Below are 54,769 nucleotides of genomic sequence, written 5' to 3'. Positions count from 1 at the left end.
CCTATAAAGAGCAGCGCGAGCTGGACGCCCTGCCCGCGCAGATCGAAGCCCTCGAGACCGAGCAGAAGCGCATCACCGAGATGCTCGAGCTCGACGGCGGCGCCATCTACGCCGCCGACGCCTCGCGCGCAGCAGAACTGAGCGAACGCCACGCCAGGATCGACGACGAGTTGCTCACCGCCATGGAACGACAGGAAGAACTGGGCACTGCGCGTTAACACCAGCCCCTGTCGTCCGCCCGTCCGACGCGCGGCAGGCGGCGACTAGGCTATATATGCGGCACCCACCCCCAGCCCAGGGAAATGCCGCATGCCCTCGCCTTTTACGCTCCTCGGTCGATATGTCGTGCTCGCCACCGCACTGGTGCTGGGCGCCTGCGCGCAATTGCCGCAAAACGTCGACCGCCCCGTGTCGACGGCCCTGGCTTCCCCGAACGACACCCCGCTCGCAGCCCTGGTCCGCGAGCGCCGGCAGGCCGACGAGGCCCGCTTCGAATCGGGCTTCCTGCTGCTCGGCGGTCCGCAGGCCGCCTACGGCAGCCGGCTCGCGCTGATCGAAGGCGCGCAGAAGACGCTGGACCTGCAGTACTACGCCATCCACGCCGATGCCAGCACCGGCCGCCTGCTGCGCGGACTCCGGTCGGCCGCCGAACGCGGCGTGCGCGTGCGCGTCCTGCTCGACGACTTCCACAGCACCGGTCGGGACGCCCTGGTGCTGGGCCTGGCCTTCATTCCCAACATCGAGATGCGCCTGTTCAACCCGCTCGCGGGTGCGCGCGGCTCCACGCTGAGCCGCATGCTCAATGCGATCGACGATGCCTCCCRCATCCAGCAGCGGATGCACAACAAGCTCTTCCTGGCCGACAACGTGCTCGGCGTCACGGGCGGCCGCAACCTGGGCGATGCCTACTTCGGCAACGCCGCGAAGGGCAATTTCATCGACGTGGACGTGCTCGCGGCCGGCCCGATCGTGCAGGACCTGTCGCGCAGCTTCGACAGCTACTGGAACAACGAGCGCGCCTACCCGGTGCAGTCGCTGGTCACGCGCGAGGAACTCCAGGCGATCCGCGAGCGGGCGCAAAGGGCCGACAAGGAACTGGCCGAAGAGGAAACCCGCCTCCAGTCGGAGACGCCGGGCGCCCCGCCAACGCCCTCCTCGCCCAATGCCCCGCCCTCGCCCGCTCAACGCGCCCGCGCCTGGGACAACAAGCCGCTCGACCTGCGCACCGCCACCTTCGTCTGGGCGCCGGCCGTGATGCTGGCCGACCAGCCCGGCAAGATCCCGGCCGACACCGGCCCCGGCGCGGCGCGAGAACCGGGCCTGGTGGTGAGCCAGCCCGGCGATCCGGCCCGCACCTCACGCGGCGCGGCATCACTGGAAGCGACATCCGACCTGGTGGCCAACGGCGAGACCGTGGTCGAAGGCCTGCTGCAGCTGATCGGTCAGGCGCGCGCCGAGCTGCTCATCATCTCGCCCTACTTCGTGCCCGGCGCGGACATGAAGCGGGCCTTCGCCGCGGCCCGGGCCAAGAATGTCCGCATCCGCGTGCTGACCAACTCGCTGGCCTCGAACGACGCGCCGGTGGCGCACGTGGGCTATGCACGCCACCGGGAAGAACTGCTCAAGATGGGCATCGAGCTCTACGAGCTGCGCAGCGAGCAGGCCAGCTTCGGCAATGTCTTCGGTTCCTCGGGCGGCAGCAGCACCCCCGGCGAATCGCGCGYGATGCTGCACTCCAAGGTGCTGGTGATGGACGGGCGACTGCTGGTCGTCGGCTCGATGAACCTCGACCTGCGCTCGCAACTGCAGAACACCGAGATCGCGCTGCTGATTCGCAGCAACGAGCTCTCACGCCAGGCCGCGGAGCAGATCGAGCGCGGGATGCGCGAACGCGCCTGGCACGTCGAACAGGTCGATGGCACGCTGGTATGGCACGCCCCTGAAGGCAGCGGCCTGCAGGACACGACCACCGAACCCGACGCCAGCGCCACGCTGCGGTTGATGCTCAAGCTCTTCGGCCCGCTGGCGCCGGACCAGTTGCTGTAGGCGGCTCGGTCAGTGCTTGTGCTGGTGGGCCGACCCGCCAGCATCGGCACCTTCGGGCGCCCCAACAGGCAGCTTCAGTTCCAGCGCGGTCTTGACGCCCTTCGCATCTTCGAACTTCAGCGTCATCGGCACGGTCGCTCCTTTGGCCAGCGCGCCCTTCAGGTCCATCATCATCACGTGGTAGCCGCCGGGCTTGAGTTCAACGGTCTGGCCCGCGGGCAGGTCGAGGCCGCCGGTCAGCTCGCGCATCTTCATGGTGTCGCCTTCCATCTTCATCTCGTGCACCTCGGCCACGCCGGCGGCCGGCGTCGAGATGCCGACCAGCTTCGTGCCCGTGGGCGCGGTGAGCTTCATGAAGGCGCCCGTGCCGCTCTGGCCCGGCACCGACTGGCGCACCCAGCCGTCGCGCACATCGACCGTGGCCACGCCCTGCGCCACCACTTCGAGCTTCGCAGCCGGGCTCTTCAACCCCGCGGTCGAATTGCCCGACGCGGGCACCTCGGCCCAGTCGATGCTGCCCACGTCGCAGGTCTGCAGCACCTTGAACCACAACGGGCCCGGCGTGCCCGGCACCTTGCCGCGCAGCACGAACTCCGTGCGTTCGCTGCCGGGCAGCGCGTCCTGCGGCGTCTCGGCGGTCCAGCGCACCTCGCCGTCGCCGGTGTTCTTCTGCACGTCGAGCTTCCAGCCCTTGCGCGCCTGGGCGTCGCTCAGCACGAAGCCCTTGGGCAGGCGCACGGCCAGGCCAGTGGTGGCCTTGGCGCCTTCGCAGGCATGGCCGACGCGGAAGGCGGCGTTGTAGTCGCTGCCGACCGTGGCGCCGCCGGGCGGCAGAGTGACGTGGGCGACCGCGCCGGCGGCGCCCGTCAGCATGGCGCAGGCAGCGAGGGTCTTGATGGTGAAGGTGGGGATGTTCATGTCGGCATGTCCTTGGAAAGGATGAATGAAAGCGTCAAAGGTCGAACTTGAGTTCGGCCACGTAGGTGCGTTGCGGGTACGGGTGGAAGGCCCAATACTTGTTGTTGTTCAGGTTGTCGATGCCGAAGGCCGCGCTCCACTGCCGGTCGATCCGGTAGCGTATGCGCGCGTCGACCACGAAGAATTTCGAGAAGCCCATGTACGCGAAGCCGTTGGGGTCGCTGTTGTCCAGCGAACCGTACTGCTTGCCGCTGTAGCGCATGCCGACCGTGTAACTCCAGTTGGAATCCGGCCTGTAGGTGGCCAGCAGCGCGGCGCGCACCTTGGGCACGCGCGGCTGCTCGTGGCCGACGCTGGCGGGGAAGCCGCTGTTGGCGGTGATCTTCGAGTTCGTCAGCGTGAGGCTGCCGCTCAGGTCGAGGCCCTTGACGCCCACGTCGGTCGCGTTCAGCGCCACCTCGAGCCCGCGGGTGCGGATGGCATCGACGTTCTGCACCGTGCTCACGAGGTTGTTCAGCGCCTGGGTGTAGAGCGCGTCCTTCGTGTTCTCGAAGAACAGCGTGGTGCGCAATACGCCGTCGAGCCCCCAGCCATGGAGGTCGCGCTCGGCGCTCAGCTCGGTGGTCCACGAGCGTTCAGGACGCAGGTTCGGGTTGGTGTTGACGATGCGGTTGCCGTCGATCGAGCCCTGGTACAGCTCGCTCACCGTCGGCATGCGCACCGCGCGGCCGGTCGAGGCCTTGAAGAGCCAGTCCGGCGTGGCCTGCCAGGCGATGGCGGCCTTGGGCGAGTCGTAGCTGTTCTTGCGCGGCGCGAAGTCGAGCAGCTTCGTCGCATTGCCGAGCTGGCCGCCCCAGGCCTGCCAGCGCTCGTGGCGCAGGCCCAGCGTGGTCTTCCAGTCCTTGGCGAAGCGCCAGGTGTCCTGCACGTAGAGCGACTGCAGCCGGGTGTTGCCGTTGAAGGCGGAGAACGGGGTCACGGCCGGCCCGTTGATCCAGTCGAGCGTGTTGCCGACGCTGGTGCGCAGCTGCGCCGTGTCCTGCTGGAAGCCGAAGTCGACCACGTGCGCGCCCACGCCCTCGGCCGAGCCGGTGGGACGCCAGGTGCCTGCCGCCTTGAAGGTGTTCCAGCCCGAGCCGCCCATGTCGGTGGTGCGCCCGGGGCCGCCGTTGAAGGCGCCGGGCAGGGGCGTGGTCGGCGTGCGCGAGGTGTCGCGCGAATAGTCGAACAGGCTCGCGGCCACCTCCCAGTCGAACACGCCACCGGTGTGGCTCTTCACCGAGAGGCCGTGCATGTAGTGCGTGAGCGCAGTCTCGGTCGGTGCCAGCGCGGCGCTCGGGGCGTCGAGGTTGTAGGTGCGCCCCGCGATGTTGACCCGCCCCGAATACACCGGCTGCCCGAAGGCATTGCGCAGGTAGGTGTCGACGCCGCCGTGCGTGGTGTTGTTCCAGGCGCCCAGCGTGTAGGTCGCGCGGATGGTGGGCGAGAAGTCGTAGGCCACCTTGAGCTTGGCCTGTTCCTGCGTGGTGTCGTAGAGGGTCGCGCCGCCCACCAACCACCAGGGCTGGTTCGACGGGTTCAGCCCCAGCACCGCGCCGGTGACCGGCGTACCGGCATTGCCCACGGTGCCGGCGCTCACGAGCCGGTTGCCGAACACCAGCGCCTGCCCCTTGCTGTGTGTGCGCGAGGCGCTGAGCCACCACGACCAGTCGCCGCTGCGGCTGCCCAGCGACAGGTCGAGCTGCTGGCCCGCGGGCGACGAATGGCTGCCGTAGAGATCGAAATTCGAGGCAAAGCCGCTGAGCTTGACGTGCGCTTCCAGCTGCGTGGGCATGCGCGTCACGTAGTCGACCACCGCACCGACCGAGTTGCCCGGGTAGGCGGCCGAGAACGGACCGTAGAGCACATCGACCCGTTCGACCTCTTCCGGCGATACCATGCCCCAGCGCGGCGCGTAGGTGGCGCCGTTGCCCAGCGGGTTCGACAGCATGATGCCGTCGGCATAGACCATCGAGCGCGCGCTGTTGCCCGTGCCCGAGGCGCGGGTGGCAAGCACCGCATGGTTGAAGTCGCCGATATAGCGCTTGCGCACCACGAGGCTCGGCAGGTACTTGAGCGCGTCTTCGGCATCGGTCGCGTTGACCGTGTCGACGATCTGCTCGTGCGTGACGCCCTCGATGGTGGTCGGGATCTGCGCCGGCAGCGAGGTCGGCCGGCCGCCGGTCACGATCACGGGGCTCAGCGTGCGGCCGTTGCCGCCTTCAGGCGGATCGCTTGCCGGCTGCTGCGCCCACGCGGGCGCGCCGAGGGGTAATGCCATGGCGATCGCCAAGGCGCGGGAATTCTTTTTCATTGGGAACCTGCTCCACGAACTTCAAGCCGGACAGACCGCAGGCGCCCTTCGATCGGACGCACGCAGCCACGGGTTTTGACAGTTTCAGGAGAAGGTCGGCGGCCCGCGCGCCGGCAACGGCGCCGCGGTGGCCGCGGCAAGGCGCGCAGCAGGAATGGGCCGGACCACGCGGCCCAGCGGCAGGGGAAGGTCGAAAGAAGCCGCGGCCACGGCCGGCGGCGGTGCGCCGGTCAGCACGCACAGCGGGCAGTCCATGTGCGAGGCGCCCATTTCCTGCACGCCGTCTTCGGTGTGCACCACCGCCTTGATGGAGCCGGCGCCGGAGCACACCAGCTCCATCGCCTGCGGATGCACGATGGGCGACGCCACCGCCACGCCCAGCGACAGCAGGAACCACAGCAGCACCCAGCGGCCGATGTGGCCGAGGAGGCGGGTGTGGGAGCGCAGCAGGTGCATGGCGATCGCAATTATCTGCGCACTTTGCCTTTGGGAGCCGGCGCTTTCGAGCCCTTCTGGGCCGGGGCGGCCTTCGCCGACTTGGCGCCTTTCGCGGCCTGCGCGCCCTTTTGCCCCTTGACGGCCTTGCCGCCGCGCACAGCCTTGCGGGCCGGCTCGGGCGCGGAGAGCGCCGGCATCGGCAACGCCGCCTGCGCCTCTGCGCTCGTCAGCACCGGCGTCACCACGAAACCGCGCGATGCCATCAGCGTGGGCAGTCCCTGCGGGCCGATCATGTGCAGCGCGCCAACCGCGGCGAAGACGCCCTTGCCGCCCGCATGCAGGCGTTCGATGCCGTCGGCCAGCCCTGGATTGCGGTCGTCGAGCAGGCGCTTCATCAGCCGCTGCTCGGCGGGTGTACGAAGGCAATCGCACCATTCGGAATAACGGGCCAGCTTGTCGGCGTCGCTGCGCGCCCAGACATCGGCCAGCGCCTTCATCTGCCCGCGCAGCTTGCCCGACTCCAGTTCGTCGAGCGCCGCGTCGATCTGTTCGGCCTCTTCCGATTCGGACTCGCCGGTCAGCGCCTTCAACTGGTCGGCCGCGTTCTCGAGCGCGAAGATCGGCTTGTTGCTGTTGCGTGCGGACACCGCCATCGTCTCGTCGACGCCGAATTCCGGGTACAGCCCGTCGGCGCGCGCCACCAGGCCGGCCAGCGCCGTGACCTGCAGGATGGGCTGCAGCCTTGCCATCGCGCCGGGCGGCACGCAGGCCTCGGTGTTCTGGCGCTCCAGCCGGCGCGCGCGTTCACCACTGAGCACGCGTGCCAGCAGGGCCGGATCGGCCGGTTGGGCCATGGCCCGGACGGTTGCCTCGTCGCGCGGGTCGATCTCCAGCGCGAGCGTGTTGCTCTGGGCCAGCGCCTTCTGCACGGTGGGACCGGGCCGGACCCATTCGGCACGGCCGATGTGGATGGTTCCGTAGAGCCACGAGGTGCGCCCGTCGCGCTCGATGCGCCAGAGCAGGCCGCGGTCGACGCCGTTGCGCAGGCCGGCGCCCGGCTTCTCGAGGCTCGCGATGGCCGAGGGCGGGCAGGCGGCATGCGCCGCGACCGCGAACACGCAACAGACGCCCGCCAGAACCTGGCGCGGCAGACGCTTCACAGGGCGCAGTGGCGCCGACAAATCGAAATTGCGCTTCAGCGCAGCGAGGATCCGGAGTATCCGCAAGGCCTGCTCCATGATGAAAGAAAGTCCGGCATTCTCACAGCACCGCTGCCCATAATCCGAAACCATGCAGAGCATCTTCCACCTTGCCTTCCACGTTCGCGACCTCGACGGCGCACGCCGCTTCTACGGCGACGTGCTCGGCTGCGCCGAAGGCCGCAGCACCGACACCTGGGTCGATTTCGACTTCTTCGGCCACCAGATTTCGCTTCACCTCGGCGAGCCCTTCGCCACCGCCCGCACCGGCCGCGTCGGTGACGTGATGGTGCCGATGCCCCACTTCGGCCTCGCGCTGGCCCTGCCCGACTGGCAGGCGCTCGCCAAGAGACTCGAAGCCGCCGGCACGGACTTCGTGCTCAAGCCCCAGGTGCGCTTCGAAGGCCAGCCGGGCGAGCAGTGGACCATGTTCTTCAGCGACCCGTTCGGCAACCCGATCGAAGTCAAGGGCTTCCGTTCCCTCGACACGCTTTACGACAAGTGAGCCAGCGCCGGGCCGCCCCAAGCAGGCTCGCTGCCCCCTCGGGGGGCAGCGACGACACGAAGTGCCGAGCGTGGGGGCTYGCATGAGCTACACCTTCGCATCGGCCACCGTGCTGTTGCTGCTGATCACCGATCCGCTGGGCAACATCCCGATCTTTGCCAATGCCCTGAAGGGCGTGGCGCCGGAGCGGCGCACCCGGGTGATCATGCGCGAGGTACTCATCGCCTTCGCGCTGCTGCTGGGCTTCATGTTCGTGGGCGACGGCTTTCTGCGCGTGATGGGGCTGTCGGGCCTCTCGTTGCAGATCGCCGGCGGCGTGGTGATGTTCCTGATCGCRCTGCGCATGATCTTTCCGCCCGAGCACGGCCTGGCGCCCGTCGCCACGCCGGCCGAAGAACCGCTGATCGTGCCGCTCGCCGTGCCCGCGCTGGCCGRCCCCTCGGCCCTGGCCACGGTGATGCTGCTGGTGTCGCAGGCGCCCGAGCGGCGGCTCGAATGGGTGGCGGCGCTCAGCGTCACGATGGCCGTGTGCGCCATCGTGCTGGTGCTGGCCGAGCGCATCCAGCGGCTGGTGGGTGAGCGCCTGGTGCTCGCCTTCGAGCGGCTGATGGGCCTGATCCTGGTGGCCGTGGCGGTCGAGATGATGATCCGCGGCGTCAAACTGCTGGCGACGGAACTATGACTGCCCCCCGGCTGCGCGCACTTCGTGCCGCTTCTCCTTCCCCCTCCCGGGGGCAATACCGGAGGCCCGGCAGGGCTGGTTCCTCGGTGTTTCGCGTCTTTGCTGCAGCGCTTGCTTTCTTGTTCTTCGCCGGCGCGGCCCACGCGGTGCAGGACTGCGAGCTCAACGGCCGCAGCGTGAGCCCGTCCGACGGCAGCACCACGGCCGGCAAGACCGGCCTGATGCGCTGCAAGGACCACGCGACCGGCGAACTCCAGCGCGAGCAGCAGGTACAGAACGGCGTCTTCATGGGCCTGGTGCGCTTCTACGAAAAAGGCAAGCTCGCCAGGGAGCACACCGTCAACGCCAAGGGCAACATGCAGGGCCGCGCACGCGAGTTCTCGCCCAGTGGCCAGGTGCTGCGCGAGGCCACCTACGACGACGGCCAGGAACGCGGACTGGTGCGCAGCTTCTACCCCGGCGGCCAGCTGCGGCGCGCCACCTTCCACTCCGACACCGGCGCCGGCGCCGAGCGCGCCTTCGTCGAGTTCACCGAGCGCGGCCAGATGTCGATGCTGCGCTGCGGCGAGGCGCCCGTGCTGGCGCCGGCAGCCGACGATGCAAAGCTGTGCGGCTTCGCTGGCGGACCGTCGCAGGTCGATCTGTTCGATGCGCGCGGCACGCTGCGCTCGCGGGTTTCCTACGTGTCGGGCAAGCGCGTGCGCAGCCAGGAGTTCTACGACAACGGCAAGCCCTCGACGCTGGACGAGACCACGGGCAACCAGCGCATCGAGCGCAGCTTTTCATCCGAAGGCGTCAAGCGCCGCGAGACCGTGTGGCTGCTGGTCGAGCGCACCGCGATCCGGCAGCGCGAGCAGGAGTTCTCCGAAAAAGGAACGCTGGTGCGCGATCAGCGCTGGAATCCCGCGGGCGAGCCGATCCGCGACGACAGCTACTACCTCAACGGCCAGCCGCGCAGCAAGGCCGTGTACAGCGGCACCGGCAATGCGCGCACGGTCGAGGTCACCGAGTTCTACGACAGCGGCCAACGCGCCGCGCACGGCCGCTACCTCGCGCCGGGCCGCAACCGGCAGGTGCCGGTGGGCACGCACCAGCGCTTCAGCGAAAAGGGCACGCTGCTGGCCGAATCGAGCTTCGATGCCAAGGGCCGCGTGACGCGCGAACGCGCCTGGGACGAGAACGGCGAGCTCCAGCGCGACGACGAGGTCTTTGAAGACGGGTCGCGCAAGGCATACACCCAGTAGGCGACGCCTTGGGCGGGCGTCAGTCCAGCTTGATTCCAGCCTGCTTGATGATCGGGCCCCAGCGCTTCGACTCGGCGCGCGACAGTGCCGCGAACTGCGCCGGCGTGCCGGGCATCGCTTCCATGCCGAAATCGTCGAAGCGCTTCTGAACCGCCGGGGTGCCGAAGGCCTTGTTCAGGTCGCCGTTGAGCTTGTTCACCACCGCGGGCGAAAGGCCGGCCGGGCCGAGGATGCCCTGGAACGCGAACACCTCGGTGTTGGGCACACCCACTTCGGCCAGCGTCGGCACATTGGGCAGCAGCTTGCTGCGCGCACCCGAACCGATGGCCAGCACGCGCACCTTGTTGCTCTGCATGATCGACAGGCCGGAGGCCAGGTCGAGGAACATGCAGGGCACCTGCCCGCCCATCACGTCGGCCATCGCGGGTGCCGCGCCGCGGTACGGAATGTGGGTGATGAAGGTGCCGGTGCGCACCTTGAACATTTCCATCGCCAGGTGGTGCGGCGAGCCGTTGCCGGGCGATGCGTAGTTGACCTTGCCCGGGTTGGCCTTCACGTAGGCCAGGAACTCCTTGAAGTTCTTCGCCGGGAAGTCCGGGTGCACCACCAGCGCGAGCGGGAACTTGCCGATGGCGCCGATGTAGGTGAAGTCCTTCTCGGGGCTGAATGGCAGCTTGCTGAACAGGTGCTCGTTGAAGGCCAGCACGGCGTTGTCCGCCGAGAGGATGGTGTAGCCGTCGGGCTTGCTCTTGGCGACCAGGTCGGCACCGATGTTGGTCGAAGCGCCGGGACGGTTGTCGACCACGATCTGCTGCCCCAGGGTCTGGCGCATGGCCTCGGCCAGCACGCGCGCGATCACGTCGGTGCCGCCGCCTGCGGGGTACGGCACCACCCACTTGATGAGTTGCACGGGGTAGTCCTGCGCACGGGCGAAGGGCGCAGCGGCCACGGCGGCACCGGATGCGAGCGTGGCGAGAAGGGTGCGGCGATCCATGGATCAGTCTCCTGTTTGTAGTGGTTCGGTTGCGGACAGCGATGGTATGGGCAGCGCGTTCAGTGCGTCGGTGAGCGCGGCGCGGCAGCGCGCCTCGTCGCCGACCTGCTCGAACAGCAACAGCGCGAGCCGTGCGAGGAACAGCGATTCGCGTTCAGCGCCCGCTTCGGTGATGGCACGCGCGCATTCGGCGTAGAGCCGGTCGCGGGCGTCGGGGTGGAGGAGAGGCGGGGTGTTGCTCATGCGGCGGCAGGCTCCAGTGGAACGGCGGCACGGGCCAGTGCACTTTGCAATGCGCCGGGCGGCATGCGSTGCCAGCGCGCGGCCACGTGGCCATCGGGGCGCAGCAGGTAGACGGCGCCGTCGCGTGCGCCGAGCGCCTCGAAGACGGCGGAGTCCGCACGCGCGTCGGCGCCCTCGATGCCCGGGGCGGCGATGGTGCGAACGGCGAAGGGCAGGACGCCCCGCTGCACCTGCGCCACCTCGTCTTCGGGCAGGGGTGCCGCATCGGCCTCGGGCCGCAGCACCAGCAGCGTGAAGACCGGCGCGATCCAGTCGGTGAGATGACCCTGTTCGAGTTGCTGCTCGGGCATCACCTCACCCGGCAGCGGCCCTGCCGGCAACGTGTCGCTCTCGCTCGACAACGCCGACTCCGCATAGCGCACCGCCTGCGTCTGCCGCGGATTGATCAGCTGCGCGATGCCGCGATGCGCCTCTGACAGCGACAGCGCGGCTTCGCGCAGCAGGTCGAAGCCGCGCGAGGGCGGCGACATGAACTCGGTGCTGCGCATCGCGTTCTCGGCATTGACGTGGAAGGCCGAGATGCGTTCCTGCGAGTACGAATCGAGCAGCGCCGGATCCGACAGGCCACGCGCGACCAGCGCCAGCTTCCAGGCGAGGTTGTCCGCATCGTCGAAGCCCGAGTTGAGCCCGCGCACGCCGAAGATCGGCATCGCATGCGCCGCATTGCCCGCGAACACGACGCGGCCATGCCGATAGCGCTCGAGCGTCATCGCACCCGCACGGTAGACCGAGGTCCACACCGTCTTCCACGGCAGATGCCCTTCGCCGATGGCATCGAGATGGCGCTGCACGAACTCGGCCACGGCCGCGGGCTGCAACGCCTCCTCGGTGCTCTGGCCCGCGCGCAGCTGGTAGTCGATGCGCCAGATGTCGTCGGGCTGGCGGTGCATCAGCACGGTCGATCCCGGATTCCACGGCGGATCGAACCACGCGCGGCGCTCGGTCGGATGGCCGCTGTGCAACTCGATGTCGATGATCACGTAGCGGCCCTCGTAGCCCGTGCCTTCGAGCGCGAGCCCCAGCGCCTTGCGCACGAAGCTCTGGCCGCCGTCGCACGCGGCAAGCCATTGGCCTTGCAGGCGGTAGCGGCCCTCGGCATTGCGCACGTCGAGCGTCACGCCCTCGCCGTCCTGGTCGATGCCGGTGAGTTCGGTGCCCCAGCGGATGTCGATGAGCCCCGGCGTGGCTTCATTGCGGCGGAAGATCTCTTCGAGCAGGTAGTGCTCGGCGTAGTACTGCTCGAGATTGATCATCGGCGGCAGCTTCTGCTGCGCGTCGTGCGGCATCTCGAAGCGGAACACCTCGGCCGTCTTGTAGAAGCTGCGCCCACCGGTCCACGGCAGGCCCTTGGCCATGAAGGCCGGCCGCACGCCGAGCCGCTCCATGATCTCCAGGCTGCGGCGCGAGATGCAGGCCGCGCGGCTGCCGACGCACACCGTGTCGTCGGCCTCGAGGATCACGCAGCGTACGCCGTGATTCGCGAGCCCCAGCGCGAGCGCCATGCCGACCGGCCCGCCGCCCGCGATCACGACCGGGTGGCGGCCGGGCTCGGTGCCGCCCTGCTCGAGCGGCGGCGTCCAGACCTTGTAGCGCGTGTAGTGGAAGGCGCCGACCGACGGCGGCAGTTCGGAGGCGCTGGCCATTGGCGGCACGGGGCCGCTTGCGGCATCGGCGGCGCGTGTGCCGGGTGCCGGCGCGGCGGCCGCAACGGTGGGGTTCGTCATGCAGCGGGATTGTCCCGATGTGCGGCGTCGGCCACTGTCATAACTTCGTACGAAGTAATTACCCTTGCCTTATCTGCTCTCATGAGACGCTGGCGCATTCAACCCGCTGCGGACACCGCGCTGTCCGCAGCCATCGTCGGCGATGTGCTGGCGGGTGTCGGCACGCCGCATCTGGCGGCCAGTTGCCTGGCGGCCATCCACCGCGTGATGCCCGTGACCTTCTGCACCGTGTTTGCGGTCGACGCCACCGGCCGCATCGAGGCGGTGTCGGCGGCCAGCAGCTACGGCACCACGGCCGAACGCACCACCGAGCGCTATGTGGCGCAACGCTTCGACCTGCTCGACCCCAACATGACGTGGCTCGCCACGCGCAAGCTGCCCAAGCGCGCGCAGTTGTGGCTGGGCCACCAGCGCGCCGACGAAGTGGCCGACCCCGCCTATCGGGCCGCCTGCTACGGCGACGTGGGCATTCGCGAACGCGCGTCGGTGCTGCTGTTGACGCCCGCCGGCCAGCGCGTGGCGGTGAGCTTCTACCGAAGCCTTGCGCAGCCCGAATTCGGCGCCGGCGACTTCGCGGCGATCGAGCGCCATGCCACGCTGCTGGCCGACGCCACCATGGCCCACGGCCGCAGCGCCATGGCTGCGCGGGAAGCGGTGGCGCCGGCCTTCGCCTCTCGCCTGTTGACCTTGAGCCTGCGCGAGCGCGAGGTCATCGGCCATCTGATGGCCGGCAGCACCGCCAAGCAGGTGGCGCGCGCCGTCGGCATCGAGCTCACGACCGTGCGCACGCACCAGTACCGCGCCTTCCGGCGGCTCGGCATCCGTTCGCAGAAGGAGCTGCTGCTGCGCGCGGCGGGGGACGCGTAGCGTCCTACTTGGCGGTGTCCAGGCGCTTCTGCATGCGCGCCGAGCGCTCGGCCGATGGCGGATGCGAGCTCATGAGCGAGCTGCCGGTGCCGCCGCCGCCCAGTTTCGCCAGCTTGTCGAAGGCGCTGACCAGCCCCTTGCGCTCGAGCTTGCGCTCGGTGAGCAGGTCGAAGGAATAGTTGTCGGCCGCACTTTCGTTCGCTTGCGAGAACTGCGCGTTGATGAACTTCTCGCCCAGGTCGCCGGCCTGCGACTGGGACAGCTGGGCCGCGACCCCGCCAGCGGCGCCGGCCAGTCCGCGCACGGCCGAGGCGGCGTAGGCGGTCTGCATGCGCGACTTCGAGTGGCCCAGCGCCACGTGGCCGATCTCGTGGCCGATCACGCCACGCAGCTCGTCGTCGTTCATCAGGTCCATGAGGCCGCTGTAGACGCGGATGCAGCCGTTGGCCATGGCCCAGGCGTTCACGTCCTTGGTCATGTAGACCTTGTAGTTGGCCGTCTTGCCGTTGACGGTGGTGGGCATCTGCTTGATGACCTGGTTCAGGCGCGTGGTGTAGCGGCTGCTGGCGGGCGCGATCTGGTTCTTCTGGTCCATGGCGGTGCAGGACTGGTCGGACATCGTGGTGATCTCGCCGTCGCTCAGCGACATGGCCTTGAAGGCCGAACCGCCCGCCTGGGTGAGCGCGCCGGTATCGGCACTTTTCATGGTTTCGCAGCCGACAAGGGCGAAGGCCGCAAGGGCGGCGGCGGCAATAGGCAAATGGCGCATCGAAAACTCCCGTTCTTCTTGATATGAATGGCGGCCGCGGAAACACAGCCGCCGGACGCGCTGCCCCGACGAGATGAAGACGCGTCACGGCAGCGGCAGGATCATAGCCACGGCGGACAGGACGCCCGCGGCGAGCGGCGGAACAGTGCTGCGCGACAGCGCAGGCGGCGTCGGCCGCAGCGCCTTCAGTCTTCCGAGGCGTCCTCGGCCTGCGGCTTCACCAGCGACACCGGTGCCTCCTTCGGCCGCCCACCCGTCGACACGACCTCCTGGTCGATCGCGCCGAACAGCGAACGCCCGTCCAGGCCTTTCATCTCGATGCGGATCGTGTCGCCGAACTTCATGAACTCGGTGACCGGCTCGCCGCCCTGGATGGTCTCGATGCAGCGCTTCTCGGCGATGCACGAGTAGCCCTTGGGCCAGTCCATGCCGCCGTTCTTCTCGACGCCCTTGTTGCTCACGGTGCCGCTGCCGACGATGCTGCCAGCGCGCACGTTGCGCGTCTTGGCGATGTGGGCGATGAGCTGGCCGAAGTGGAAAGTCATCTCCGGGCCGGCGTCGCACATGCCGACCTTGCGGCCGTTCCAGCTGCTTTGCAGCGTGAGGTGCACGCGGCCGTCCTGCCAGGCTTCGCCGATCTCGTCGAGCGTCACGGCCACGGGGCTGAAGGCGGTGGCCGGCTTGCTCTGGAAGAAGCCGAAGCCCTTGGCCAGCTCGGCCGGAATCAGGTTGCGCAGGCTCACGTCGTTGGCCAGCATCATGAGGCGGATGCCGTCGAGCGCCTGGTCGGGCGTGGCGCCCATGCGGATGTCGCCGGTGATGACCGCGATCTCGGCCTCGAAGTCGATGCCCATGGCTTCGCTGGGCACCACCACGTCGTCGGTCGGGCCGAGGAAGTCGTCGCTGCCGCCCTGGTACATCAGCGGGTCGCTGTAGAAGCTCTCGGGCACTTCGGCGTTGCGCGCCTTGCGCACCAGCTCGACGTGGTTCAGGTAGGCCGAGCCGTCGGCCCACTGGTAGGCGCGCGGCAGCGGCGCCATGCACTGGGCAGGGTCGAAGGGGAAGGAATGGCGCGCGCGGCCGGTGTTGACCGCGTCGTACAGGTCCTGCAGCTGCGGGCTCATGAAACCCCAGTCGTCCAGCACCTGCTGCAACCGGCTGGCGATACCGGTGGCGTAGTGGGCGAGTGTGAGGTCGCGCGAGACAACGACGAGCTGGCCGTCGCGCGAGCCGTCCTTCAGGGTGGCGAGTTTCATGATGCGGTGCGTGATGAAGGACACGGCGCGAACACGAAGGCCGGGCGCCGCTCCCACTAAACTGGTTGAACGGGCGGCAGTGTACCGAGATGGTCTTCCTGAACCTCCGCCCGTGCGCTCACTCCACACCTGATGCCGACGCTCGTCGCCCCCTCTCCGCTGTCTGCCGGCCTGCCCGGGCGTCCGTCCTGGCGGGTGCTGGCCGGGCTGACGCTGGCGGTGGCGCTGGTCCACCTGTTGGTGCTCGGGCTGGCGCCGACGGCCATCGGGCCGGAACCCTCTCCGCTGGCGAACAAGTTCACCACCCGGACGATCGTGATTGCGCCGCCTGCGGCGGAAAAGCCCGCGGCCCCGGCCGCTGCTGCCGCGCCAGCCGAGGCCAAGCCATCGCCGCCGACCCAGCCCCGGCGCCCGCGCGCCCCGTCGGCGCCCAAACCGAAGGCGCTGCCCGAACCCGACGCCTATGCGAACCCCTCTGCGGAAACGCCCGACCTGACGGTGCAGGCCGCTACAAATTCAGGAGCAACACCCCCCGAAGCACCTACCAGTGCACCTGCGGCCGCCCCTGCCGCCGGTGGCACGGAAAGCAGCACGGCAACCGCCGGCGGCGAGGCCTCGGGCACCATTGCCGGCACCCAGGCGTTGCGGATTCCGGGCTCCGTCACCCTCGATTTCGAAGCCACGGGCCAGAAGGGCGCTGCCCCGCAGCGAGGCTTTTTCGGCGAACTGGTCTGGCTGCAGGATGGCAGCCGCTACGACGGGCAACTCACGCTCAAGGCGACTTTTTTCACCCTGCTGAACTGGCACAGCACCGGCCGGATCGGCCCCTCGGGCCTTGAACCCGAGCGGTACTTCGAAAGCCGCAAAGCCGAAGTGGCCTCGCATTTCGTGCGCGACCAGGGGCAGATCGTGTTCAGCAACAACGCCCCCAGCGTGCCGCTGCTGGCCGGCGCGCAGGACCGCATGAGCGTCATGATGCAGCTCGGGGGCCTGCTGGCGGCCAGCCCGGACCGTTATCCGGCGGGCACCCGAATCTCGATCCAGACCGTGGGCGTGCGCGACGGCGACGTCTGGGTCTTTGTGGTTGGCGACGAGGAAAAGCTGACCCTCCCGGCCGGCGAATACACCGCGCGCAAGCTCACCCGCACGCCCCGGCGGGATTTCGATCGGAAATTGGAGCTCTGGCTGGCGCCGCAGTACGGATATCTGCCCGTGCGCATCAAGCAGACGGAGGCAAACGGCGATTTTGCTGACGCCCAATTGCGCAAACCCCTACCCGAAGGCCCCGCCAATTAGGGCAAAAAGCCTACTAATTAACCCTCGGACGACAACTGTTCTTGAAACTGGCGCGTTGATTGCTATCTAACCCCCATGAACGCTATCGACATCCTCACAGGGCCCGCAATGAACATGCTTTACGACTCGGAGTCCTTCGTCGTCGTGCACGTGCAGCCAAATGAAGGCGACGAGCCCGCGAAGCCCAATGTGCCCGTGCTGGAACGCCACGGATTCGAAATCGTGGACAAGCGCTCGGGCAAGGAGGTGTACCTCGACGGCTCCTGGGCCGAACTGTTCCAGCAGCAGATTGCCGCCTGGCAGCTCAACACGCCCACGCAGGAAGAGGTCGAAGACACGCTCGAGGGCTATGCCGAACTGGCCCACACACCCGTGCTGGTCCACTGAGCCGACCGGCTCCCGGCAAGAGAAAAAAGCGCCCTGCGGGGCGCTTTTTCATGGGCCGTCCGCTCTTGGGCGATAGATCCACCGGAACATCGGCCCCACGATCAACAGCACGGCCACCAGCCGGCACACCTGGAAGGCCGTCACCACCGGCACGCCGAGCTGCAACACCTTCGCCGTGATCGACATCTCCGCAATGCCGCCCGGCGAGGTGCTCAGGATCATCGTGGCCGGGTGGAGCCCGGTCGCCCAGGCCAGCAGCCACGCCACCCCGCCGCACAGCACCAGCATGCCGAAGGTGCCCAGCGCGACCGAGCCCAGCCAGCGCGGGGCGGTGTGCAGGAATTCGCGGCTGAACCGCACGCCCAGGCTCACCGCGATCACGAGCTGCGCGGTATTCGACATCCAGGTGGGCACGGCGGACAGCGACTGCCCGGCGATCGTGAAGCCCATCGCCACCAGCAGCGGGCCGATGAACCAGGGGTTGGCGCGGCCCAACGCACGCATCGCCAGCCCGCCGACACCCGTGGCCATCGCGAGCAGCACCAGCCCGCCCACATGCACCTCGCGCACGCCCGGTGGGCCGATTTCGAGGCCGTGCAGCCCGCTCCACTGCATCGCGAACGGGATGGTGACCGTCACCACCACCAGCCGCAGGCTGTGCGCCGCTGCCACCAGGTCGGTGCGCGCACCGGCCGATTCGGCCAGCAGCGTCATCTCCGACGCACCGCCGATGGCGCCCGCGAAGTAAGTCGTGGCTCTCATCGATTTGGCCGGCACATGCGGCATCCGCGCGGCATGCAGCCCGTGCAGCCAGCGCCCGAAGCCCCAGCCGAGCAGCAGCGCCCAGGCGATGGCCAGCGCAATCGCCCACCAGACGCTGGCCACCAGCGACACCACCTGCGGCGTGAAGTAGAGCCCGAGCGCGGTGCCGATGGTCCACTGCCCCGCATTGCGCAGCGGCGTGTGGCTGGCGGTGGGCACACCTGCGATCGAGGCGAGCGACACCGCCAGCAGCGGGCCGATCATCCAGGGAAGGGGCGTGTGCAGCGCCAGGCAGGCGCCCGCCGCGGCGAGTGCGWGCAGCAGCGTGCCCAGCACGCGAGCGGGAAAGCGGAAAGACACGGACAGGGAAAAGCGGAAATGGATGGCACGGCGCGGAGACGCCGTGGGCATAGTATGGCGCGATGCTCTTTCGACGCTGGCCCGCACGGGCTTCCCGCTTTCTGCTTGCGCTGCTCGCCGCCACCGTGTTTGCCGGCTGCGCGGCGCTTTCCTCTGCCAGCGCCGATGCGCCCATTGCGCGCCGTGTCGCGGCGCTGCTGCCGGTGGACGCCCTGCTGCTGGGCGAGCAGCACGATGCCCCCGAGCACCACGCGATCGAGCGCGAAACCGTCGAGGCACTGGTCGCGCGTGGCCAACTGGCCGCACTGGCACTCGAAATGGCCGAGGAAGGCCGCAGCACCGCCCAGGTCAGCGCCACCGCGAGCGAGGCCCAGGTGCAGGCTGCCCTCGACTGGAGCGACAAGGCCTGGCCCTGGCACAGCTATGGCCCCGCCGTGATGGCCGCCGTGCGTGCCGGGGTGCCGGTGATCGGCGCCAACCTGCCGCGTGCGCGGATGAAGAACGCGATGGCCGACGTGTCGCTCGACGTGCAGCTCAACGGCGAGGCCTACACCGTGCAACAGGACGCGGTGCGCGAGGGCCACTGCAAGCTGCTGCCCGAATCGCAGATCATTCCGATGACGCGCATCCAGGTGGGCCGCGACCGCGCCATGGCGCAGACCATCGTCAAGGCGCGGCAGCCTGGCAAGACGGTGCTGCTGATCAGCGGCGCAGGCCACGCCACCAAGGTGCTCGGCGTGCCGCAGCACCTGCCGACCGATGTGTCCGTCAAGGCTCTGCGGCTGCAGGCGGGTGGATCGGACGAAGACGACGACAAGGCAGCCTACGACGCCACCTGGCGCACGCCTGCGCTGCCGTCCGTCGACTATTGCGCCGGCGTGGTCAGGCGAACTTCCTGATCGAATCCGCGAGCGTATTGACCAGCGTGTCGATGTGCGACTTCTCCACGATGTACGGCGGCGCGATCACCAGCACCTCGCCCGCGGGCCGCACCAGCGCGCCGTTGTGGAAGCAATCCAGGAAGATGTCGTAGGCACGCTTGCCCGGCGCGCCCGCGATGGGCGCGAGTTCCACCGCCGCGGCGAGGCCGAGGCTGCGGATGCTGATCACGTTCGGCAAGCCCTTGAAGGCGCTGTGGAACGCGTCGCCCAGCACCTTGCCCATTTCGCCGGCGCGCGCGAACAGGTTCTCTTCCTTGAACAGATCGAGCGTGGCAATGGCCGCGGCGCAGGCCACCGGGTGGCCCGAATACGTGTAGCCATGGAAGAACTCGACCACGTGCTCGGGCGCGTCGGTCTTCATCATCGCGTCGTAGAGCTTGTCGCGGCAGATCACGCCGCCGAGGGGAATCACGCCGTTGGTCACGCACTTGGCGAAGTTCAGCATGTCGGGCACCACGCCGAAGTAGTCCGACGCGAAGTTGGTGCCCATGCGGCCGAAGCCGGTGATGACCTCGTCGAAGATCAGCAGGATGCCGTGCTTGTCGCAGATCTCGCGCAGGCGCTTCAGGTAGCCCTTGGGCGGCAGGTACCAGCCGGCCGACCCGGCCACCGGCTCGACGATGATCGCGGCGATGTTGCTCGGGTCGTGCAGCGGCAGGATGCGGGTCTCGAGCTCGACCAGCGGGTCTTCGGCCCACACCGGCTCCTCGTTGTGGATGTAGGCGTGGTTCACCGGGTCGTGGATGAAGCGCATGTGGTCCACGCGCGGCAAAAAGGCCGAGCCGAACACCTTGCGGTTGCCCGGAATGCCGCCCACCGACATGCCGCCGAAGCCCACGCCGTGGTAGCCCTTCTCGCGGCCGATGAACACGTTGCGGTGGCCCTCGCCGCGCGCGCGGTGGTAGGCCAGCGCCACCTTCATCGAGGTGTCGGCCGCTTCCGAACCCGAATTGCAGAACAGCACCTTGTTGAGGTCGCCCGGCGCCAGCGAGGCGATCATCTCGGCCGCCTTGAAGGCCTTGTCGTTGCTCACCTGGAAGGCGGTGGCGTAGTCGAGCGTGTCGAGCTGCTTCTTGATCGCCTCGTTGATCGGCTTTCGGTTGTGGCCCGCGCCCACGCACCACAGCGAAGAGATGCCGTCGATCACCTTCTTGCCGTCGTGCGTGGTGAACGCCATGCCGTCGGCCGCCACGAAGACGCGCGGGTCTTTCTGGAAATGGCGGTTGGGGGTGAAGGGCAACCACTGGTTGCCCATGTTGAAGTCCTGATAAGCCATGGGTTGCTCCTGCTTAACGCGCACCAAAAAACGGCATTCTGGCACCCCTGCGACAATCATGCCCCTGATGACGACCACTACGCCCGCCTACATCCTGAACCTCTCCTGCCCCGACCGTACGGGCATCGTGCACGCCGTTTCGGGCTTCCTGCTCGAGCGCGGCGGCAACATCGAAGAGGCCGCCCAGTACAACGACCACGACACGGGTCTGTTCTTCATGCGCGTTCGCTTCGCCTGCAGCGACCACGGCGAAGCGGCCTTGCGCGAACAGCTGACGAGCTTCGCCGCCGGTTTCGGCATGACGCTGCAGCTGCACGCCGCCGCCGATCCCATGAAGACGGTGATCCTGGTCAGCAAGGAAGGCCACTGCCTCAACGACCTGCTGTTCCGCTGGAAGAGCGGCCTGCTCGCCATCGACGTGCGCGCCATCATCTCGAACCACCGCGACTTCTACCAATTGGCCGCGAGCTACAACGTGCCCTTCCACCACATCCCGGTGACCGGTGCGACCAAGGCGCAGGCCGAGGCCAAGCAGCTGGAGATCATCGAGGCCGAGGGTGCCGAGCTCGTGGTGCTCGCGCGCTACATGCAGATCCTGAGCAACGACCTGTGCCGCAACCTGGCCGGCCGCGCGATCAACATCCATCACTCGTTCCTGCCCAGCTTCAAGGGCGCCAAGCCCTACTACCAGGCCCACGACCGCGGCGTGAAGCTGATCGGTGCCACCGCCCACTACGTGACGGCCGACCTCGACGAGGGTCCGATCATCGAGCAGGACGTGGCCCGCGCCGACCACACCGACACCGTCGAAGACCTCACGGCCCGCGGCCGCGACACCGAGAGCCAGGTGCTGGCCCGCGCGGTGAAGTGGCACAGCGAGCACCGCGTGCTGCTCAACGGCCACCGCACCGTCGTATTCCGCTGAAGGACACTCCGCCGCCAATGTAAGCGGGTGTAGCATCCAGCGCCAAAAGAGGAGAAGGCGCGATGCGACGTTGGATCGGTGGGTTCCTGCTGGCTGTTCTTGCAGCCTGCCTGTTCGGATGTTCGGCCAGCGGGCCACGGTTTTCGGAGATGGCGGGAAGCCTTCCTTCCATCGGAGAGAACCAGGGCCGGATCTACTTCTACCGGCCCTCCATGTTGGCGGGGGTGGCGGTGCAGCCCGACGTCACCGTCAACGGCCAGATCGTCGGCAAGTCGCAGCCCGGCAGCTTCTTCTTCATCGACAGGCCGACCGGTACCTACCGGGCCAGCGCCCGCACGGAAGCCGAGGGCACCATCGACATCGTGCTGCGGCCCAGGCAGACCGCGTATGTCCAGATGAGCATCAGCATGGGCTTCCTCGTCGGCCATCCGGTCTTCGAGCGGGTTGGCGAATCGGAAGGCCGCAGCGCACTGCCATCGCTGGCCTACGGCGGCACGGTGCCGGCCTCGGCCCAAGCCGCGCGCAACTCGCCCGCGGCATCGGACACCGCCATCGCGACCGCAATTCCGCCTCGTCAGGTGGTGGCAGCGCCGCAGGCGGAAGCAACCCCGGCGGCAGCCGTCAGGCCACCGGCTACGCAGGACCGAAGCCCCGTGCCCGCAACGGCCGATGCCATGCCTTTCGCCAAGACCCCCATCAACGATCTGCGGCTGCTTCTGCAGGCCACCCGATGAGACATCTGCCCGCTCCCTTCGCGCTCGCGCTTGCCATCGCACTGACTGCATCCACGGCCTCGGCTCAAGCCCCGCTCGCGCCCGATGCGCTCTTCGCCCGCGTGGCGCCTGCCGTCTGGGTGGTGCAGGCCAGCGATGCGCAGGGCAAGCCCCTGGCGACCGGCAGCGCAGTGGCCACCGGTCCGGGCACGGCGGTCACGAGCTGCCAGCTGCTCGCGAAAGCCAGCACCGTGGCGTTGAAGCGCGACAACGTGAGCTATGGCGCGACGCTGGAATTTCCGGATGTCGAACGCGACCTTTGCCAGCTGCGGATCGCCAACTTCACGCCGCCTGCACCCGCCATCGCGCCCGCGAGTGCATTGCAGGTCGGCATGCCGCTCTACATCGTGGGGTCGCCGAGGGGCAAGGAGCTGACGCTCGGCACCGGCATGCTCGCCGGCGTGCGCCGCGGCAATGCAGGCGAAATCGAAGCCCTGCAACTCGCCGCCGCGCCCGAGGCAGGGCTCGGCGGGGCCGGGCTGTTCGACGCGCAGGGCCGTTTGGTGGGCCTCGTGGGCACGGCGACCTCGGCGACTCTCGCCATGCCGTCGGTGTGGATCGCGGAACTGCCGGTGCGCGGGCGGGTGGCCGTCGAGCGGCTCGCAACGCAACCCGTCACTGCTTCGGCTGTCAACGCCGCCGCACTCGCAACGGGCCGGCCGAGCATCGTCGAATACCAGTTGCACGACCGCCTCACCAACACCTACCGCAAGGTCGTCTACCGCGCGGATGCGGCAACCGACGACCGCATCAGCTTCAACAACGGCGGGTGGGTCGAGAAGCCCGGCGGCGAGGTGGTCAGCGTGACCACGGCCATCGCCGGCGAGTTCGACGCGGCGATGCCGCCGGGCGGCTGGGGCAAGGCCAATCTCAAGGAAGAAGCCGCCTGGCGGACGCGCTACGGCTCCACGTTCGGTGGCTCGCGCATCAACATGGACCTCAACGCCACGGTGATGGAAGACACCACGCTGAACGTCGGCGGCAGAGAGATCAAGGCCGTGCGGATCGAGTACCGGGGCTTCACGCAGCGCTTCGCGAATGCGGGGGCCGTGGTCGGCAACCAGTACGGCGCGTACAAGGCCGACGTCTGGTTCTCGCCCGAGTTGGGGCGCGTTGTCCGCTTCGAGGCGCAGACGCGCGGCGGCACCAGCGGCGGTGCGTTCCAGGTCCGCGAAACCCTCGAGCTGATCAGCATCCGCTAGAGGGATTTCGCAGGCCGGGTTTCACGGCCGCGGGCGATCGTCAGTTGCGGTTCGGATTGTCCGGACGGCGGTCCTGGCGGTTCGGCACGCCGTCGCCGTCGCGGTCCCAGCGGCCGCGGTTGTATTCCCAGCGGCCATCGCGCTCGCGCCATTCCGGCGGACGGTAGGCGTAGCCCGGACGGGCACGCATGTAGTAGCCGCGGACCCACGCATGGCGCCCACCTCGCCATTCATAGTGCCCCGGCACCCAGACATAGCCGCGACGCGGTGGCCCCATGCGATCGGAGCGCGGCGGCGGCGGCGCCTCCTGGATGATCACCGCCTGCGCCTGCGCTGTCGTGGGGATGGTCATTGCAGCGCCCATCGACAGCAACGAAGCCGCGCCGACGGAAAGGGTGATTGCGAGTTTTTTCATGGGGGGCTCCTCATGAGTGGTTGGAGCCTTCATGCTGATGGGCCCATGTGAAGGGCCTGTAAGCCGAGCGCGAAATCTTGTGTAAAGCTGTTTCGCTTCTCTTTGAGCTCTTGCGAGCGCTTACTCCTGCAATTCCTTCAGGTCGACGGCCGCGGCCATCGCGGCATGGCCGGCCCTGCTGGGGTGCAGGTGGTCGCCGTTGTCGAACGGCGGATTCAGCGTCTGCGGGTCCGCCGGGTTGCGCAATGCCGCGTCGAAATCGATCACGCCGTCGACATCCTGGCGGCTGCGGATCCAGCGGTTGACCGCGTTGCGCATGGCCTCGTTGCCCTCCGTCCAGTAGGGCGTGTTCTTGAACGGCGGCACGGTGCCGATCAGCACCTTGATACCCTTGGCGCGCGCCTGCTTCACGAGCTGCTGCAGTCCGTCGGTGATGCGCTCTGCGGTCGGCATGTCATGAACGGTGTCGGTGTTGCCGGGCGCGCCGATGAACACGCTGCGGCCGATGTCGTTGGTGCCCAGCAGCACGATGGTGTGCGTCACGCCGCTTTGCCCCAGCGCATCGCGCGCGAAACGCGAGAGGCCGTTGGGCCCGATGCCATCGACCAGCAGGCGGTTGCCGCCGATGCCCGCGTTGAGCACCGACACCTCATGCCCCGCCTGCGGGCCGTCGCGCAAACGCGTGGCCAGCATGTCGGGGTATGCACCGTCGCCGGCCTCGCCGCCGCCCGCGGTGATCGAGTCGCCGAACGCGACCACGGTGCGCACGGACTGGGTGGTCAGCACGTCCAGGCCCGTCACGATGTGGTTCCACTTGAGCGGCGTCGCACCCTGCAGCTTCGGTGCCGCCACGGCATTGCCGGGCGCCGCCCAGCTCGTGTCGACGGAGAGCAGGTGCACTGTGGCAAAAGGTGTCGCGCGATCGAAGAAGGCGCTCACCGCCACCGTCTGCCCCGCCTCGATCTTGAGATCGACGCCATCGCTCCAGGCCTCCGCGCCGGGCGCGATGGTCAGGCTGCTGCGTCCGCCGAAGCGCAGCACGCGCAGCGTGGCCGGAGAGACTGCGTCCGCACCCGTGCTGCGCGCCACGCTCGCAGCGGCAATGCGCAACGGCGCCTTGCCGAACCGGTTGGAGAAGCGGATGCGGATGCGCTCGCCGCCCAGGGTCGGCGCCAGCTGCTGGCGCAGTGTCTGCCCCCGGAACTGGTCGCCGCCGGGTGCGGGCTGGTGCGCCACGGCCGGGTTCGAGGCCAGCTCGCGAAAATCCAGCGGTGCCACGGCCCAGCTGCCGACCCAGTGCGCCTCGACGGGCTGCCGGGGGCGGTTGCCGGGTGTCACCGCCTGCACGCCCACGGCCAGCACGGCGAGACAAAGGGCTGCCGCCCAGTGCGCCAGGGCCACGTCGCGGAGGCGGGAGAGCCCGAGTGAAACCAGTTTCATTCGCGCAAAGCGGCCCAGTGTACGGAGCCGCCTTGCCCCCGTGGGTGACGAGGTCTAGCGAACGGTTACCAAGTGTCCACGTAGGGCAAAGCAGGCCCTGCCGGCCGCGTCGCAGAGGCCAGGCCACGCACCAGCCAGGTGCGCGTTTCGGCGGGGTCGATCACCGCGTCGATCTCCAATGTCTGCGCCATGTGGATCGCTTCGCCGTTCGCGTACTGCTGCGCGACGAGCTTTCCGAACAGCGCATCGCGCTCGGCGCCTTCGGGCACCGCCGCCAGTTCCTTGCGAAAGCCCAGACGCACCGCGCCTTCGAGCCCCATCGCGCCGAACTCGCCCGTGGGCCATGCGACGGTGAACACCGGCGCATCGAAACCGCCGGCCGTCATCGCCTGCGCGCCGAGGCCATAGCCCTTGCGCAGCACCACGGCGAAAAACGGCACACGCAGGTGCGAGGCGACCATGAACATGCGGCACACATGGCGCACCTGCGCCTGCGCCTCGATCTCGGGGCCGACCATGAAGCCGGGCGTGTCGCACAGCGAGACGATCGGCAGTCCGTGCGCGTTGCACAGCTGCATGAAGCGCGCGGACTTGTCCGCGGCTTCCACGTCGATCGCGCCGCCGAGGTGATGCGGGTTGTTGGCCATCAGGCCGACCGGCCTGCCCTCGATGCGTGCCAGCGCGGTGACGATGCCCGCGCCGAAACCTGCGCGCAGTTCGAGCAGCGAGCCGGTGTCGGCCACGCCGCGCATCGCGGCGCGCACGTCGTACACGCGCAGCCGGTTCTCGGGCACCACGTGGCGCAGCGTGCGCGGGTCGGCGCATTGCCAGTCGGTGGTCGGCCCCTGAAAGTACGAGAGATATTGCCTGGCCGCAGCGACAGCGGCAGCTTCGTCTTCCACGAGGATGTCGATCACGCCATTGCGCGACTGCACGCTGCTCGGCCCGATCTGCTCCGGCGCGAACGTGCCGAGCCCGCCGCCTTCGATCATCGCGGGCCCGCTCATGCCGATGTTGCTGCCGCGCGTGGCGATGATCACGTCGGCGCAGCCCAGCAGCGCCGCATTGCCCGCAAAGCAGCGGCCGTGCACGATGCCGACCACCGGCACCTTGCCCGAGAGCGCGGCGAACTGGCTGAAGGTGTGGTTGTTGAGACCCGCGACGATGGGCATGTCGGTGTCGCCCGGCCGGCCGCCGCCGCCTTCGGCGAACAGCACCACCGGCAGCCTGAGCTGGTGCGCCACCGCCAGCAGGCGGTCGGTCTTGTGGTGGTTGCGCATACCCTGCGTGCCGGCCAGCACCGTGTAGTCGTAGGCCAGCACGGCGCAGCGCGACACCTCGGGGCCGAACTGCTTCGCGTTGATGCTTCCCAGGCCGGTGACCATGCCGTCGGCCGGCGTGCTGGCAATCAGGTCTTCGAGCGTGCGGCGGCGCGTTTGCGCGGCGATGGCGAGCGCGCCGTATTCGATGAAGTTGCCGGGGTCCGATGCGGTGTCGCAGAGGTCGGCGATGTTCTCGCGTGCGGTACGGCCGCCCTGTGCGTGGCGCTTGTCGACGGCCGGCTTGCGGTGGATGTCGAGCGTGGGCGCGTGGCGGTCGATCACCTTCTGCAGGTCGGGGCGGATCGCATCGAGGTCGTGCGCCGCGCCTGCCTCCGCTTCGACGGCCTGCGCGTCGACGGCCTCCAGCCGCACCAGCGACTGGCCTTCGACGAGGTAGTCGCCGGCCTCGGCCAGCAGCGCGATCACGCGGCCCGCGACGGGCGCATGCAGCAGGTGCTCCATCTTCATGGCTTCGAGCACGCCGAGCTGCGCGCCGGCGGGGAGCACGTCGCCGACCTCCACCTCGAACTGCACCAGCTTTGCCGGCATCGGGGCCTTGACCGTCAGGTCGTCGTCCGGCTCTTCGAAGGCGGGGGCCGCCGCGGATGTGGGCGCGATCTCCTTCGCATGCTTCTCCAGAGATGCCGCAGCTGCCAGCAGATCGCCCAGATGTGCCTCCACGAAGCGCGTGTGCACCGCCTGCGCCGCGAACTCGGGCCGCATGGCAATGGCGCGCAGCAGCGACAGGTTGGAGGCGATGCCGTCGATGCGGCATTCATCCAGCGCGCGCAGCGAGCGCCGCAGGGCATCGGCGAAGCGCGGCGACGGCGAATGCACGATCAGCTTGGCAAGCAGCGTGTCGTAGTGCGGCGAAGGTGCGAGGCCCGCATAGCCGTGCGTATCGACACGCACGCCGGGACCGGACGGCAGGTCGAAGCGCGCCAGCGTGCCCCCGGAGGGCCGTGCGTTGCCCTGCGCATCGAGCGTCTCGGCGTTGATGCGCCACTGCACTGCAAAGCCGCGTTGCGGCGCCGTGCGATCGGCCTCCACGCCCAATGCGCTCAGTGGCTGGCCGGCTGCCACGGCGATCTGCAGCTGCACGAGGTCCAGGCCGGTGACGGCCTCGGTCACCGTGTGCTCGACCTGCAGCCGGGGATTGGCTTCGATGAAGACGAAAGGCAGCGTGGCCGACGCCGCATCGACGAGAAACTCGAAAGTGCCGAGCCCGCGGTAGCCCGTCGCCTTCGCCATGCGCAGCGCGGCCTGCGTGACCTGCGCGCGCAGCGCCTCCGGCAGCGAAGGACTGGGCGCGATCTCCACCAGTTTCTGGAATCGCCGCTGCAAAGTGCATTCGCGCTCGCCGAGACTGGCCACGGACTTTCCGTCGCCCAGCACCTGCACCTCGATGTGCCGCGCATTGCGCATCAGCCGCTCGACATACACGCCCTCGATGCCGAAGGCCGCCTTGGCCTCGGACATGCAGCGCGCATGCGCCTCGGGCAGTTCTTCGGCATTCAGCACCGCCCGCATGCCGCGCCCGCCGCCGCCGCCGATGGCCTTGACCATCACGCCGGCCCCCTGCGCATGCTGCTCGGCGAAGAAGGCCTGTGCCTGGGCCAGCGTCACGGCGCCTGCGCTGCCGGGCATCACAGGCACATCGCATTGCGCGGCCAGCGCGCGTGCGCGGGCCTTGTCGCCGAACAGGCCCAGTTGCTCGGGCGTCGGGCCGATGAAGACCAGGCCCGCATCCGCGCAGGCCTGCGCGAAGTCCGCACGCTCRCTGAGGAAGCCATAGCCGGGATGCACCGCGTCGCAGCCCTGTGCCCGCGCAACGGCGATCAGCGCGGCAATGTCGAGGTAGGCCGAGGGCCCGGTCGCGTCCAGCGCCACCGCCACATCGGCCAGCTGCACATGAAGCGCGGACGCATCGTCGCGCGCATGCACCGCCACGCCGGCGATGGCCAGGTCGCCCAATGCGCGCACCAGCCGGACGGCGATCTCGCCGCGGTTGGCAATCAGAACTTTGGAGAACACGCAGGAACCTTTCAGGCCTTGTCTTTCAGCAGGCGCCGAAGCACCTTGCCGGCGCCGGTGGTCGGCAATGCATCGATGAAACTCACGGAACGCGGCGCCTTGTAGCTCGCCATGTTGTCGCGCGACCAGGCGATGAGCGCGTCGGCTTCGAGCGTTGCGCCGGACTTGCGCACGATGAACGCCTTCACGACCTCGCCCTTCTCTGCATCGGGCTGTGCGATCACGGCGGCCTGCGCCACCGCGGGATGCTTGATGAGGATGGTCTCCACCTCTTCCGGGAACACGCTGTAGCCCGAGACCTTGATCATTTCCTTGAAGCGGCCGATGAAGGTGAGATACCCGTCGGCATCGATCTTGCCCATGTCGCCGGTGTGCACCCAGCCGTTGCGCAAGGTGGCGGCAGTGGCCTCGGGCTTGTTCCAGTAGCCCTTGAAGACACCGGGGCTGGTGAGCACGATCTCGCCGACTTCTCCAACGGGCATGCCGGCCTGCGTGTCGGTGTCGATGATGCGGATGGTCACGCCTGGCACTGCCACGCCCTGCGTACCCCAGCGCGGCGCATGGTGCGGCGTGTAGGTGTCGCAGGTGTGGGTTTCGCTCAGGCCATAGGCGGCCTCGAAGGAGGTGCAGTTGCCGGCATGCGAACGCCACTGCGCGGCCAGCGGCTCGGTGAAGGTGATGCCGAAGCTGGTCACCGGGTTCATCCTCAGGCTCGAGAGGTCGAAGCGCGCGATGTCCGGCAGCTGCATGCAGGCCACGTTCATCGGCGCGATGCTGTACCACCAGCTGACCTTGTAGCTGGCAGTGGCCTGCAGCACGGCACGCGGATCGAAGCGATGCAGCAGCACCGACGTGGCACCGCTGAGCACCGGTACATTGACGCCCATCAGCATGCCGGCGATGTGGTACAGCGGCGCGATGGAGAGCAGCACGTCGCCCGGACCGACGCCGTTGCAGTCGGCCGCGGCGCGCGTCTTGAAGAGCGCGTTGCCGTAGCTCAGCATCGCGCCCTTGGGCAGGCCGGTCGTGCCCGAGGTGTAGGTCATGAGCGCCACGTCGTCCATGTCGATGGCCACGGGCTGCGGCACCGCGCCGCTTTGCATCATCGCGAAGAAATCCTCGCAGTCTGCCGGCACGCTGCGCCCGGTCTTCCGCTCGGCGGCGAGCTCCGCCGGCAGATCGAGCGTCGGCTGTGCAGGCAGCATGTCGGCGTAGTGCACCACGAACACATGCGCGAGCGTGCTCTCGGGCTGCACCTTGCGCACCACCGGCAGCAGCGGTGCGGCCGCGACGATCACGCGCGCCTTCAGGTCGTTGACCTGGTAGGCCAGCTCATGCTCCTTGTTGAGCGGGCCGCTCGGACAGACGATGGCGCCGATCTTCTGGATGCCGAAGTGCGCGACCAGGTACTGCGGGCAGTTGTTGAGGAAGAGCACGACCGGCTCGCCCTTCTTCACGCCGATGGCCTGCAGGCGTGCCGCGAACGCATCGCTCGCGCGGTCGAGTTCGGCCCAGCTCATGGCATGGCCGTACCAGATGCAGGCGGCGCCGTCGCCGCGCTCGCGCGCATGCGTGCGCAGGTACTCGTGCAGGGGCTGTTGCGGGCGGTCGGGCAATGTCTCCATGGCGTCACTTTCTCAGGGTTATCGATAGCCGCCTGCACCGGGCAGGCGCTTGCCAATGGTGCATGGTGCACGAACAATCCTACCCATGGGTATAACTTCCGCGACACGGCACAAACCCTCTGGGGCCGGCAAGACTCCGAAGGCCGCCACGGCGCAACCGCACCTGCCCCAGGGCACGGGCCGCCAGCGCGCGACGACGCAGGGCACCGACCTGCAGCGCGAGCGCATCCTGCAGGCGGCCGCGCAGCTCTTCGCCGCACAGGGCTATGCCAACACGACCATGGCGCAGATCGTCCGCGCGCTCGGCGTGACCAAGCCCTTCGTTTACTACTACTTCCGCGACAAGCAGGAGATCTTCGAGACGCTGTCGTGGCGGCCCGCGGTCGACTGCTTCACTGCGCTCGACTTCGCGGCCGGCGACCCGCGCCGCGCGAGCGAGAAGGTGCTCGAAGGCATCGAACGGCTGATCCGCGCGACCATCGCGCACCACCCGGTGGCCTTCTTTCCGTACCGTGAACCGCAGGTGTACCGGCCCGAGTACATCGCGGCGCAGAAGAAGCTCGCGCACCACTTCTACGACCTGCTCTGCCCGCTGCTCGAGGAGGCGCGCCGCGACGGCGACCTCGACTTCGCCGAAACCAAGATCACCGCGCTCGCGGCCTGCAGCCTGCCGGGCTTTCTCTACAGCTGGTACCGCCCGGGCGGCCGGCTCTCGGCCGACGAGGTGGTGGCCGAGCTCACGAAGCTGGCCGGCCGCGTGATCGGTCTTCGCGCCAAAAACTGACAACAAACACCAGAGACAAACCATGAAGTTCAAGCACGCGCCACTGGCGCCGGTCGCCCTCGCCTCGCTGCTGGCCCTTGCCGGCGCCGTCCAGGCCCAGCAGCCCACCTACAAGATCGCCTACATCGACCCGCTCTCGGGCCCCTTCGCCAATGTCGGCGAGCTGATGCTGATGCACACGCAGTACGCCATCGAGGACATCAACGCCAGGGGCGGCGTGCTCGGCGGCACGAAACTCCAGCTGCTGCAGTTCGACAGCAAGCTCTCGGCACAGGAAAGCCAGAGCGCGCTGCAGGCCGCCATCGACCAGGGCGCGCAGGCCATCGTCACCGGCGGCTCGGGCTCGTCGGTAGTCACGGCGCTGGTGCAGTCGGTGGCGCGCTGGAACCAGCGCAACCCGGGCAAGGAGCTGATCGTGCTGAACCACTCCTCCATCGACCCCGAGATGACCGGCAAGGGCTGCAGCTTCTGGCACTTCCAGACAGAGGCCAACACCGCGATGAAGATGAAGGCGCTGGCCAACTACATCAAGAAGACGCCCGACGTGAAGAAGGTCTACCTGCTGAACCAGGACTATGCGCACGGCAAGCAGTGGGCCAGCTACGGCAAGCAGCTGGTCGGCCTGGCGCGCCCCGACATCCAGTTCGTCGGCGAGGCGCTGCACCCCATCGGCCGCGTGAAAGACTTCGCGCCCTACATCGCCAACGTCAAGCAGAGCGGCGCCGACTCGGTCATCACCGGCAACTGGGGCCAGGACATGACGCTGCTGCTCAAGGCCGCGGGCGATGCGGGCTACAACCTGCGCTACTTCAACCACAGCGCGGGCTCGGTGCCAGGCACGGTCACGGCGGTGTCGCAGGCGAAGACGGGGCAGCTCACCTGGGTGGCCGAATGGCATCCGGGCGAGGCCGATACGCCGAAGGTCGATGCACTGGCCAAGGCCTACAAGGCGAAGACCGGCAAGGACTTTCTCGCGCCGCGCATCGACATGACGCCGCGCCTGCTGGCCGCCGCGATCAACAAGGCCGGCAGCGACGACACCGTGAAGGTGGCCCGCGCGCTCGAGGACCTGAGCTTCGACTCGGTGGTGGGCCCGGTGCGCATGCGTGCCGAGGACCACCAGCTCTTGCTGCCGCAGGTGGTCAACACCATCGTTCCGGTGGACGGCAAGACGGTCAAGGTGGGCTGGGAAGGCACGAACTACGGCTTTCGCACCGATGCGGTCTACACCGGCAACGAGTTGGCGCAAGGCACCGACTGCAAGATGGTCCGGCCCTGAAGGCTTCCCGATGAGGACTGAAGTTTCCTAAGGGAAACCCCGTCCTGCCTGCCCCCTGTGCCGTCGGGATACTCCGGGTGTCACACCCCGGATCTCCGAAGCGAGTCCATTCCAAAGGCACAACACCCCATGGCAGGCAAAAACTCGCTCTATCCGATCCCGCATCCGGCGAAGAAACCCTTCGTCGGCAACCTGCTGTCGATCGGCTCAGACTCCCCCGTGCTCGACATGTGGAAGATCGCGCAAGACCTCGGCGGCATCTACTGGCTCGACATGCCGGGGATGCCGGTGATCGTGGTGTCCGCGCCCGCGCTGGTCGACGAACTCTGCGAAGAGCCGCGCTTCGACAAGAGCACGCGCGGCGCATTGCGGCGGCTGCGCGCCGCGTCGCACGGCCTCTTCACCTCCGACACGCACGAGGAGACCTGGTCGAAGCCGCACAACATCCTGTTGGCCAACTTCAGCCAGCGTGCCATGCAGGCTTACCACCCGATGATGCTCGACATCGCGGGCCAGCTGGTCACCAAGTGGGAGCGGCTGAACTTCGACGAAGAGGTGGACGTGGTGCGCGACATGACCGCGCTCACGCTCGACACCATCGGCCTGTGCGGCTTCGGCTACCGCTTCAATTCGTTCTACCGCGAGGGCTTCCATCCCTTCRTCGACGCGATGGTGCGCACGCTGGAGACGGTGCAGAACCGCCGCGGCCTGCCGCTGGAAGAGCTGATGCTGAAGAAGGAGCTGGCCCAGCAGCGCAAGGACATCCGCTTCATGCACAAGATGGTGGAAGACATCATCGAGGAGCGGCGCGCGAGCGGGGCCGACATCGCCACCAAGCCCGACCTGCTGAGCTACATGATCGCGGGCGTGGACAAGAAGAGCGGCGAGCAGCTCACCGACAAGATGATCCGCGACGAGTGCATCGAATTCCTCATTGCGGGACATGAGACCACCAGCGGCCTGCTGTCCTTCGCGATCTATTTCCTGCTCAACAGCCCCGAGGCGATGGCCAAGGCGCAGGCCGAGGTCGACAGCGTGTTCGGCGCCGACACCTCGCAGAAGCCCACCTACGCGCAGGTCAACCGCCTGCAGTACGTGCTGCAGGTGCTGAAGGAGGCGCTGCGCCTGTACCCGACCGCGCCCGCCATCGCGATGCGCGCCAAGGAAGACACGACCATCGGCGGGCAGTACACGATCAAGAAGAAGAACATGGTCATCATGCACGCGCTCGCGCTGCATCGCGACAAGGGCGTGTGGGGCGAGGACGCCGACCAGTTCAACCCCGACCATTTCAGCCGCGAGGCCGAGCGCGAGCGGCCGGTCAATGCCTTCAAGCCCTTCGGCAACGGTCAGCGCGCCTGCATCGGGCGCCAGTTCGCCCTGCAGGAGGCCGTGCTCACGCTCGGCATGATCCTGCAGCGCTTCAACCTGGTCGATCACACGGGCTACAAGCTCAAGATCAAGGAAGCGCTCACGATCAAGCCGGAGAACTTCAAGATCAAGGCGCTGCTGCGCGATCCGGCCTCGCGTCCGCGCGGCAACGGGGAGGCCGCCGCCGCCCCCGCGACGCCGGCGCAACCCGCTGCGCGCAAGCCGCAGGCGGCGCGCCATGGCACTTCGCTGCTGGTGCTGCAGGGCTCCAACCTCGGCACCGCCGAAGACCTGGCACGGCAGCTGGCCGAGGCCGGCGAGCTGCGCGGCTTCTCCACGCAGGTGGCCTCGCTCGACGACTATGCCGAACGCCTGCCGGCCAACGGCGCCGTGGCCATCGTCTGCGCCTCGTACAACGGCGTGGCGCCCGACAACGCGGCCGAGTTCCACCGCTGGCTCGACAAGGCCGACGATGCGCTCAACGGCGTGCGCTTCAGCGTGTTCGGCTGCGGCAACACCGACTGGGCCGCCACCTACCAGGCCGTGCCGCGCCGCATCGACGAGCGGCTCGAAGCGCTCGGCGGCACGCGCGTGCATCCGCGCGGCGAAGGCGATGCGCGCGAAGACATGGACGGTGCCTTCCAGGACTGGAGCGACGCCCTTTGGCCGGAGCTCGTCAAGACCTTTGGCATCAAGGCCGGCGCCGACACGCCGGCCGAAGCCGAGCCGCTCTACACGCTCGAGGAACTGCCGCCGCCCCAGAAGAACGCGTTGGTCGATGCGCTGGGCGCGGTGGCGCTGCGCGTGATCGAGAACCGCGAGCTGCAGAACCCCGGCAGCGACACCGAAAGCGGCCGCTCCACGCGCCACGTCGAACTGACGCTGCCCGAGGGCGTGAACTACCTCCCCGGCGACCACCTGAGCGTGGTGCCGCGCAACAGCCCGGCGCAGGTCGAGCGCGCCATGGCGCGCTTCGGCTTCGACCGCTCGGCGCACGTACGCCTGCATGCCGTACCGGGCCGCAAGACGGCGCTGCCGGTCGACCAGGTGATCGCGGTCGACCGCCTGCTGGGCGACTATGTGGAGCTGCAGGACGTGGCCACGCGCAAGCAGATCGCCACGCTCGCGGCCTACACCGAGTGCCCCTTCACCAAGCCGAAGCTGGCGGCGCTGTCAGGCAGCGACGAGGCTTCGCAGGCGGCGTACAAGGCCGAGGTGCTGCACAAGCGCAAGTCGCTGCTCGAACTGCTCGAGGAGCACCGCGCCTGCCAGGTGCCGTTCGCGGTGTTCCTCGAAATGCTGTCGCCGCTCTCGCCGCGCTATTACTCGATCTCGTCGTCGCCGGCGATGACGCCGGGCCGCTGCAGCGTCACCGTGGGCGTGGTGAGCGCGCCGGCGCTCTCGGGCAACGGCACTTTCGAGGGCGTGTGCTCCAACTACCTGGCGCGCGCCGAAGCGGGCGACACCGTGCACGGCGTGATACGCGAGACCACGGCCGAGGGCTTCCGCCTGCCCGAGGACGCGATGCGCCCCCTGATCATGGTCGGGCCGGGCACCGGCCTCGCACCGTTCCGCGGCTTCCTGCAGGAGCGCGCCGCGCAGGTCGAACGCGGCGAGGCGCTGGGCGAGGCGATGCTGTTCTTCGGCTGCCGCCACCCTGAGCAGGACTTCATCTATGCCGAGGAACTCGAGACCTGGTCGCACCGCGGCCTGATGAAGCTGCACACCGCCTTCTCGCGCGCGGGCGAGCGCAAGGTCTATGTGCAGGACCTGATCCGCGAGCAGGCCACGGCCGTATGGAAGCTGCTGGAAGCTGGCGCGGTGATCTACGTGTGCGGCGACGGCGCGCGCATGGAGCCCGACGTGCGGCGCACGCTGACCGATCTGGCACGCGAGCACGGCCACGACAGCACGGCGTGGATGGACAAGATGATCGCCGACCAGCGCTACGTGCTCGACGTCTGGGCCGGGACGTAGGCATACCCCCAGGCTTGCCCACTTCGTGTGGCCGCCTTCCCCCTCGCCGGGGGCAATACCGGCGGCCCGGCAAAGCCGGTTCCGCGGTATTTCCGGAGACTCCATCGACAAGAAGCCGGCGAGTGCAGGCTTCTTGTCGGTGGCTCACATGTCGCGGTCGGGGTCCGGGTAGACCAGCGGCCCCATGAGGTCGCGGTTGAAAGGCTTCCACTGGCCTTCGGGCTGCGCCAGCCGGTCGGCCACCGCATAGAGCACCGCCGGGTGCGCACCGAGCCCCAGGTGGCTCGCCATCACTTCGATGTTTTCCGACTGCGGCCCGGTCTTCTCGATGCTGCAGCGCCAGGCGACGACGCCGTCGGTGCGGCTGAAGATCGAGGTCGTCGGCACCGGCGGCGTGGGCTCCACGAACTTCATGCGGCGCGGGTCGTGCGAACTCTGGCCGCTCACGCCTTCGTACACGAACCATGCATTGGTGGCGCGCGGGCTGCCGGAGAACGGGCTGCCGAGGGTGATGACATTGCGGATCAGGTCGGGTTGCGCGGAAGCCAGCAGCCGCGCATAGACGCCGCCAAGGCTCCAGCCGATCACGCTGACCTTCTGGCCGCTCTTTTCATGCAGGGTCTGCAGCAACTGGACCATGCCGTCTTCGACGCCTTCGCGCGGCCCCAGGTTGCGGCCCAGGCCCCAGCCGTGGGCGTCATAGCCGCGGCTGTTCAGATAACGGCGCAGCACCAGCGTGGAGGCATCGCTCGCCATCAGGCCCGGCAACACGAGCACCGAGTGCCCGTCGCCGCGCGGCGTGAGTTGCAGCAGCGGCCACATGGCGATGCCGGCGCCGGTTTCCCAGAGACCGCGCCCCTCGGCGAGCAGCAACAGGCGGGAGGGCGGAGCGATGTGATCGTGCGTGGCTGTGGTCATGGGGGCAGCTTTCTTTCCGGTTCTTTCTTTTTGTAGGACGAGCATAAGAGGCCAAAAGTTCACTTTCCCGTCGGACGACAACGCCATTTATCCGAGGTATTTGCCCCTCAGGTAATCAAGGTAAGCCCTCGATTCGCTGGAAACATACGGAGAAACCAGTGTGAGCGTGTAGAAAGCCGCCAAACCGGGGTCTGCCTGCGCCAGTGCGTCGCGTCCGGGCACCAGGCGCTCGAAGGAAAGCCAGCAGGTGGTGGTGAACACCATCTGCAGCGCCAGGATGCGCGCCTGCTCGGCGCTGGTCTCGATCACGCCCGAGGCCACCAGCCCTTCGCACAGCGTCTGGGCCGCGAGCAGGTTCTGCGCGGTGAGCGCCTGCGCCCGCTGGCCGAGGACCGGGTATTCGCCGGACAGGAAGGCCATGTCGCGGTAGATGAAGCGGTACGCGTCGATGGCCTCGAAGCGCAGGTGCAGCGCCAGCCAGAGATCGTCGATGGCGGTGATCGATGCCGAGGAGCCGTTGAGGGTTTCGAGCCGCTGCTCGAAGCGCCGGAACAGCCAATCGACGATGAGCTGCTTGGCCTTGAAGTGGTAGTGCAGGTTGCCCGGGCTCATGCCGAGTTCGGCGGCGATCTTGTGCGTCGACACGGCCGCCAGGCCTTCCGCGTTGAACAGCGCGAGGCTGGTCTGCAGGATGCGGTCGCGCGTGGTGTTGGAGCTGGCCACAACCGGCTTGTGCTGTCGCTCAGCGTTTGCCGCTGCGAGGGCCGGGGCCGGCGTTGCTTTCGAATTGCGCCAGGCGTTCGCGCAGCAGCACCACCTCTGCGCGCAGTGCCTGCACTTCCTCTGCGCTCGGCATGCCGAGGCGTTCCAGGGCGGTGGCGACGCGCTGGTCGAACACGTCCTCGAACTTGCGGATGCCGAAGCTGTCGAGGCTCGGAAAACCGCGGGTGAGCGCTGCCTTGGCGCCTGCCGCACCGGCCTTGCCCTGCCCGATGCCGAGCAGGCCCTCGATCACGTTGGCCTGGCGCTTGGCAACGTCGTTGCGCACGTTGTCCAGCGCCTTCAGGCCGGCACGCAGCAGGCCTTCGGCCTTGCCGGGTGCGGCGGGCTTCTTCGCAGCAGGCGCCGCCTTGCGGGGCGCTGCTGCGGAAGCCGCTTTCTTCCTGGCTGCCGGTGCTTTCTTTGCAGGCGTTGCCTTCTTCTTCAACTTTGAAGTTTCGTCAGTGCGGCTCGCCATGCATTGCTCCAGGTACCAGAAAGAAAAAAGGCGCAGAGCGCCTTGGGGGTCAGGCTGCCTTGCGGGCAGCAGCGCGGCGAACCGGCTTCTTGGCCACGGCGGCCTTGGCCTTCACGGTACGCACGGGCTTGGCTGCTTCGCCGCCAACGCGCGTTTCGATCTGCTTGGCACCGGCGGCGATCTTGTCGGCGATCTGCACCGAGACGGTGGCGATCGGCTGGTTGATGGCGTGCAGGGTGTTGAGCACCGAGGTGGCGACCGGCGATTCGACGCGAGCCACGCGGCTGGCGACCGATTCGATGCCGCTGGTGGTGCCGGCGGCAACGCGGTCCATCACCGAGACGATGCGGCTGGTGTCGATGTCGAGGCGGTTGGCCAGGAAGCCGTTGATCTTCTCTTGCGCACCGATCAGGTTGGCCTTGACCTGTTCGCTCACCAGCGGAATCTGGCGGCTGCCGAGGAAGCTGCTGTAGCGCGAAGCGGCGCCGCCCAGGAGGCGATGCACGCCGGTGCGGTAGGCGCCCACCAGGGTCTTGCCGGCGTCGTTGTACTGGCCGACGACGTGGATGGCTGCAGAAGCGAGGGTGGTTTGCGTGGACATGAAGATTTCCTTGAAGTTGAGTGGGTCACGGGTTTCGCGATGAGCCAATCTTCTTCCGAAGGGCCTAGGCCTGCAAAACTAGAACCGTCGGAAAACTAGTCCAACTGCCCCAATTTTCTGGCCTGTGCCCCTTCCGATCATGCCGCAGCAGCCCTCGAGGCGCTGGCCCGCTTGGCCGATGGAGCCTTTCGGGCTGCTGGCTTGGCGGTCGTCTTGATGGCGGTCTTGCCTGCCGTCTTGGCGGGGGCCTTCCTGGCCGCGGCCTTGACCGGTGCGGCGGTCTTGCGGCTCGCACTCACCGGTGCCTTCTTGCGTGCCGCCGGTTTCTTCGCAGTGGGCGCGGCCTTCTCCGCCACCGGGGCGGGCTCGGCGGCAGGCTTGGCAGGCGCGGCTGCGGCACCTGCGGCCGCCGGATGCTTCTGCGTCAGGTCCATCAGCAGCTTGTGCTCGGCCAGCATGTAGTCGCCGATCTCGGTGATGTCGGGCACCGCGCGGCGGCAGGCGATCAGGCCGTAGTCCATGCGGCCGTTGTAGCTCTGCACCGTCACGTTGAGCGCCGTGCCGTGGCTGGCGATCGATACCGGGTAGTAGCAGGTCACCAGCGCGCCCGCGAAGTACATCGGGAACGGCGCGCCCGCCACGTTGGAGATGGCCACGTTGGCGGCCGGCGGCAGCAGGTTCACGAGGCCCGAGCGGCCCACCATCGACGCGATGCCCGACACCAGCCAGGGTGCCGCGAAGGTCGGGAAGTCGTCGAGGATCACGGCCTTGAAGCGGTTCATGGTCGACTTCGAGCTGGTCGACGATGCGTTGATCGCCTTCAGCCGCTGCACCGGGTCGGTGATGTCGGTGGCCAGGCTCACGAGGATCATGCTGGCCTGGTTGTTGGCGGTCTCGTCGCCGGCTTCGCGCAGGCTCACCGGCACGCCGGCCACCAGCGGCTTGGCCGGCAGTTCGTTGTTGTCGGCCAGGTAGTGGCGCAGCGCGCCGGCCACGGTGGYCATGACCACGTCGTTGAGCGACACGCCGAAGTGCTTGGCGACGTACTTGGTCTCGGCCAGCGAGATGGTGCGGCCGGCGAAGGTGCGCTGGTTGGTGATCGACACGTTGAGCGAGGTGCGCGGCGCAAAGAGGTTGAACTTCTTCGGCGCGGTGGCGGCGGCCTTCTCGGCCGCCTTCTCGTCGGGCCTGGCGAGACCGCCGAGCGCACGCGCGATGGCGGGCGCCATCTTGAAGAGCTTGACGTACTGCTGCGCCGTGTTGCGCAGCGCCGCGGTCGCGAGCTCTGCCATCCCGAGCTGGTAGCCGCTGCTGCGCGGACGTGCGCGCGGCGGCTTGACCACGCGGCCCGTGGGCTCGAGGTCGAAGATGGCCTTGCCGAGCGCCACGCCGGCCTGCCCGTCGATGCCCGCATGGTGCACCTTGGTGTAGAGCGCCACCTGCCCGCTCTTCAGGCCGTCGATGATGAAGAACTCCCACATCGGACGGCTGCGGTCGATCAGCGTGGAATGCAGCCGCGCGACGTACTGCTGCAGTTGCCGGTTGGTGCCGGGCTTGGGCAGCGTGATGTGGCGCACGTGGTAGTCGAGGTCGATGTCGTTGTCCTCCACCCACACCGGGTTGGTCATGTCGAAGGGCATGAGCGCGAGCTTGCGCGTGAACACGTCGGCCAGGTGGATGCGGCTGGCCATGAACTGCTTGGCGTCCTCGTAGAAGTCGCCCTGGTAGCCCTTGGGCAGGTCGAGCACGTTGAGCGAGCCCACGTGCATCGGCATTTCAGGCGTTTCCAGGTGCAGGAAGGTGGCATCAAGACCGCTCAGGTGTTTCATGTGTCGTGTCTCCTTGGTGGGGCATGCGCCGTTCGGCAGGATACCCCGCACATGGCGCTCCGGGGGCCCTGCCTCCTTCAGTGTTTCCACCGGGGGTGGCGCCGGGGTTTGCCCCAAGTAATGAAAAAGTGGCCGTGGCCGCAACAACTGCTCACAGGGCTGCTTTCACAAGGGCTCCGTACACTGCGGCCATGACATCCAGCCTTCCCCCGCAGCAGCAAGACGACCACCTCTGGCTCGAAGACATCGACGGCGACGCCCCGCTGGACTGGGCCCGGCAGGAGAACGCGAAGACGGTGCAGGCCTGTGCGCAGTCGCCCGCCTTCAAGGCGCTCGAGCGGGGCATCCTCGAGGTGCTCGACTCGGACGACCGCATTCCGATGGTCCGCAAGATCGGCCCGCGCTTCTACAACTTCTGGCGCGACAAGGCGCATCCGAAGGGCGTGTGGCGCCGCACCACGCTGGCCGAGTACCGCAAGCCGCAGCCCGCCTGGGAGACGGTGATCGACCTCGACGCACTGGCCGCAGCCGACAAGGAGAACTGGGTCTGGCACGGCGCCGACTGCCTGGAGCCCGACTACAAGCGCTGCCTGATCTCGCTCTCGCGTGGCGGCGCCGATGCCGACGTGGTGCGCGAATTCGACCTCGAGCGCAACCAGTTCATCGAAGGCGGCTTCGCGCTGCCGGAGGCGAAGAATCATGTGGCGTGGAAAGACATCGACCACCTCTACGTGGCCACCGACTTCGGCCCCGGCTCGATGACCAGCTCGAGCTACCCGCGCATCGTGAAGGAGTGGAAACGCGGCACGCCGCTGGCCAGCGCCGTGACGGTCTACGAGGGCGCGCACGAGGACATGTCCGTCAGCGCCTACCGCGACAACACGCCCGGCTTCGAACGCGACTTCGTCTCGCGCCAGATCGATTTCTACGAAAGCGAAACCTGGCTGCGCGGTGCGGACGGAAAGCTCGCCAAGATCGACGTGCCCGACGATTCCATCACCGAGATCACCCGCGAGTGGATGCTGATCGAGCCGCGCGAAGACTGGACCGTGGGTGGCAAGACCTACAAGTCCGGCTCGCTGCTGGCCGCGAAGTTCGACGACTACATGGCCGGCCAGCGCGAGATCACCGTGCTGTTCGAGCCCGACGACACCACCGCGCTCGACAGCCATTCGTGGACGCGGCATCACCTGATCCTCAACGTGATGCACGACGTGGTGAACAGGCTCGAAGTGCTCACGCCGCAGGCAGGCGCATGGCGACGCGAGAGCCTCGGCGGCGCGCCGGCGCTCTCCACCATCGCGGCCGGCGGCATCGACGAGGACGAAAGCGACGACTACTTCCTGACGGTGAGCGGCTTCCTGCAGCCGACCACGCTCTACATCGGCACCATCGGCCAGGGCGAGCCCGAGGTGCTGAAGGACAGCCCCGGCTTCTTCGATGCCTCGCGCTACCAGGTGAGCCAGCATTTCGCTGTGTCGAAGGACGGCACGCGCGTGCCCTACTTCGAGATCGCCGCCAAAGACCTTGTGGCCGACGGCAGGAACCCGACGCTGCAGTACGCCTATGGCGGCTTCGAGATTTCGCTGCAGCCGAGCTACAGCGGCAGCATCGGCCGTGCCTGGCTGGCCCAGGGCGGCGTCTACGTGATCGCCAACATCCGCGGCGGCGGCGAGTACGGTCCGCGCTGGCACCAGGCTGCGCTGCAGGAGAACCGGCTGCGCACCTGCGAAGACTTCGCTGCCGTGTCCGAAGACCTGTTCGCGCGCAAGATCACCTCGCCCGCGCACCTCGGCGCGATGGGCGGCAGCAACGGCGGCCTGCTGATGGGCAACATGCTCACGCTCTACCCGCAGCTCTACGGCGCGATCGTGAGCGAGGTGGCGCTGCTCGACATGCGCCGCTACACCCACCTGTCGGCCGGTGCCTCGTGGATCGCGGAGTACGGCGACCCGGACCAACCCGAGGAGTGGGAATGGATCCGGTCCTTCTCGCCCTACGAGAACGCGAAGGCCGGCCAGAGCTATCCGCCGGCGCTCTTCACCACTTCGACGCGCGACGACCGCGTGGGCCCGGTGCATGCACGCAAGATGCACGCGAAGCTGGCTGCGCTGGGATACGACAGCAGCTTCTACGAGAACATGGAAGGCGGCCACAGCGCGGCCTCGGACAACAAGGAGTCGGCCTTCATGGACGCGCTGGGCTATGCCTACCTGTGGAAACACATCGGGTAAGGCCGCCTACTGGACAAAGACAGGCCCCACCACCTGCCCCGAACCATAGGCCTCACCGGAGCGCCGACGGAAGCGGCGCTCTCGCCGGTCCAGCCGTTCTCGCAGTTCACCGCAAGTCATCGGCTCGCCCGTGCTGTAGCGCCCGTCGTGGCAGGGGTCGCCGAAGCGATGGCGGCGCTCTTCTTCCTCGCGGTCCAGCTGCCTCAACAGCTCGCCGCAGCTCATGGCCCTGCCATAGCTGTAGCGGCCGTCCCGGCAAGGGTCGTGGCCGGACTGCTCCATGCTGTCGAACCCCGAGACCAACTCGGCCGCTGCCGCGGATGCGAAGAAGAGAACCCCCGCTAGAACGACGACTTCGAACAGCCCGACGGTGAGGAAGATGCGCATCGTGCCCGCTCCAAGGCCTGCTGAATTTGCCTGCCGTGCGGCCGATCTTCTTCCTGCAACATGGAGCGAACATTGCGCCGGCATCTCGCCGCCGGCGCAATACTGACGCAATGCGGCCTGCCTAAAGTGCGGCACGCCGACGGTCCGGCGACGCATTCTTCAAAGGAACATCACGGTGCGCATCCTGTTGGTGGAAGACGAGCCCGAGATGGCGTCGGTCCTGCGGACCGCGCTGCACAAGCGCGGCATCCTGGTGGACCATGCGGCCACGCTGGCCGACGGCGCCCGCTACGCCGATGCCGCGCCCTACAACGCGCTGGTGCTCGACCGCCGGCTGCCCGACGGCGACGGCCTGGCGCTGGTGTCGGACCTGCGCGCTGCCGGCAACCATGTGCCGGTGCTCATGCTCACGGCGCGCGATGCGCTGGACGACCGCATCGCGGGGTTGGACGCGGGCGCCGACGACTACCTCGGCAAGCCCTTCGCCGTCGAAGAGCTGCTGGCCCGCCTGCGCGCGCTCCTGCGCAGACCCGCCGCGGCGCTGCCCGACGTGCTGCGCATCTCGGCCCTCTCGTTCGACTTCACGCATTGCGAGGCCAGCGTCGCCGAGCAGCGGCTGGAGCTGCCGCGCCGCGAATTGCTGGCGCTCGAGACCCTGGTGCGGCGCGCGGGCCGGACGGTCCTGCGCGGCGCGCTGGAGCGCGCGGTGTTCGGCTTCGACGCCGAGATCCAGTCCAATGCGCTCGACACGCACGTCTCGCGCCTGCGCAAGAAGCTCGCGGACCTCGGCGCCGGGGTGGAGATCTGCAGCGTCCGCGGCGTGGGCTATCTCTTGCGGGCAAGCCCATGACCCAGTCCGCGCAGCCTTCGCTCAAGCGCCGGTTGATTCGCCAGCTGGTGCTGCTGCAGGTTGCGATCCAGCTGCTGGTGATTGGCGTGCTGATGGCGTCGGGGTACCTGATCGATTTCACGTCGACGGAGAACACCGTCGAGATCCTGCAGGAGGCGGTGGTGCGCGATGCGACCGGCAAGCTGTCCATGCGGCCGACCCGGCGGCTGGTGGCCCTGCGACGGTCCGTGCCGCATCTCTGGTTCTCGGTCCGGGATCACCAGGGCGGGCAGGTCGTGGAAGGGCAGGTACCGCCCGAGTTCGCACGCATCGGCGACACGCTCGACCAGGTCCGCCAGGCGCGCCTGGGCTGGAACATGGGCGATCCGCCGCGGCAAGCGGCGCGCATGCGCTGGGTGGACTCCGCGGCCGGCGACGTGCAGATACTGACCGGGCCGGACAGCCCCATCACCTGGCGCTTCCTGGGCCTCTCCGTGCTGCTGCTGATGCTCCAGCTGGTGCTGCCGATCATGGCGGTTACCGTCGCGGCGACGCTGCTGGCCACGCACTTCGTGGTGCGGCGAACCCTGAAGGGCCTGAACGCCGCGGCGGCGCGCGCCGGCCAGATCGACGCCCACCAGCGCGGCGTGCGCCTGCCGCTGTCCGATGTGCCGGGCGAGGTGGCAACGCTGGTCGGCGCGTTCAACGCTGCGCTCCAGCGGCTCGACGACGGCCATGCACGCCACGAGCGCTTTCTGGCCGATGCCGCGCATGAACTGCGCACGCCCCTCGCCATCCTGAACACCCGGCTCGAGAACCTGCCGGACAGCCCCGACAAGCATCATCTGCTGACCGATGCCGCGCGGCTGTCCGTGCTGGCGGGCCAGTTGCTGGACCTGCAGCGCATGAAGGGCAGCGCGGACCGGCTGCAGCGCTTCGACCTGGTGGAGATGGCGCGCGACGTGGTCGCCGAGATGGCCCCGCTGGCCCTGGCGGCGGGCTACGACATTTCGTTCGAGCCGCCGGCCGAGCGCGTCGAGATCGAAGGCGACCGCGATGCGCTCGTGCGCGCGCTGACCAACCTCGTGCAGAACGCGATCGACCACGCAGGCGGCCAGGGCAGCGTGGTGGTGCGCGTCGGTGCCTCGGGCAGCATCGACGTGATCGACGACGGACCGGGCATCCCCCCAGCGCAGCGCGCGCATGTCTTCAAGCCCTTTTACCGCCTGCACGCCACGGGGCCGGGCACCGGGCTCGGCCTGAGCCTGGTGCAGGAGATCGTGCGCCTGCATGGCGGCGATGTGTCGGTGCACGACGGCCCGGAGGGCGGGTCGCTTTTTCGCATGCGCTTCCCGCACAATCGGCCATCCAGCGCCCCGGAAGCGGGAAACTCCACCGGCAGGACATGACAGCCCGACCATGAACACCACCCTCGAACTGATCGGTGCGCCGACCGACATCGGCGCCAGCGTCCGGGGCGCCGGCATGGGCCCCGACGCGCTGCGCGTGGCCGGGCTCCCCGAAGCGCTCGCGCGGCAGGGCTTCACGGTCATCGACCGCGGCAACCTCGCCGGCCCGGCCACGCCCTGGGCGCCGCCGGCGAACGGCCTGCGCCACCTCGACGAGGTGATCGCCTGGAACCGCTCGGTCTACGCCGCCGTCGACACCGCGCTGGGCGCCAACCATGTGCCGCTGATGATGGGCGGCGACCATTGCCTGGCCATCGGTTCGGTCAGCGCCGTGGCCTGGCATGCGCGCAAGCGCGGCAGGAAGCTGCGCGTGCTGTGGCTCGACGCACACTCCGACGTCAACACCGAAACCACCAGCCCCAGCGGCAACCTGCACGGCATGCCGGTCTCATGCCTGCTGGGCCATGGCCCCGCGGAACTGACCGGCTGGAGCGGCGAGCCCGCGGCACTGGCGCACGAGGCCATCCGCTTCATCGGCATCCGCAGCGTCGATGCCGACGAGAAGGAAGCCATCCGCACGCTGGGCCTGAACGTGTTCGACATGCGCCACATCGACGAGCACGGCATGCGCACCACCATGACCGAGGCGCTGCAGGACGTGGACGAAGACACCCACCTGCACGTGAGCTTCGACCTCGACTGCCTCGACCCGGCCGATGCGCCCGGCGTGGGCACCGGCGTGCGCGGCGGACCGACCTACCGCGAGATGCAGCTCTGCATGGAAATGATCGCCGACACCGGCCGGCTCGGCTCGCTCGACGTGGTGGAGCTCAACCCCGCGCTCGACGTGCGCAACCAGACCGCCGAGGTGGCGGTGGAGCTGATCGAGAGCCTGTTCGGCAAATCCACGCTGGTGCGGTAGCGCCGCCGATCAGGGCCGGCAACTCAGTTTTCCATAGCGCCACCCGCAGCCCATGAAACCGCCACGGCCCGTTCGCGGGACACCGCGGAACCGGCTTCGCCGGGCCGCCGGTGTCGCCCCCCCGGCGAGGGGGAAGGAGAAGCGACACGAAGTGCGCGAAGCCTGGGGGAGTTTCACTGCTTGGCCCGCATCGTGTAGCCCTGGTAGGACGGCAGCGCCACGGCCGCGACGATGCCGATCACCATGAGGGCGGGAAGCAACCACGCGCCGATCAGCACGCCGATGCCGTTGGGCGGCGGCGGTGCGCCGAAGCGGTTGCTGCCCTCGGTGCCCGACTTGAAGACCCAGATCAGCGCGACGAGCGGGATCAGCGCCAGGAACAGCATCCAGCCCGACCAGTCCATGTCGTGCGAACGCTGGATGCCGGTCAGCACATAGAAGACGAGGTACGGAATGGCCAGCACGACGGTCAGCCCGATGATCGCGCCCTCGGAGCTGCCCAGGCCCGCGACGCCGATGAGCAGGCCCAGCACGAAGGCCGCGATGATGAACAGCACATAGGAATAGAGCGTGTACGCCAGGAAGCGCGCCCGCCCGATCCGCCCCTTGGCGGACCACAGCTTCACGGGCTGCACGTCTGCGTCGCCCTGGTATACGTCTGCCACCGCAGCCCTGGGCGCGGCATAGGGATTCGTCATTTCCGGCATGTGCATCTCTCCTCTGTTGCGGAATGCGCATTGTGGGCAAGGACCTCCGGAGAAGGCCAGCTCCCTTTGACGGCCGGCCGACGCCGGTGCGTCACGTCAGGGCTTTGCGGCCTGCGCCGCCTTGGCCTTGGTCACGTACTGCTGATAGGCAGGCAGCGCAATGGCCGCGAGGATGCCGATGGCCGCAATGATCGGCAGCAGCAACGCACCGATCACGACACCCGTGTTGTTCGGCGGCGGCGGTGCGCCGAAGCGATTGACGCCCTGCGTACCGGGGTTGAACACCCAGACCAGGCTCACGAGCGGAATGAGGCACAGCAGCACGGTCCAGCCCGTCCATCCCATGTCGTGGCTGCGCTGGACCGAGAGCAGCGTGAAGAACACGAAATAGGGAATGGCGATCATCAGCGGCAACAGCGTCACGATGGTCGAATTCAATGAGCGCGCGAAAACCGCAACGATCACGCCGACCACGATCGAGAACAGGATGTAGCTCACCAGGCTGTAGGACAGATAGCGCAGCCGCCCGATCCGTCCCTTGGAGGAAAACAGCTTCACGGGCTGCACGCGGCCTTCGTCGCCATGCACATCGGCCACCGCAGCCCTCGGCGCGGCATAGGGGTTCATCGTCTCTGTCATGCACTTCTCCTCTGTGGTTGAACGAACATTGGGGACAAGGGGGCCTACAAGAGCCCGGCTCTCTTGACGGCGTGGTAGCGGTTCACCAGCGCCACGGCGAGGTCGGCCGGCTCGACGTCGACCGACAGCGGGTCGTTGCCGACCACGCGGGCAAAGGCATCGCGGCGCGACTGCTCGAACAGGTGGGCGGCGGCCACGTCGACCGCATCGCGCGCCTGCGCCATCGGCTGGCTGGCAATGCGCCCCAGCACCCGCTCGCGCAGGCTCGCGACCAGCACGAGGTGGTTGCGGCGCAAGAGCTTGATCGCGGGGCGCAGTTCGGCCGCATCCTCGTCGCGGAAGTTGGTCAGCACGATGACCAGCGCGCGCCGCCGTTGCACGCGCAGCAGCTCCCGGGCGGCCAGCAGGTAGTCCGAATGGGTGGTGCCGGGCTGGATGTCGTGCAGCCGATTCATCAGCGCATTGAGGGTGGCCGTACCCTTGCGCGGGGCGAAGTCGCGCCGCTCTTCCGCCGGGCTGCCGAAGGTCATGGCGCCGACCTCGTCGCCCTCCTTCAGCGCCACGTAGCTCAACAGCATCAGCGCGTTGAGGGCCTCGTCGAAATGGCTGCCGGCCTGTTGCGTTGTGCCGCTCTCGTCGGCGCGCATGCGGCGGCCGCAGTCGAGCAGGAAGAAGACGCACTGGTCGCGGTCGTCCTGGTACTCGCGCACGATCGGGCGGCGATGGCGCAGCGTGGCCTTCCAATCGATGTGGCGCAGCGAGTCGCCGGTCTTGTAGTCGGCGAGCTGCCGGAAGTCGGTGCCGAGCCCGCGCTGCGCGTACGTCTTGATGCCGATCTGCGCCAGCCGCCGGTCGCCCGACAGCCAGGCGTAACGCGCGAGCGCCGCGAAGTTCGGATACACCCGCACACGCCGCGGTTCGCCCAGCGCCTGCCGCACCTCGAAACAGCCCGCGCGCGTGCGCCAGCGCAGCTGCGTCGCCCCGAACTGCGCCACCCCGCGCTGCGTCGCCGTCGCCGTGTAGCGCAACTCGACCCGCGCCGCCGGCGGCACGGTGACCGTCTGCGGCAACCCTTCGAAAGCGAAATGCGCATCGAGCTCGTCGAACACCGACACCTGCCAGCCCTGCGCACCCTCGTTGACCAGCGACAGCGTCAGCACCGTCGGCACGCCGAGCGAGAAAGCACCCGGCAGCGTGCGCTCGACGCGCAGCGGCGCAGCCCGCCACAGCCGCCAGCTGCGCCAGAGGTCGAGACCCACGCCGGCGAGGCCGAGCGCCAGAAGCGCCCCCACGACGACCGCAACCCGATTCACCGGCGCGCCCAACAGCAAGGCGCCAGCGGCAACCACGGTCGCCCCCGCCAGCGCGAGCACAAGCGACCGCGCAGGAATCAAGACAACGCGCATCACCGCCCCCGCCCCCTTCCAGGAACGCCGCGGAACCGGCTCCGCCGGGCCGCCGGTGTTGCCCCCGGTGAGGGGGAAGGCGAAGCGACACGAAGTGCGCGCAGCCTGGGGGAGGTCATAAGCGCGGTGCTTCCACGCTGTCGCGCGCGGCGCGCAAGAGGCTGTCGACACCCAGTCCTTCGAGTTGCGCATCGGGCGAAATCATCACCCGGTGCCGCAGCGCGGGCAGCGCCTGGCGCGCCACGTCGTCGGGCGTGATGAAGTCGCGCCCGCCCATCAGTGCGGCGGCGCGGGCCGCACGCACCAGCGCCATGGCGCCGCGCGGCCCCGCGCCCGACGACAGGCCCGGCCAATCGCGCGTGGCCCGCGCGATGCGCACCGCATAGTCGATCACCCGCTCGTCGGCCTGCACCAGGCAGGCCAGCCGCTGCAGCTCGACCACCTGCACCTCGTCGAGGCAAGGGCACACGGCCTCCAGCGGAAACTGGTTGCCCGCGCGCTGCAGGGTGGTCAGCTGCACGATGGCGTTTTCGTCGCTGTGGCTCGGAAACCCGATGTCGATCTTCAGCAGGAAGCGATCCAGCTGCGCCTCGGGCAGCGGATAGGTGCCCTCGGTGTCGATCGGGTTCTGCGTGGCCATCACCATGAAGGGCTTGGGCAGCGGCATCGCCTTGCCTTCGAGCGTGACCTGGTACTCCTGCATCACCTCGAGCAGCGCGCTCTGGGTCTTGGCCGGTGCGCGGTTGATTTCGTCGGCCAGCAGCAGGTTGGTGAACACCGGCCCCTGGTGCACGCGCAGCACACCGATGCCGCCATCGCCGCGCACGGAAGGATCGAGCACCGAATGGCCCGTGATATCCGACGGCATCAGGTCGGGCGTGAACTGCACCCGCGCATAGCGCAAGGTCATGGCCTGGGCCAGCGCGCGTGCCAGCAGGGTCTTGCCGAGCCCCGGCACGCCTTCGATCAGCACGTGGCCGGACGCCACCAGCGCCACCAGTATCTGGTCGACGGCCTCGAACTGGCCGACCACGGCACGGCCGACTTCGGCGCGCAGCGTTTGCAGCCACTGGGCCGCACGCGTCAGTTCTTCGGATGAAATGGCTTGCATCAGCGTCTCTCTCTCTCGGTTCAGGGTGTGAAGGGTCCGTTGGCATCGAGCCGGCGGCGCGCGGTCTCGAGCACTTCCAGGTCGACCGCCATGGCTGCGGGATGACGGGCGCGCGTGGACATCGCCCGCACGAGCATCGCCGCATCCAGGCCGGTGGCTCGGGCAATGGCAGCCGCGCGTGCCGAGGCATCGAGCGGGGCATAGCGGCGCAGCTGGCGTGCCGCGCATTCGTCCAGCGCACGCAACTGCGCGACGTGCAACGCGCCGGCACCGTGCATGTGCAGAAAGGCTGCCGTGCCGCGCACCTGCTCTGCCATCGAGCGCCTGTGGGTGCCGGTTGCGAGGGCCAGCGGCCCGAAGCGCACCGCTGCGCGCCAGAGCGCCACGGCAAGCGCCAGGAGGCCGACAAGCAGGGCCGCCCAGCCCTTGTGCCAGAGCCAACGCAGCAAAGGCTCGCGCGTCTCCTCCGCAACGAACCAGGCTTCGGTGCCGGCACTGGCCTGCAATGCGGCCACGGCGAACAGTGCGTTGTCGGCGCGCATCAGGTTCTCGTTTCTCAGCAGGGCCCAGGGCATCACGGTGACCGTGCCGCGTCCGACGCGCACGCGGATCGCCTCGGTGCCGTGCGGGCCTTGCACCGTCCACAGGGGGGGCTGCTTCCCGTCGGCCGCCCGGTATTGCGAGGTCGCCCATGCGGCGCAGAGCCGGAAGCTGCGGCCGCCGGCGAAGCTCGCCGGCACGGTCTCGGGCTCGGTCACCGAATGGCAATCCATGTCCTTCTCGAGCCTGTCGCGGTCTGCCCGCGACCCGGCCGGTTTCTTCCCGGGCGGTGGCACGTCCTTCTTTCCGAGCGGCTTTTTCTCTTCTTCCTCGACCAGCGGCACCCAGCTTTCCAGCATGTCGTCGTCGATGAGGAAGCTGGGCATCACCAGGTGCCCGCCCTGCTCGACCCACTCGCGCAGGCGCTGCGCCCGCTCCGGAAACAGATCCCAATGGCTGGAGGCGAGCACCAGCCGCGCCTGTGCGGGCGGCATGGCGTCGAGGCTCTCGCGCTTGACCGCATGGCCCCCGAGTTCGCGCACCAGCAACTGCGCGGCGTACAGCGAGTTGGTCCTGGCCTCGCCGCTCGCGGGCGTCGGCACCTCGGCGTCGGCCCATTCGGTGGCGGACATCACCCAGGCGCCGGCCAGCACCAGCGCGAGCACCGACAGGATGCGGACCACCCAGGCATTCATGCGGGGGCCTCGCCCGGCACCCCGGCCGGCTCGTGGGCGGCCACGGAAAGATGCGGATCGAACTCGCTGCAGATGGCCAACACCTGCGCCGTGACAGGCAGTCGCCCCCCGTAGGCCGCAAGCTGCCAGGCCGCGACCAGCCGCACGAAGAAGGCCTGCGACGGCGGCGCCAGCCGGGTCGCGGACAGGGCCACGCATTCGCCTTCGGTGCTCGCGCCCCGTACCGGCACGGCATGCAGGTGCACGAGGCGCGACAGCGCGCCGCGGTACAGCAGCGACAGTGCCTGCCTGTGCTGGCCGCTCTGCCAGAGCGCGGCGGCCGCGTTGCCGATGTCGTCCGGCAGGGTCTCGGGCCGGATGTCCAGGCTGCCCACGTGGCTCGGCCATGCCTGCTTGCCGGGCCTGCCGCCGCCAGCGCGCACCTGCGCCCAGCGGCGTATCCGCAGCACCAGCCAGGCCAGCGCCAATGCCCCCAGCCCCCAGACGAGCCAGCGCGCGCCTTCGGCAATCGCCTTGATGAGGTCCCGCAGCCAATCGAAGCTGTCGGTCTTCTTCTTGGCTTCCGACTCGTCTTCTTCGTCGTCGCGATCCTTGAAGCGGAGCTTCTTTTCGGTCTTGACGCCAGGCAGGTTCGGATCGGCACGCATGCGTTCGACGGCGGACTTCACCTGCTCGCGTGTCGACGCTTCTTGCGGTGCGGCAGCCGCGGGCGCCCATGCGCCGCATGCGCACAGGGCAGCCAGCGCCCCGGCAAGCAGCCGTTGCCGGGGACTAGCGGAACCCACGCCGGAACTCCTGCTCGATGTCCCAGGCCTCGAGCTCGACGCGTCGATTGAGGTACATGGCAAAACCGGCTGCCACATAGAACGGCTCCAGCACCCCGACGACGATCGCGTATGCCACCGCCACCAGCAGGCTTTCGCCCGTGCCGCTGGCATTCACGAGCCAGCCCATGACCTCCTTCGTGTCGCCCTCCGGCGCAAACCAGACCAGCAGCGACAGGAAGCCGAAATAGAGCGCTATCTCCACATGGGCGAAGACCAATTGCATGCCGATGGCCGCGCCGCGCCGTGCGCGCAGCAGCTGGTTGCGGCGCTTGCGGCGCGCACCGCCACGCTGGCCTTCGAGCTGCTCGATGGCCTGGGTGAACGAGCGCCAGGGCGAAAAGCGCCGCCACACCAGCGTGCGCAGCAACTGGCCACCCCAGACCGCGCGGCGATGCTGCCAGAGGTCGGCCCAGCGCGTGCCTTGCCCGAACACTGCGCGCGACAGGACGAACAGCAGGCTGCGGTCCAGCCAGGGTTTGAGCCAGAAGATCAGCAGGCTCGGCAGCCAGCCGGCGATCTCGACGGTGCAGAGTGCGAGCACCAGCATCACCAGGTAGACCGGCAGGAAGGTGCACCAGACCGAGCGCGCGTGGTGGCGAACCAGTTCGGCGCCCAGGTCCGCCGCCTCGGCCATGGGCCGCGGCCGCAGCGCGATCGCAAGGCCTTCAACCTGCATCGCCGGCCTTTGCATCGGCGGCAGCCGCGCGCGGCCGACCCTGCCAGCCCAGGTAGGCCAGCACCAGCACCCAGCAGGCGCCGCCCGCGCCGTATTTCACCGCCGGGGCGACCCATCGCGCGGAGGACCAGAAGGCCTCGACCGCAGCGGCCATCAGCAGCAGCCCGATGACGCCGTAGACGATCACCACGGCATGGTGCGCAGCCTGCCGCAGGGCCTCGCGCCGCGTGTGTCGGCCGGGCGCGATCCACGAATAACCGAGCCGCAGACCCGCTGCACCGGCCAGCACGATGGCCGTGAGTTCGAAAGCCGAATGGGTGACGACAAAGGAGAGGAAGTTCTCGGCGTGCCCGGCGGCGATCAGATAGCCGCCGACGGCACCGATCTGGGTGCCGTTGAACACCACCACGACGGCGCTGCCCACGCCGGCAAAGATGCCGGCGGCAAAGCAGCGAAAGCCGATGCCGATGTTGTGCATCACGTAGTAGCCGAACATCTGCCAGTCGTCGCTGGCGTTGCGCGTGCTGCCCAGCGATTCGGCGCTGTTGCCGTACATGGCTTCGAACTGCTGCACGTCCTTGGCGTCGAGCAGGTGCAGGATGAAGCCGGGGTCGCGGTACGCCGCCCAGCCCGCCGCGAGCAAGGGCACGAAGAACATCAGCGCGGCCACCAGCAGGTAGGCGCGGTGCGCCCGCACCGCCTCGGGAAAGTCGACCAGCGCCAGCCGGCCGAGCCGCGCCAGGCCATAGTCATGCCGGCGGTAGATGAGCCGGTGCGCGCTCTGGGTCAGGGTTTCGAGCCGCTGCGTCAGGTGGATCGGGTAGGCGCGCGCCTGCGCCAGCGCCAGGTGCTCGCACACGCGGCGATACAGCGTCGCGAGCCGGGCGGCATCGAACTCGCGCTTGGTTTCCGCCACCCCGATCACGGCTTCGAGTTCGGTCCAGAGGGGTGCGTAGGCGGCCTCGAAATCCAGCGGCGTCATCGCCCGCCTCCTCGAGCGTCCGCGCCTGCGCGGCGGCCCAGCACCCACTGGGCCACGCCAAGGAGGCGCTGCGAAACGCTGGCGCCGGAGGTGTCGAGCTCGAGCACCGGCTCCGCCACACGGGCGAGTTCGTCGAAGCGCTCGGGAGTCAGCCGCGTCGCACGGCCGGCCCAGGAGACGACAGCCAGTTGCTCGCGCGCCGACAGGGGCCGCGCCGGTGCCTGGGGCTCGGCCACGGGCACTTCGCCATGCAGGCTCACCGGGTCGCTGAACACCACCAACGTGCCCGCGGCCAGGTCCCCCAGCCGCTTGCTGTCTCGCCGCCACAGCATCGACACGATGCCGGCGCCATAGAAGGCCGGCACGAAATCGGCCGCGCGCAGCAGGTTGCGGGTCAGCGCTGCGGCAGGCGTCACGGGCAGGCCCGAATCCATCACGACGCGCAGGCCCATCACGCGCTTGCCGGGCGTTGCCGCGGCACGCGTGAGTTCGAAGATCACGGGGTAGAACCACTCGAGGCAGAAGTAGCTGATCAGCAGGATCCCCACGCCCATCTTTCCCATCACGCCGGCAACGATCGAGATCGCGAAGAAGATGCCGAGCCTGATCGCAAGGTCGATCAGGTAGGCGAGGCCGCGCGCAACAAGGCCGGCCGGACGCAGCGAAAGCGCGATGCCTTCGGGGGTTTCGGCGGTGTAGAGCGTATCGAGGCGCACTGGCGCGGCAGTCCGGGGGACTCAGTCCTGCAGCACGACGGTGTCCGCGAACTGGTCGTGCAGGCAGCGGCGCGATTCGCGGAAGATGAGCAGGCAGTCGGCGAGCGCATAGATCATTCCGAAGACCCCGACCGAGCTCAACAACCACGGCAGGCCATAGCGCAACCCGAGGAGACGGCCGATGGATGCCGCAGAGCCGTCGGGCCGCGCGATGCGCAATTTGAACGGCACCTTGCCGATGGTCTGGCCGCGGGTGAGAAGCAGGTAGCCCTGCAGGATCAGGAAGAGAACGAAACCGATGACAGCATTGCCGATCTGTGGCTTCCACAGGCTCGGGTCCGGGTTCGCCCACACATTGAACGGCGTGAATGCTGCAAGCAGCCCGAACACGCCGCAGGCGATGGCGGTATCGATCATGGCCGCCAGAAAACGCCTGCCCCGCGTGGCGCGCTGGCCCAGCAAGCCGTTGCTTGCCTGGCGCACATCCTCTACATGAGACTGAGGCGGTGCGTAGCGCGCATCCTGCAACGGGTCATTCATGGCCGTCCCTCTCCGAAACGATTGGTTTCGAAGATTCTAGTAGGCACGGCGATCAGCCGCGGTTCGGCGAGGGCGCAACCGGGAAGGTCGTGGCGGG

The 54,769-nt window shown here is 68.5% G+C and carries 51 protein-coding genes (1 of these 51 running past the window's edge); 19 read left to right on the top strand and 32 right to left on the bottom strand.

What is annotated here, in order from left to right:
* The coding region (locus tag AC1DXX_RS09265; RefSeq protein ID WP_478133880.1) for an ABC transporter C-terminal domain-containing protein at positions 1-218 on the top strand (218 nt) is incomplete at its 5' end.
* A gap of 91 nt (positions 219-309) precedes the next feature.
* A complete protein-coding gene (locus tag AC1DXX_RS09260) occupies positions 310-2,046 on the top strand; it encodes a phospholipase D family protein (RefSeq protein WP_478133879.1) in 1,737 nt (578 codons plus the stop codon).
* Between the two features lie 9 nt (positions 2,047-2,055).
* Here the strand turns inward: AC1DXX_RS09260 and AC1DXX_RS09255 are convergent, their stop codons facing one another.
* From AC1DXX_RS09255 to AC1DXX_RS09240, 4 genes are all read right to left on the bottom strand, one after another.
* Complete coding sequence (locus AC1DXX_RS09255; RefSeq protein ID WP_478133878.1) at positions 2,056-2,964, bottom strand: copper chaperone PCu(A)C domain-containing protein; 909 nt, start codon at positions 2,962-2,964, stop codon at positions 2,056-2,058.
* Positions 2,965-2,998: 34 nt separating this feature from the next.
* Positions 2,999-5,317, bottom strand: coding sequence for a TonB-dependent receptor (locus tag AC1DXX_RS09250; protein WP_478133877.1), 2,319 nt, complete (start codon positions 5,315-5,317; stop codon positions 2,999-3,001).
* An 84-nt stretch (positions 5,318-5,401) separates the two neighbouring features.
* Positions 5,402-5,773: a DUF2946 family protein gene (locus AC1DXX_RS09245; RefSeq protein WP_478133876.1), complete on the bottom strand. Its 372-nt coding sequence runs from the start codon at positions 5,771-5,773 to the stop codon at positions 5,402-5,404.
* 11 nt (positions 5,774-5,784) lie between these two features.
* A complete protein-coding gene (locus AC1DXX_RS09240; protein WP_478133875.1) occupies positions 5,785-6,981 on the bottom strand; it encodes a TraB/GumN family protein in 1,197 nt (398 codons plus the stop codon).
* 64 nt (positions 6,982-7,045) lie between these two features.
* Here AC1DXX_RS09240 and AC1DXX_RS09235 point away from each other — a divergent pair, with 64 nt between their 5' ends.
* The 3 genes from AC1DXX_RS09235 (at position 7,046) to AC1DXX_RS09225 (ending at position 9,385) form a co-directional block, all read left to right on the top strand.
* Entirely contained in the window at positions 7,046-7,459 is a 414-nt protein-coding gene (locus AC1DXX_RS09235) for a VOC family protein (RefSeq protein ID WP_478133874.1), read from the top strand.
* An 82-nt stretch (positions 7,460-7,541) separates the two neighbouring features.
* The gene (locus AC1DXX_RS09230) at positions 7,542-8,141 is read left to right on the top strand and encodes a MarC family protein (RefSeq protein WP_478133873.1); all 600 of its coding nucleotides are present in this window, start codon (positions 7,542-7,544) and stop codon (positions 8,139-8,141) included.
* Between the two features lie 119 nt (positions 8,142-8,260).
* Positions 8,261-9,385 (top strand): toxin-antitoxin system YwqK family antitoxin, encoded by a 1,125-nt coding sequence (locus tag AC1DXX_RS09225; protein WP_478133872.1) that lies wholly within the window; start codon positions 8,261-8,263, stop codon positions 9,383-9,385.
* Positions 9,386-9,404: 19 nt separating this feature from the next.
* Here AC1DXX_RS09225 and AC1DXX_RS09220 read toward each other — a convergent pair whose 3' ends face one another.
* From AC1DXX_RS09220 to AC1DXX_RS09210, 3 genes are read right to left on the bottom strand one after another with little or no spacing between them, the layout of a single operon-like run.
* Positions 9,405-10,379, bottom strand: coding sequence for a Bug family tripartite tricarboxylate transporter substrate binding protein (locus AC1DXX_RS09220; RefSeq protein WP_478133871.1), 975 nt, complete (start codon positions 10,377-10,379; stop codon positions 9,405-9,407).
* 3 nt (positions 10,380-10,382) lie between these two features.
* Positions 10,383-10,622, bottom strand: coding sequence for a hypothetical protein (locus tag AC1DXX_RS09215; protein WP_478133870.1), 240 nt, complete (start codon positions 10,620-10,622; stop codon positions 10,383-10,385).
* Positions 10,619-12,406, bottom strand: coding sequence for an FAD-dependent monooxygenase (locus AC1DXX_RS09210; RefSeq protein WP_478133869.1), 1,788 nt, complete (start codon positions 12,404-12,406; stop codon positions 10,619-10,621). Before AC1DXX_RS09210 ends, AC1DXX_RS09215 begins: the two co-directional genes overlap by 4 nt.
* 81 nt (positions 12,407-12,487) lie before the next feature.
* Between AC1DXX_RS09210 and AC1DXX_RS09205 the strand changes: the two genes are divergently transcribed.
* Positions 12,488-13,273, top strand: a complete 786-nt coding sequence (locus AC1DXX_RS09205; protein WP_478133868.1) for a helix-turn-helix transcriptional regulator — start codon at positions 12,488-12,490, stop codon at positions 13,271-13,273.
* Positions 13,274-13,277: 4 nt separating this feature from the next.
* Here the strand turns inward: AC1DXX_RS09205 and loiP are convergent, their stop codons facing one another.
* On the bottom strand, positions 13,278-14,042 hold the full coding sequence (gene loiP, locus AC1DXX_RS09200; protein WP_478133867.1) for a metalloprotease LoiP: 765 nt from the start codon (positions 14,040-14,042) through the stop codon (positions 13,278-13,280).
* 185 nt (positions 14,043-14,227) lie between these two features.
* Positions 14,228-15,298 (bottom strand): fumarylacetoacetate hydrolase family protein, encoded by a 1,071-nt coding sequence (locus AC1DXX_RS09195; RefSeq protein WP_478133866.1) that lies wholly within the window; start codon positions 15,296-15,298, stop codon positions 14,228-14,230.
* 132 nt (positions 15,299-15,430) lie between these two features.
* On the opposite strand from AC1DXX_RS09195, the gene AC1DXX_RS09190 reads away from it, so the two are divergent.
* Both AC1DXX_RS09190 and AC1DXX_RS09185 read left to right on the top strand, forming a co-directional pair.
* Positions 15,431-16,594, top strand: a complete 1,164-nt coding sequence (locus AC1DXX_RS09190) for a DUF3108 domain-containing protein (protein WP_478133865.1) — start codon at positions 15,431-15,433, stop codon at positions 16,592-16,594.
* A 108-nt stretch (positions 16,595-16,702) separates the two neighbouring features.
* A complete protein-coding gene (locus AC1DXX_RS09185; protein ID WP_041944045.1) occupies positions 16,703-16,981 on the top strand; it encodes a BTH_I0359 family protein in 279 nt (92 codons plus the stop codon).
* A 48-nt stretch (positions 16,982-17,029) separates the two neighbouring features.
* On the opposite strand, the gene AC1DXX_RS09180 is transcribed toward AC1DXX_RS09185, so the two are convergent.
* Complete coding sequence (locus tag AC1DXX_RS09180; RefSeq protein ID WP_478133864.1) at positions 17,030-18,103, bottom strand: AbrB family transcriptional regulator; 1,074 nt, start codon at positions 18,101-18,103, stop codon at positions 17,030-17,032.
* A gap of 62 nt (positions 18,104-18,165) precedes the next feature.
* Between AC1DXX_RS09180 and AC1DXX_RS09175 the strand changes: the two genes are divergently transcribed.
* The gene (locus tag AC1DXX_RS09175) at positions 18,166-19,002 is read left to right on the top strand and encodes a ChaN family lipoprotein (protein ID WP_478133863.1); all 837 of its coding nucleotides are present in this window, start codon (positions 18,166-18,168) and stop codon (positions 19,000-19,002) included.
* Here the strand turns inward: AC1DXX_RS09175 and aptA are convergent.
* The gene (aptA, locus tag AC1DXX_RS09170; RefSeq protein WP_478133862.1) at positions 18,986-20,320 is read right to left on the bottom strand and encodes an omega-aminotransferase AptA; all 1,335 of its coding nucleotides are present in this window, start codon (positions 20,318-20,320) and stop codon (positions 18,986-18,988) included. The genes AC1DXX_RS09175 and aptA overlap by 17 nt on opposite strands.
* Before the next feature lie 67 nt (positions 20,321-20,387).
* On the opposite strand from aptA, the gene purU reads away from it, so the two are divergent.
* The 3 genes from purU to AC1DXX_RS09155 all read left to right on the top strand — a co-directional run bounded on the left by purU (position 20,388) and on the right by AC1DXX_RS09155 (position 23,220).
* Positions 20,388-21,245: a formyltetrahydrofolate deformylase gene (gene purU / locus AC1DXX_RS09165; RefSeq protein WP_478133861.1), complete on the top strand. Its 858-nt coding sequence runs from the start codon at positions 20,388-20,390 to the stop codon at positions 21,243-21,245.
* Between the two features lie 62 nt (positions 21,246-21,307).
* Positions 21,308-21,979, top strand: a complete 672-nt coding sequence (locus tag AC1DXX_RS09160; protein ID WP_478133860.1) for a DUF2846 domain-containing protein — start codon at positions 21,308-21,310, stop codon at positions 21,977-21,979.
* Positions 21,976-23,220: a S1 family peptidase gene (locus AC1DXX_RS09155; protein WP_478133859.1), complete on the top strand. Its 1,245-nt coding sequence runs from the start codon at positions 21,976-21,978 to the stop codon at positions 23,218-23,220. Before AC1DXX_RS09160 ends, AC1DXX_RS09155 begins: the two co-directional genes overlap by 4 nt.
* A 40-nt stretch (positions 23,221-23,260) precedes the next feature.
* Here the strand turns inward: AC1DXX_RS09155 and AC1DXX_RS09150 are convergent, their stop codons facing one another.
* From AC1DXX_RS09150 to AC1DXX_RS09135, 4 genes are all read right to left on the bottom strand, one after another.
* A complete protein-coding gene (locus AC1DXX_RS09150; protein WP_478133858.1) occupies positions 23,261-23,635 on the bottom strand; it encodes a YXWGXW repeat-containing protein in 375 nt (124 codons plus the stop codon).
* A gap of 120 nt (positions 23,636-23,755) precedes the next feature.
* Positions 23,756-25,075: a GDSL-type esterase/lipase family protein gene (locus AC1DXX_RS09145; RefSeq protein WP_478133857.1), complete on the bottom strand. Its 1,320-nt coding sequence runs from the start codon at positions 25,073-25,075 to the stop codon at positions 23,756-23,758.
* A gap of 65 nt (positions 25,076-25,140) precedes the next feature.
* Complete coding sequence (locus AC1DXX_RS09140; RefSeq protein ID WP_478133856.1) at positions 25,141-28,431, bottom strand: carboxyl transferase domain-containing protein; 3,291 nt, start codon at positions 28,429-28,431, stop codon at positions 25,141-25,143.
* 11 nt (positions 28,432-28,442) lie between these two features.
* Entirely contained in the window at positions 28,443-30,056 is a 1,614-nt protein-coding gene (locus AC1DXX_RS09135; RefSeq protein ID WP_478133855.1) for an AMP-binding protein, read from the bottom strand.
* 85 nt (positions 30,057-30,141) lie between these two features.
* Between AC1DXX_RS09135 and AC1DXX_RS09130 the strand changes: the two genes are divergently transcribed.
* The 3 genes from AC1DXX_RS09130 to AC1DXX_RS09120 all read left to right on the top strand — a co-directional run bounded on the left by AC1DXX_RS09130 (position 30,142) and on the right by AC1DXX_RS09120 (position 35,467).
* Complete coding sequence (locus AC1DXX_RS09130; RefSeq protein ID WP_478133854.1) at positions 30,142-30,840, top strand: TetR/AcrR family transcriptional regulator; 699 nt, start codon at positions 30,142-30,144, stop codon at positions 30,838-30,840.
* Positions 30,841-30,862: 22 nt separating this feature from the next.
* The gene (locus AC1DXX_RS09125) at positions 30,863-32,119 is read left to right on the top strand and encodes a branched-chain amino acid ABC transporter substrate-binding protein (RefSeq protein ID WP_478133853.1); all 1,257 of its coding nucleotides are present in this window, start codon (positions 30,863-30,865) and stop codon (positions 32,117-32,119) included.
* Between the two features lie 129 nt (positions 32,120-32,248).
* Complete coding sequence (locus AC1DXX_RS09120; protein WP_478133852.1) at positions 32,249-35,467, top strand: bifunctional cytochrome P450/NADPH--P450 reductase; 3,219 nt, start codon at positions 32,249-32,251, stop codon at positions 35,465-35,467.
* Between the two features lie 144 nt (positions 35,468-35,611).
* Here the strand turns inward: AC1DXX_RS09120 and AC1DXX_RS09115 are convergent, their stop codons facing one another.
* The 5 genes from AC1DXX_RS09115 to AC1DXX_RS09095 all read right to left on the bottom strand — a co-directional run bounded on the left by AC1DXX_RS09115 (position 35,612) and on the right by AC1DXX_RS09095 (position 40,052).
* The gene (locus AC1DXX_RS09115) at positions 35,612-36,385 is read right to left on the bottom strand and encodes an esterase/lipase family protein (protein WP_478133851.1); all 774 of its coding nucleotides are present in this window, start codon (positions 36,383-36,385) and stop codon (positions 35,612-35,614) included.
* Positions 36,386-36,472: 87 nt separating this feature from the next.
* Positions 36,473-37,108 carry a TetR/AcrR family transcriptional regulator gene (locus tag AC1DXX_RS09110; RefSeq protein ID WP_478133850.1) on the bottom strand — a complete coding sequence of 212 codons (636 nt, stop codon included), beginning with the start codon at positions 37,106-37,108 and terminating at the stop codon, positions 36,473-36,475.
* Between the two features lie 19 nt (positions 37,109-37,127).
* Entirely contained in the window at positions 37,128-37,592 is a 465-nt protein-coding gene (locus AC1DXX_RS09105) for a phasin family protein (protein WP_478133849.1), read from the bottom strand.
* Positions 37,593-37,671: 79 nt separating this feature from the next.
* Positions 37,672-38,223, bottom strand: coding sequence for a hypothetical protein (locus AC1DXX_RS09100; protein WP_478133848.1), 552 nt, complete (start codon positions 38,221-38,223; stop codon positions 37,672-37,674).
* A gap of 137 nt (positions 38,224-38,360) precedes the next feature.
* Positions 38,361-40,052 carry a WS/DGAT/MGAT family O-acyltransferase gene (locus tag AC1DXX_RS09095; RefSeq protein ID WP_478133847.1) on the bottom strand — a complete coding sequence of 564 codons (1,692 nt, stop codon included), beginning with the start codon at positions 40,050-40,052 and terminating at the stop codon, positions 38,361-38,363.
* 191 nt (positions 40,053-40,243) lie between these two features.
* On the opposite strand from AC1DXX_RS09095, the gene AC1DXX_RS09090 reads away from it, so the two are divergent.
* Positions 40,244-42,286, top strand: coding sequence for a prolyl oligopeptidase family serine peptidase (locus AC1DXX_RS09090; RefSeq protein WP_478133846.1), 2,043 nt, complete (start codon positions 40,244-40,246; stop codon positions 42,284-42,286).
* A gap of 6 nt (positions 42,287-42,292) precedes the next feature.
* Here AC1DXX_RS09090 and AC1DXX_RS09085 read toward each other — a convergent pair whose 3' ends face one another.
* Positions 42,293-42,673: a hypothetical protein gene (locus AC1DXX_RS09085; RefSeq protein WP_478133845.1), complete on the bottom strand. Its 381-nt coding sequence runs from the start codon at positions 42,671-42,673 to the stop codon at positions 42,293-42,295.
* A gap of 175 nt (positions 42,674-42,848) precedes the next feature.
* Here AC1DXX_RS09085 and AC1DXX_RS09080 point away from each other — a divergent pair, with 175 nt between their 5' ends.
* The 3 genes from AC1DXX_RS09080 to rocF are packed head-to-tail and all read left to right on the top strand — an operon-like array spanning position 42,849 to position 45,833.
* Entirely contained in the window at positions 42,849-43,523 is a 675-nt protein-coding gene (locus tag AC1DXX_RS09080) for a response regulator transcription factor (protein WP_478133844.1), read from the top strand.
* Positions 43,520-44,911: a sensor histidine kinase gene (locus tag AC1DXX_RS09075; protein ID WP_478133843.1), complete on the top strand. Its 1,392-nt coding sequence runs from the start codon at positions 43,520-43,522 to the stop codon at positions 44,909-44,911. Before AC1DXX_RS09080 ends, AC1DXX_RS09075 begins: the two co-directional genes overlap by 4 nt.
* 10 nt (positions 44,912-44,921) lie before the next feature.
* Positions 44,922-45,833, top strand: a complete 912-nt coding sequence (gene rocF / locus AC1DXX_RS09070) for an arginase (RefSeq protein ID WP_478133842.1) — start codon at positions 44,922-44,924, stop codon at positions 45,831-45,833.
* Between the two features lie 173 nt (positions 45,834-46,006).
* Here the strand turns inward: rocF and AC1DXX_RS09065 are convergent, their stop codons facing one another.
* The 11 genes from AC1DXX_RS09065 to AC1DXX_RS09015 all read right to left on the bottom strand — a co-directional run.
* Positions 46,007-46,540, bottom strand: coding sequence for a DUF805 domain-containing protein (locus tag AC1DXX_RS09065; protein WP_478133841.1), 534 nt, complete (start codon positions 46,538-46,540; stop codon positions 46,007-46,009).
* A 96-nt stretch (positions 46,541-46,636) separates the two neighbouring features.
* Entirely contained in the window at positions 46,637-47,179 is a 543-nt protein-coding gene (locus tag AC1DXX_RS09060; RefSeq protein WP_478133840.1) for a DUF805 domain-containing protein, read from the bottom strand.
* Positions 47,180-47,223: 44 nt separating this feature from the next.
* On the bottom strand, positions 47,224-48,585 hold the full coding sequence (locus AC1DXX_RS09055; RefSeq protein WP_478133839.1) for a DUF58 domain-containing protein: 1,362 nt from the start codon (positions 48,583-48,585) through the stop codon (positions 47,224-47,226).
* 115 nt (positions 48,586-48,700) lie between these two features.
* On the bottom strand, positions 48,701-49,696 hold the full coding sequence (locus AC1DXX_RS09050; RefSeq protein ID WP_478133838.1) for an AAA family ATPase: 996 nt from the start codon (positions 49,694-49,696) through the stop codon (positions 48,701-48,703).
* Between the two features lie 20 nt (positions 49,697-49,716).
* Complete coding sequence (locus AC1DXX_RS09045) at positions 49,717-50,931, bottom strand: DUF4350 domain-containing protein (RefSeq protein ID WP_478133837.1); 1,215 nt, start codon at positions 50,929-50,931, stop codon at positions 49,717-49,719.
* Positions 50,928-51,716 carry a DUF4129 domain-containing protein gene (locus tag AC1DXX_RS09040; protein WP_478133836.1) on the bottom strand — a complete coding sequence of 263 codons (789 nt, stop codon included), beginning with the start codon at positions 51,714-51,716 and terminating at the stop codon, positions 50,928-50,930. Before AC1DXX_RS09040 ends, AC1DXX_RS09045 begins: the two co-directional genes overlap by 4 nt.
* The gene (locus tag AC1DXX_RS09035; RefSeq protein WP_478133835.1) at positions 51,703-52,434 is read right to left on the bottom strand and encodes a hypothetical protein; all 732 of its coding nucleotides are present in this window, start codon (positions 52,432-52,434) and stop codon (positions 51,703-51,705) included. The genes AC1DXX_RS09040 and AC1DXX_RS09035 overlap by 14 nt, the downstream gene beginning before the upstream one ends.
* Entirely contained in the window at positions 52,424-53,083 is a 660-nt protein-coding gene (locus AC1DXX_RS09030; protein ID WP_478133882.1) for a stage II sporulation protein M, read from the bottom strand. Before AC1DXX_RS09030 ends, AC1DXX_RS09035 begins: the two co-directional genes overlap by 11 nt.
* Before the next feature lie 329 nt (positions 53,084-53,412).
* The gene (locus AC1DXX_RS09025) at positions 53,413-54,132 is read right to left on the bottom strand and encodes an RDD family protein (RefSeq protein ID WP_478133834.1); all 720 of its coding nucleotides are present in this window, start codon (positions 54,130-54,132) and stop codon (positions 53,413-53,415) included.
* Positions 54,133-54,153: 21 nt separating this feature from the next.
* Entirely contained in the window at positions 54,154-54,672 is a 519-nt protein-coding gene (locus AC1DXX_RS09020) for an RDD family protein (protein ID WP_478133833.1), read from the bottom strand.
* A 52-nt stretch (positions 54,673-54,724) separates the two neighbouring features.
* Positions 54,725-54,769 carry the end of a DUF2242 domain-containing protein gene (locus tag AC1DXX_RS09015; protein ID WP_478133832.1) on the bottom strand. The gene runs 612 nt beyond the window's last position, so 45 of the gene's 657 nt are visible here — the last part of the coding sequence; its start codon lies beyond the right edge, outside the window; it ends in the stop codon at positions 54,725-54,727.

It is taken from the genome of Variovorax sp. P4_B10, from assembly GCF_056402375.1.
The sequence above is the reverse complement of the archived record's forward strand: the minus strand, read 5'-3'. Positions and strand labels throughout refer to the sequence as shown.

Coding starts and splice junctions, on each gene's coding strand:
- AC1DXX_RS09255 (WP_478133878.1), bottom strand. CDS start 2,964: ATGAACATCCCCACCTTCACCATCAAGACCCTCGCTGCCTGCGCCATG.
- AC1DXX_RS09250 (WP_478133877.1), bottom strand. CDS start 5,317: ATGAAAAAGAATTCCCGCGCCTTGGCGATCGCCATGGCATTACCCCTC.
- AC1DXX_RS09245 (WP_478133876.1), bottom strand. CDS start 5,773: ATGCACCTGCTGCGCTCCCACACCCGCCTCCTCGGCCACATCGGCCGC.
- AC1DXX_RS09235 (WP_478133874.1), top strand. CDS start 7,046: ATGCAGAGCATCTTCCACCTTGCCTTCCACGTTCGCGACCTCGACGGC.
- AC1DXX_RS09220 (WP_478133871.1), bottom strand. CDS start 10,379: ATGGATCGCCGCACCCTTCTCGCCACGCTCGCATCCGGTGCCGCCGTG.
- AC1DXX_RS09215 (WP_478133870.1), bottom strand. CDS start 10,622: ATGAGCAACACCCCGCCTCTCCTCCACCCCGACGCCCGCGACCGGCTC.
- AC1DXX_RS09205 (WP_478133868.1), top strand. CDS start 12,488: ATGAGACGCTGGCGCATTCAACCCGCTGCGGACACCGCGCTGTCCGCA.
- loiP (WP_478133867.1), bottom strand. CDS start 14,042: ATGCGCCATTTGCCTATTGCCGCCGCCGCCCTTGCGGCCTTCGCCCTT.
- AC1DXX_RS09195 (WP_478133866.1), bottom strand. CDS start 15,298: ATGAAACTCGCCACCCTGAAGGACGGCTCGCGCGACGGCCAGCTCGTC.
- AC1DXX_RS09190 (WP_478133865.1), top strand. CDS start 15,431: ATGCCGACGCTCGTCGCCCCCTCTCCGCTGTCTGCCGGCCTGCCCGGG.
- AC1DXX_RS09185 (WP_041944045.1), top strand. CDS start 16,703: ATGAACATGCTTTACGACTCGGAGTCCTTCGTCGTCGTGCACGTGCAG.
- AC1DXX_RS09175 (WP_478133863.1), top strand. CDS start 18,166: ATGCTCTTTCGACGCTGGCCCGCACGGGCTTCCCGCTTTCTGCTTGCG.
- aptA (WP_478133862.1), bottom strand. CDS start 20,320: ATGGCTTATCAGGACTTCAACATGGGCAACCAGTGGTTGCCCTTCACC.
- purU (WP_478133861.1), top strand. CDS start 20,388: ATGACGACCACTACGCCCGCCTACATCCTGAACCTCTCCTGCCCCGAC.
- AC1DXX_RS09160 (WP_478133860.1), top strand. CDS start 21,308: ATGCGACGTTGGATCGGTGGGTTCCTGCTGGCTGTTCTTGCAGCCTGC.
- AC1DXX_RS09155 (WP_478133859.1), top strand. CDS start 21,976: ATGAGACATCTGCCCGCTCCCTTCGCGCTCGCGCTTGCCATCGCACTG.
- AC1DXX_RS09150 (WP_478133858.1), bottom strand. CDS start 23,635: ATGAAAAAACTCGCAATCACCCTTTCCGTCGGCGCGGCTTCGTTGCTG.
- AC1DXX_RS09145 (WP_478133857.1), bottom strand. CDS start 25,075: ATGAAACTGGTTTCACTCGGGCTCTCCCGCCTCCGCGACGTGGCCCTG.
- AC1DXX_RS09135 (WP_478133855.1), bottom strand. CDS start 30,056: ATGGAGACATTGCCCGACCGCCCGCAACAGCCCCTGCACGAGTACCTG.
- AC1DXX_RS09130 (WP_478133854.1), top strand. CDS start 30,142: ATGGGTATAACTTCCGCGACACGGCACAAACCCTCTGGGGCCGGCAAG.
- AC1DXX_RS09125 (WP_478133853.1), top strand. CDS start 30,863: ATGAAGTTCAAGCACGCGCCACTGGCGCCGGTCGCCCTCGCCTCGCTG.
- AC1DXX_RS09115 (WP_478133851.1), bottom strand. CDS start 36,385: ATGACCACAGCCACGCACGATCACATCGCTCCGCCCTCCCGCCTGTTG.
- AC1DXX_RS09100 (WP_478133848.1), bottom strand. CDS start 38,223: ATGTCCACGCAAACCACCCTCGCTTCTGCAGCCATCCACGTCGTCGGC.
- AC1DXX_RS09090 (WP_478133846.1), top strand. CDS start 40,244: ATGACATCCAGCCTTCCCCCGCAGCAGCAAGACGACCACCTCTGGCTC.
- AC1DXX_RS09085 (WP_478133845.1), bottom strand. CDS start 42,673: ATGCGCATCTTCCTCACCGTCGGGCTGTTCGAAGTCGTCGTTCTAGCG.
- AC1DXX_RS09075 (WP_478133843.1), top strand. CDS start 43,520: ATGACCCAGTCCGCGCAGCCTTCGCTCAAGCGCCGGTTGATTCGCCAG.
- rocF (WP_478133842.1), top strand. CDS start 44,922: ATGAACACCACCCTCGAACTGATCGGTGCGCCGACCGACATCGGCGCC.
- AC1DXX_RS09065 (WP_478133841.1), bottom strand. CDS start 46,540: ATGCCGGAAATGACGAATCCCTATGCCGCGCCCAGGGCTGCGGTGGCA.
- AC1DXX_RS09060 (WP_478133840.1), bottom strand. CDS start 47,179: ATGACAGAGACGATGAACCCCTATGCCGCGCCGAGGGCTGCGGTGGCC.
- AC1DXX_RS09055 (WP_478133839.1), bottom strand. CDS start 48,585: ATGCGCGTTGTCTTGATTCCTGCGCGGTCGCTTGTGCTCGCGCTGGCG.
- AC1DXX_RS09050 (WP_478133838.1), bottom strand. CDS start 49,696: ATGCAAGCCATTTCATCCGAAGAACTGACGCGTGCGGCCCAGTGGCTG.
- AC1DXX_RS09045 (WP_478133837.1), bottom strand. CDS start 50,931: ATGAATGCCTGGGTGGTCCGCATCCTGTCGGTGCTCGCGCTGGTGCTG.
- AC1DXX_RS09035 (WP_478133835.1), bottom strand. CDS start 52,434: ATGCAGGTTGAAGGCCTTGCGATCGCGCTGCGGCCGCGGCCCATGGCC.
- AC1DXX_RS09020 (WP_478133833.1), bottom strand. CDS start 54,672: ATGAATGACCCGTTGCAGGATGCGCGCTACGCACCGCCTCAGTCTCAT.